A 57671-nucleotide genomic window follows, 5' to 3' on the forward strand; every position below is an offset into this window, starting at 1 on the left:
TCCGGTACGGCCGACTATGCGGGTCGCGTGGTGACACGCGAGCAGCAGGGGCTAGGCGACTCGGTGCTGCGGGTGTCCTACAACATGCTCGGGGCGCCGGCGCTGACGGTGCCGGAGTTCAGCCATTACACACCGGACCTGGTGGTGGGCGTGAGCCTCGAAGTCGTGGCCCCGACCGGCGCCTATGACGACCGCAAGGCGGTCAATCTGGGTAGCAACCGCTGGGCGATCAAGCCGGAGTTCGGCCTCTCCAAGGCCTTGGGGCCGTACTCGCTTGAGCTGGCTACCGCGGTGACGTTCTACACCACCAACGAAGACTTCTTCGGCGGTTCCGAGCGCAAGCAGGACCCGCTCTATTCGACGCAGGTGCATGGTGTTTACACGTTTGCGCCGGGTGCGTGGGTGTCGCTGAGCGCGAACTACTATCAAGGTGGTCGCACCCATATCGACGGCAAGGCCGGCAACGACCTGCAGGAGAACTGGCGGCTCGGCGCAACGGTGGCGATGCCGCTGAACCGGTATCAGTCAGTCAAATTCACCGCCAGCAACGGTGTCTATGCCCGCACCGGCAACAACATGAGCCTGATGGCGCTTGCACTGCAAACGCGCTGGGGCGCCGGGCTCTGATCGAGCCCGGCCGGGGCGCTTACTTCGTGTAACCCAGGTACAGGTAGCCGCCCCACTTGCCTCCCATGTAGTCGGACCAGCCCACCGCCATGTAGAGCGGGCCGAGCAGGGTGTCCACACCCAGATAGACCGACGCTGACGGAATGGTCGGCGTGTTCTCGTGCGTGATCAGCTGGTTCCACACCTTGCCCGATTCAAGCGAGCCGCCGATGTAGGTGCCTGAACCCAGTTGCGGCAACAGCGTCGAGATCTGCTTGTACACCATCACGCGGGCGAGTGCGGTCTGTGCGCCGACCAGTTGATCGGCACGCAGGCCGGAAAGCTGCAGGAAGCCCCCGAGCTGATACGGCGCAGGCGTGCCGGCCAGCTCGCGCTCGAGCGAACCGCGCAGTCGTGCGGAACCGCGTACCGTGTAGGTCGCGTAGGTCTCGACCAGATCGGCGTCGACCGACAGCAGCTGCGTGCTGTTGCGCGACGAGTTCTCGGACTCCATCTTTGCCGCGCCGTAATCGGTGCGCAGGTAGTAGCCGTGGCGCGGCCACTTCGGGTTGTCCAGCTGATCCACCACGCCGCTGAGGCGCAAGCCACGCAAGGTGGAGCTCAAGGTGTCCGATGCCAGGGTGCCCGCGATGCCGGTCATCGCCTCATTGCGGATCTTCTGTATCAGCAGGCCGGCGCGAACTTCGCCAAAGCGGCCGAGCGAATAGCCCATGCCGGCCTCCGCTCCGGCGCGCCTGATTTCCAGCTCCATCAGTTTGGAGCCTTCCTCGCTATACACCGGGAACAACGAATTCGCAGCTTCGGCACGCCCGTAAGCAAAAACCGGGGAGCCCCACAGCGGTTGATAGATCTCGCTCTCAAGCTCGCCGCCCGCGCCCAGGCGCAGGAAGTTGCGCCATTGCGCACCCCACTGGTTCAGCCACGTCATCTGGTAGTTCGCCAGGAGTGCGACGTTGGCAGTACGGTAGGTGTCGAACGAGAGATCGACACCAAAGCGCAGGTAGTTCGGGCCGACATGCCGCTCGATTGGCGCCACGGTTGCGACACGCTGGCCGCCTTCCTGATTCAGGCGGTAGTTGATGCCGTCGAAGTCGCCCGAGTCGTAAAGCTTGTCGAAGCGCTTCAGCAACTCATCCTGGCTGGCGGGCGCAGGCGGTGCAGTGAGCACCTCTTCTACGCGCTTGGCGGGCACGAAGCGTGTGCTGGCGACCTCAACGCGGTCGTACGGCACCAGCTCTTTGGGCGCCTTGCTCGATACGCGGCTGGCCCAGGCTTGGTAGTCCTGCTCCGGAATCGCCAGTTCGGCCAGTCGTGCTTCGACGCTGGCGACACTCTTGCGACCTCGCTCGATGATGTCTTTCGCGTCGGTGAAGCTGGCGGGGCTGTAGCCGTCCAGATCCGGTTCGATCAGCACATCATCGGGGCCGATCAACTTGCGCGACTCCTGCACGTTGCGCCCGGTGGCGATGTTCATCGCCTGCACCGCGACGTCGAGGAAGCTCTTGATATCGTCGCGCTTGAGCATCGGCGTGCCGACGTCGACCACGATCACGATATCCGCGCCACAACCTTCGGGCGCCTTGGATTTGATGTTCTCGACCGGCAGGTTGCGCACGAACATCCCGTCGACGTACATCCGGCCGCTGTCGTGCACCACGTCGAAGGCGCCGGGCACCGCCATGCTGGCCCGCAGCGCGATTGCCAGATCGCCGCTCTTGAAGACCCGCATGTCGCCCGATTCGAGGTCGGTCGCAATCGCCACGAAGGGGATCGGCAGCTTCGCAAACGAATCAATGAACTGGTCCTGCGTCAGCTCGCGCAGGAAGGCGTCGATGAACTGCGAGTTGACCACGCTGCGCGGCAGCTTCACACCCTCCGCGTCCAGCCCCAGGGTCATTGCCGCGAGGTTCTTGAAATCGTCCTGCTTGCGCAGGTAGGGCAGGTTCCGCCGGTCGGGCACGCCGCCGATGAGCTTTTCCCAATCGACGGATTCCACGCGTTTGCGGATATCCGGCAGCGGCATCCCGCTCGAATACACGCCGCCCACCAGCGCGCCGGCACTCGTGCCCGCGATGCAGTCAATCGGCACCCGAAGCCGTTCGAGCTGCTCCAGTACGCCAACATGCGCGAGGCCCCGCGCCCCGCCGCCACCGAGCACCAGCCCGATCTTCGGCCGCTTCGCGGCGATCGGCTCGGCGGCCGCCAAGGTGGAGGAGAACACGACCGCACCCAACACAACGCCCAAGATCGCCTGGAGCCGCATACCGAGCCTTTCGCCGTGGAATCCAAGTCGGATTCTCGCAGGCTAGCGCAGCGGCGGGAAAGCGCATTTGATCTGACGCGCCCGTGCGCGCACCAGCGGGCCTTCAGATACGAAAAAGCCGCTGACCCTTGCGGCATCAGCGGCTTTGAATTCGGTGGTGGAGAGGAGGAGGATCGAACTCCCGACCTCCGCATTGCGAACGCGGCGCTCTCCCAGCTGAGCTACCCCCCCACGCGAGGCCGCAATTATAGCTAGTTTTTTTGTCCTGCCAAGTGGGGCGGCGTAGCGGGGCCGGGGGCGGTGGCATAATTCGCCGTTTCCCTTGATTTGACGGGGCGTTGCTGCGGCTGCGCCCTGGCTGGAGTTCACCGCATGTCCCATGTCCCCGCCTATCTTCGCTTCCCGACCGTTTCGGGCGACACGCTGGTGTTCGTCACCGACGACGATTTGTGGTCGGTGCCGCTGGCGGGCGGGGTGGCGCGGCGGATTTCCGGCGGGCGCGGCCTGGTCGGTTTTCCGCGTTTCTCGCCGTGTGGCAAGTGGCTCGCCTTCATCGCCACCGATGAGAGTCATTCTGAGGTGTACGTGATGCCGGCGCAGGGCGGCGCCGCGCGGCGCCTGACCTGGCTCGGCGCGCATACCGCCGTGACTGGCTGGACGCCGGACGGCCGTGTCGTTGTTGCGAGCAATGCCGATCAGCCTTTCTTCCACATGCGGCGCCTGTTCACCGTGGCGCTGGATGCGCCACTGCCGGTGCTGTTGCCTTGGGGGATGGCGAGCGAGGCTTCGTGGTCCGCCGACGGCGCTTGTGTGCTGGGCCGGAACACCAGTGATCCGGCGTTGTGGAAGCGTTACCGCGGCGGCACCGTTGGCCACCTGTGGGTGGATGTCGATGGCAAGGGCGAGTTTGCCGCGCTCGATCCCTTCGGCGATCCGCGCAAGGCGGGCAACCTCGCCTGCCCGATGTGGATTGGCGACCGCATCTGGTTCATCTCCGACCATGAAGGCATTGGCAACCTTTATTCGTGCGAGCCCTCTGGGGCTGGCTTGCGCCGGCATACCGAGCATGGCGAACACTATGTTCGGCACGCTTCCACCGATGGCACGACGATCGTCTACCAGAGCGGCGGCGACGTCTATCGACTCAACCCCGCTGGCGGCGACGCAACGCGTATCGAGATCGAAGTGCCTGCTGCCCGGCCACAACTGGCGCGCAAGTTCGTCAGCGGCGACGCCGAACTCGAAGCACTCAGCGTGCATCCGGATGGCCACACCGTTGCTTTGGCTGTGCGCGGCAAGGCGGTGAGCCTGCCGCTGTGGGAGGGCGCGATGCGCCAGCTCGGCGAAGAGCAGGGCGCGCGCTACCGCCTGCCGGTGTGGCTGGCCGAGGGCGTGGGGGTCGTGATGGTGTCCGACGCCAGCGGTGAAGAGCGCCTGGAGCTGCATGCGGACGAGGGTGTCAGCGTGCTGGAGGCGGACTTCGGCCGCGTCACCGGCATCGTGGCGGCGCCGCACGGCCTGCGCGTGGTGGTGACCAACCATCGCAATGAATTGTGGTTGGCGGATTTCGTTACGCGCGAAGTGCGCCTGCTGGACCGCTGCGACTATCGGCGCATCGACGAGCCTGCGTTCTCGCCGGATGGCGCCTGGCTTGCCTACGACTTCTCGGTGAGCCGTGCCACGCGCGCGATCAAGCTGCTGGAGATCGCCACCGGCCGCAGCGGGATGGCCAGCGGCGAGGATTTCGACGACTTCTCGCCTGCCTGGGACCCGTCCGGCAAGTACCTGTACTTCCTCTCGACCCGCGCCTTTGAGCCGGTGTACGACGAGATCGTGTTCGACCTCTCTTTCCCGCGCGCCACGCGCCCCTACCTGGTGGCCTTGCAGGCCGACGGCGTTGACCCGTTCGAGCCCCTGCCGCGTGGCTTTGGCGACGACGAGGACGAAGACGACGAGGATGAGGACGACGGCGACGAGGAAAGCGATAGCAAGGAGGAGGGCGACAAGAAGGCCGAACAGGCCGAGCGCAAGCGCCCGCCCAAGCCGGTCGTCGTCGAACTCGAAGGCCTTGCCGACCGTGTGCGCGCCTTCCCGGTCGGGGCCGGTCGCTACGGTCGCATCGATGCCGCGAAGGGCATCGTCTACTGGACGCTGCACCCGGTGACCACCGAGAGCGATGAGGATCACGACGTCGCCGACGCGTTGCTGCAAAGTTGGGATATGCGTGAGCAGAAGCTCGACACCGTGCTCGGCGATGTGGCTGGTTTCCTTCTCGCGCTGCCTGGCAAGGCGCTGATCGCCGACACCAGCGAGGGTGTGCGCGCCTTCAAGATCGGCGAGAAGCCGAAGGAGGAGACCGAGGTCGGCGACTTCTCGCGCGAATCCGGCTGGGTCGATCTCGATCGCGTGCAGGTCGAAGTCGACCCGCGTTCGGAGTGGCGCCAGATGCTGCGCGAAGTGTGGCGCCTGCAGCGCGATCAGTTCTGGACGGCCGACATGAGTGGCGTGGATTGGGGCCGCATCTGGGCGCGCTACGCGCCGCTGGTCGAACGGATCTCGACGCGCGAAGAGCTGTCGGACCTGATCTGGGAAATGCAGGGCGAACTGGCGACCTCGCATTGCTACGAATCGGGCGGCGATCGCAAGCGCGTTGCCGCGCTGCCGCTGGGCCATCTGGGCGCCGAATTCTCGTGGGACGAAGCGAACGCCTGCTACCGCATCGTGCGCCTGGTGCGCGGCGATGCCTGGCGCGAAGGGCACGATTCGCCGCTCGCTGCCGTGGGCGTGCAAGCCAAGCCGGGCGAACGCCTGCTGGCGATCGACGGCCTTGCGTGCGACCGCGAACATCCGCCGCAGGCGCGGCTGGTGGCGCGCGCGGGTCGCAAGGTGGAGCTGCTGCTGGCCGATGCCGATGGCGCCAACCGCCGCCGCGCGGTGGTGCGTGCCTTGCCGGGCGAAGACGCCGCGCGCTACCGCGAGTGGGTCGAGGCCAACCGCGCCCGCGTGCGCGAAGCCTCGGGTGGCCGGCTCGGTTACCTTCACATCCCGGACATGGTGACCTGGGGCTTTTCGGAATTCCACCGCTATCTGCGCACCGAGAGCCTGCGCGACGGGCTGATCGTCGATGCGCGCTTCAACCGCGGTGGCCATGTCTCGCAACTGCTGCTGGAAAAGCTCGCGCGCCGTGTGCTGGGCTACGACGTTTCGCGCTGGGGCGCGCCGGAACCCTACCCGGCGCATGCCGTGGCCGGCCCTGTCGTGTGCGTGACGAACCAGCATGCTGGCTCGGACGGTGACATCTTCTCGCACTGCTTCAAGCTGATGGGCCTCGGCCCGCTGGTGGGCACCCGCACCTGGGGCGGTGTGATCGGTATCTGGCCGCGCCATCGCCTGGTGGACGGCACGATCACCACGCAGCCCGAGTTCAGCTTCTGGTTCAAGGATGTTGGCTGGGGTGTCGAGAACTGGGGCACCGAGCCGGATGTGCACGTCGACATCGCGCCGCAGGACTATGCCAACGGCCGCGATCCGCAGCTCGACAAGGCGGTCGACGTGGCACTCGCGGCACTCAGCAAACAGCCGCCGCGGGTGCCTGACTTTTCGCAACGCCCGCGCCTGGATCTGCCGAGCTGGCCGCCCAAGGGCTGACGTCAAGGCGCAGCACATACGCTTGCCATACCCACCGGCGCGACTCACGAGGTACGCGCCGTACTGACTGGAAGGACACCACCGATGTCGAACACCGCTGCTTACGACGCGCTGATGGCGCGCAGCCGCTCGCTGCACCGCTTGAATCATCTGGTGCAGATCGCCAGCGTCGATCGCGAGACCCTGATGCCGCCGGGCGGCGCCGATGCGCGAGCGCTCGCGCTGGCGGAGCTGGAACAGCTGATGCACGCGCGCAGTACGGATCCGGTGATCGCCGATCAGCTGAAAGCGGCTGAGCAGGAGACGCTCGACGACGCGGCCCGCGCGGATCTGCGCGAGATGCAGCGCGGCTACCTGCTCGCCACCGCCTTGCCGGCTGAGCTCGTCGAAGCCAAGGGCTTGGCCGCGTCGCGTTGTGAATACGAATGGCGCGCGCAACGCCAGGCGAACGACTGGGCGGCCTACCTGCCCAACTTCCGCGAAGTGCTGCGCCTGAGCCGCGAAGAGGCGGCCCGCTTGTCCGACGCGCTGGGCGTGTCGCCCTACGACGCGTTGTTGGACGGTTTCGAACCCGGCATGCGCAGCGCTGAGGTTGCGCGTGTGTTCGGTGCGATGCGCGGCTGGTTGCCGGCTCTGATCGCGCGGATTCGCGAGAAGCAGGCGAGCGAGACGGTGATCGAACCCGTCGGCCCCTTCGCGCTCGATGCGCAGCGAGCACTGGTGCGCGAAATCGCCGAAACGCTCGGCTTTGATTTCGAACGCGGCCGGCTCGACGAGAGCACTCATCCCTTCAGCGGCGGCGTGCCCGAGGATGTGCGGATGACCACGCGCTTCCGCGAGCACGATTTCTCGGTCGCGCTGTTCTCCACGATCCACGAAACCGGCCACTCGCGCTACGAGCAGGGTAGCCCGCGTGCCTGGTTGGGGCGGCCGATAGGGTCTTGGCGCTCGATGGGCATCCACGAGAGCCAAAGCCTCGCATTCGAGATGCAACTGGCGCGCTCGCGTGGTTTTCTCGAACGACTTGCGCCGCGCCTGGTTCACTACTTCGGCGCCCAGCCGGCATTCGAGCCGGAGAACTGGGTGCGTGCGGCGACGCGTGTGGTGGCCGGCAAGATCCGCGTGGACGCGGATGAGGCGACCTACCCCTGCCATGTGATGCTGCGCTTCGATATCGAGCGTGCGCTGATCGCCGGCGAGATGCAGGCCGAAGATGTGCCGGCTGCGTGGGACGAAGGCATGCGCGATCTGCTTGGCCTCGACACCCGCGGCGACTACCGTGATGGCTGCATGCAGGATCCGCACTGGGCCGGCGGCGCCTTCGGCTACTTCCCCTGCTACACGCTCGGTGCGCTGTATGCCGCGCAGTGGTTCGCGGCAATTCGCCGCACGACGCCGGATCTGGATGCTCGTATCGCCGCAGGTGATGATGCGCCGGTGTTCGACTGGCTGAGTGCCAACATCTGGTCGCAAGCCAGCCGCTGGACCACGCCGGAACTGGTGCAACGCGCCAGCGGCGAGGCACTGAACCCCGAACACTTCCGCTGGCATCTGGAGACGCGCTATCTGAGCTGACGCGCCGAGACGCCGGGGCAGGGGATCGGGCTGACGTTTCGTAACATCACCGACGCGGCATCCCTGTAAAGTCCACCCCCGCTTCGCGCCGCCCACGGCCGGCACCGCCCCGCCTGACATGATGAATCCGAAACAGTTCTTCCCGCGCCAGGTGGTCGAGTCTGGCGGCAACCGCTGGGACTGGGCCCTGCTGCCCTTGTTCCTCGCGCTGCTGACGATGCTGGCCTACGGCGCATCGCAGATGGCGCGCCCCTACGCGATCGGCGAACAGTTGCCGCTGTCGCTCGATCCGCTGTGGCTCCCCTACTACCTGATGCGCACCACGCTGCGCATGTTCCTCGCGCTCGGCGCTTCGCTGATCTTCAGCTGCATCTTCGCCGCGCTGGCGGCCAAGTATCGGGTGGCGGAGAAGGTGCTGGTGCCAGCGCTGGACATTCTGCAGTCGATCCCTATCCTGGGCTTCCTGTCGATCACGGTGACCGGCTTCATCGCGCTGTTCCCGGGCAATCTGCTGGGCGTCGAATGTGCGGCGATCTTCGCGATCTTCACATCGCAGGCCTGGAACATGGCCTTCAGTCTGTACCAGTCGCTCAAGACCGTGCCGGGCGAATTGCAGGAAGCGGCGCGCATCTTCCAGCTGTCGAGCTGGCAGCGCTTCTGGCGGTTGGAATTGCCGTTCGCGATGCCGGGCCTGCTGTGGAACATGATGATGTCGATGTCCGGCGGCTGGTTCTTCGTCGTGGCTTCGGAAGCGATCTCGGTGTCGAACCAGAGCATCAAGCTGCCCGGCATCGGTTCCTACATCGCGCGTGCGATCGAGGAGCAGAACATGGTCGCGATCGGCTGGGCGATCGGCGCGATGCTGATCGGCATCATCTGCTACGACCAACTGTTCTTCCGCCCGCTGCTGGCGTGGGCCGACAAGTTCCGCTTCGAGCAGGCCTCGGGCGAGACGGCGCAATCCTCGTGGCTGCTGACCTGGCTACGCCGCACCGATCGCTTGCAAGGCATCGCGGTTGGCGCTGCAAAGTTGCTCGAACGCTCGTTCACACTGTTCAAGCGTGACTACGACGGCACCTCGATCCGCGCGCGGCCAAAGCCGGTGAGCGATGGCGTGCGCCGTGCGTGGGATGCGGTGCTGGCTGCGCTGGTGCTGTTCGCGACCTGGCGGCTCGTGAGTTTCGTACACGCGGAAGTGGGCTGGGGCGAGGTGGCGCATGTTTTCGGGCTCGGGCTCATCACACTGCTGCGCGTGATCGTACTGATCGGGCTTGCGGCGCTGGTGTGGGTGCCGGTCGGCATCTGGATCGGGCTGCATCCGCGCGCGGCGGATCGCTTGCAGGCGGTCGCACAATTCCTCGCGGCGTTCCCGGCCAACCTGATGTACCCGATCGCGGTGCTCGCGATCGTGCACTGGCACCTGAACCCGGATGTCTGGCTGTCGCCGCTGATGGTGCTGGGCACGCAGTGGTACCTGCTGTTCAACGTGATCGCCGGCGCATCGAGCGTGCCGACCGAGCTGCGTTATGCCGCGAAGAACCTGGGCCTGAAGGGCTGGCTGAAGTGGAAGCGCTACCTGCTGCCGGCGGTATTCCCGAGCTTCGTGACCGGCGCGATCACCGCGAGTGGCGGTTCGTGGAACGCCAGCATCGTGTCCGAGTACGTCACCTGGGGTGACACAACCCTTGAGGCGCACGGGCTCGGCAGTTACATCGCGCGGATGACGGCAACCGGCGACTTCCCCCGCATCGCGCTGGGCATCGGCGTGATGTGCGTATTCGTGATGGGTTTCAACCATTTTGTCTGGCGGCGGCTGTATCGCATCGCCGAAGACCGGATGCATTTCTAGGAGTCCGCGATGACCGGGCCGATCATTTCCCTCAAGGGCGTGGGCAAGTCCTTCCGCACCAGTGATGGCACGCCGCGTGCGGTGCTGGAGAACGTCGACTTCGAATTGCGCGAAGGCGAGATCGTGGCGCTGCTGGGCCAGTCCGGCTCCGGCAAGTCGACGCTGCTGCGCATCCTCGCCGGGCTGATTCCGGCCGACGCGGGCGACGTGCGCTATCGCGGTCAGCCGCTGTATGGGCCGGCGCGCGGCATCAGCATGGTGTTCCAGTCCTTCGCGCTGTTTCCGTGGCTGACGGTGCAGCAGAACGTCGAGTTGGGGCTGGAAGCCCGCGGCGTATCACCGGATGAGCGCGAGGCCAAGGCCGAGGCGGCGATCGACCTGATCGGTCTGTCCGGCTTCGAAGGCGCGCTGCCGCGCGAACTTTCCGGCGGTATGCGTCAGCGCGTGGGCATCGCGCGTGCGCTGGTGACCGACCCGGAAGTGCTGCTGATGGATGAAGCCTTCTCGGCGCTCGATGTTCTGACCGGTGAGCGTTTGCGCGACGACATGCTGGAGCTGTGGGACAGCGGCAAGATGCCGACCAAGGGCATGCTGATCGTGTCGCACAACATCGAAGAGGCGGTCATGATGGCCGACCGCGTGCTGGTGTTCGCCAACAATCCGGGCCGTGTTCGCGCCGAACTGGCGATCGATCTGCGCCGCCCGCGCGAAGTCGACAGCACCGAAATCCGTGCGCTGATCGACGAGGTCTACGCCTTGATGACCGCGAGCGCACCGCGAGCCGGCCGCCCGGCGGAAGAGCCGGTGCGCCTGCACCTGGGCGACCGCCTGCCGGAAGCCGACGTCAGCCGCATGGAGGGCGTGCTGGAACTGCTGGTTGGCGAGCCCTTCAATGGCATCGCCGACTTGCCACAGTTCGCCGAAGAGTCGGAGCTCACCGACGAAGAACTGCTGCCGCTTACCGAAGCGCTGCAACTGCTCGGCTTCGTTCATCTGGCACGCGGCGACATCTCGGTCACGCCGCTCGGGCGCCGCTATGTCGAAGGGCAGAACACGCTGCGCCACGAGCTGTTCGGCCAGCAATTGCTCGCGCATGTGCCGATCGCAGCACACATCCGCCACAGCCTGGAGCAGGAAACGTCGGGCGAACTTGCCGAAGAACCCTTCCTGCGCCTGCTCGCCGAGACGATGGATGCGACGGACGCCGAGCGCACCTTGCGCACCGCGATCGAGTGGGGCCGCTACGGCGAGGTGTTCGAGTACAACTACCACACCGGTCTGATCCATCTGCCGGATGGCGATGAGGCTGAAGCGGGCGCATGAGTTCGGCGCAGCAGGCCACGGTTGAAGCCGCCGCGTTGGCGGCGCTGATGCGTGCGGACCCGGCGAAGAAGGCCATCGCCGTGCGTGCGCTGCTCGCGGATTGGCAGTCTGGCGCGCTGCTGCGTGCCGGGCGCGCCGTCGTCGATGGGCCCGTGTGCTCACCGGGCCGTCCGCCCAGACCTGAGCTGGTATCACCGGACGCGGTGCCGCGCCGCGCCCCCGGCAGCCGCGAAGGCCATGCAGCGCTGCTGCACGCGGTGGCGCACATCGAGTTCAACGCGATCAACCTTGCGCTCGATTGCGTGGCGCGCTTCTGGGATCAACCCGACGAGTTTGTGACCGACTGGCTCGGTGTCGCGGTGGAGGAGGCCTACCACTTCGGCCTGGTCTGCGGCCGGCTTGCTGCGGATGGCTACGCCTACGGCGACTTTCCGGCCCACAACGGCTTGTGGGACATGTGTTGCGACACTGCTGGCGATTTCGTCGCCCGCATGGCCTTGGTGCCGCGCCTGCTCGAAGCACGCGGGCTGGATGCCACGCCGCCGATGATAGCCAAGCTGCTCAAGGGTGGCGACGCGGACACCGTGGCGGTGCTGCAGATCATCCTGCGCGACGAGATCGGCCATGTCGCGATCGGTGATCGCTGGTTCCGCGCCGGCTGCGCGGCGCGCGGGTTGCAAGCCGAATCCGAATACCGTGACTTGATCGTGCGCTTCGATGCGCCGTGGCCCAAGCCGCCGTTCAATGTGCCGGCACGTCTGCAGGCCGGGTTCAGCCAGAACGAGCTGGATCGACTTGCGAACGAGCGCCCGGCACCGTACCGAACGCCGCGCAAACCCGCTTGATCAGGCCAGCTCGCTGATCGCGTCGCCGGGCCGGATCAGGCCGCCGGTGACGATGCGCGCGCGCAGGCCGCCCTTGCCGACAAAGGCCTTCACGACCTGCGCATAGGTGCGCTCGGCAAAGGTTCGGCACGGCTCGCACAGCTCTATCCCCTCAAGCACCACTTCGCCAACCCGGAAGCGCTTGCCGCACAGTGCGTTGAGCCGCACGTCGCGGGTGATCAGGTTGCGCCGCGGCTGATCGGTCGAGAGGGCGAGCCCCGACGCTGCAACGAACTCGTCAATGCACTCATGTTCGATCAGCGTGATCTGCGCGGCGGGGTCTGCGTCGCCGCCGGGGCGAAAGTAGCGATCGCCGCGCAGGCCGCAGCCGGCGACGGCCTCAACTTCCTGCATCGGCGACATCGGTGCGCCTTCCGAGGCGGCAATCAGGATCTGAACAACGCGCGACATCGTGCCCTCCGCAGGCGTGATAGCAAGCCTGCACAGCATAGCAACGCCATGTGTCGAACATGTGTGCGCGATGGGTGTGGCGGCTCGGCGATAATCCTGCCTCCTGCCCGAAGAAAGCCTGCGTCGTGTCCGCTGTTTCAGATTTGAGTACCTCCGCCGAGGCGGCTTCTGCGTGGGCCGAGTGCCTTGCCGGGGTCAAGGCTGAACTGCCGCTGCTGTTGGGCGTTGTTCCCTTTGGCCTGATCTTTGGCGTGCTCGGGCTGGCGGCCGGGCTGCCGGCATGGGCGGTGGTTGCGATGTCGTCAGTCGTGTTCGGCGGCTCGTCGCAAGTGGTGTTCGCGCAACTCTGGGGCGCGCAGGTGCCGGGGCCGGTGATCACCGCTACCGTTGGCGTGGTGAATCTGCGCCATGCGCTGTACAGCGCAAGCCTTGCGCAGTACTTGCGCGAACTGCCGATGCGCTGGCGCGTGTTGCTGGCCTACCTGCTGACCGACGAAGCCTATGCGCCGACGATCCGCCGTTTCGCCGATGGTCCCGCGACGCCGAATCGGCACTGGTTCCTGTTCGGCACCGGCTTCACCTTGTGGGCTTCCTGGCAGCTATCCACCGTGGCGGGCGTACTGCTCGGCGCGGCGATTCCGTCGTCGTGGTCGCTCGACTTCTCGATTGCGCTGACCTTCATTGCGCTGTTGCTGCCCGGCATCCACCGCCGTAGCGAACTTGTGGCGGCGCTCGTCGCCGGCTGCGTCGCCCTGGCTGCGCAGGGGCTGCCGCACAAACTGTGGATCATCGCGGCAGCGGTGGCCGGCATCGCGGCGGGCGCAGCCAGCCGGCGCTTCGACCGGAGGGCTGAACATGCGTGACGGTATCGGGCTGATCCTTACCTTGGTCGCCTGCGGGCTGGTGACCTTCCTGACCCGCTTCTCCTTCATCGCCGGCGGCCAGCGGCTGGCCCTCGGCCCGCGGCTGCAGGCGTTGCTGCGCTACGTGCCGCCGGCCGTGCTGGCGGCGCTGATTGCGCCGGAGATCTTTGTGCGTGAGGGTGTGGTCGATTTCTCGCTATTGAGCCCAAGGCCCATCGCGGCGTTGCTTGCCGCCGTGGTGGCGCTTTACACCCGCAGCGTATCGCTGACGATCGGCGCGGGCTTGCTGGCGCTATGGCTGGCGCAGCACTTTCTGCGCTGAACGCCCGGCTGTGATTCTTGCCACAGCAGTACCTGTGACGCCCGTCGCGGACGTGCGGTCGTGACGGCTGTAGGGCCCGGCGGCGCTGCTAACATCCCCGGTTGCGTATCGGGTGGTGCAGGCTTCAAGCCGCGCTGGTGCGCGGAAATCCGAGCCCCCTGCGCATGTCCGTCAAATACATCCTCGATGCCCCGTCGCGCCGCAAGCTGATTGCGCTCAGCCTGCTTGCGCTGCTGTGCTGCGTCGTCGCGGGATGGGCTGCGTCGCGCATGATCGACGCACAGCGCGAGGGCGAACGGCTGGCGCATGTGCTGCACCGGCTGGAGTCGCTGCGCGCGGCGATCCTCTCCAACGCGATTCCGGCCGTTGCGGCGCCGGATGACGACGCCAACGTGCCCCGCCTGCTGGCGGATTGCCTGCAGTTATCTTCGGACGACGCCGCCCAGCAAAGGCGGCTGACCAAGTTGGGTGCCCTGCTGGACATGCGGCAACGCCAGCCGCCGATCAACCTGGATCAGGATCCGCAAGCGGGCCCGATGCAGCCGGGCGAACTCGGCAACACCTATGTGCTGCTGGCAGCCCATGCGTGGATCGACGCGATGAAGGTTTCCCTCGAAGACCGCCTGGCGCTGAGTCAGGCGCGCCATCAGGAATCCTTGCAGTGGGTGCAGTGGGCTGTTGCGGCGGCGCTGATCGCAGCGCTGCTGTTCGGCTTGGTGCTGATCCGCGTGATGCGGCATCTGTCGCACCAGGGCCATGCGCGGATCTCGTCGCTGGAGGCCAAGGCCAACCGCGATCCGCTGACCGGCCTGCCAAACCGCCGGTTGCTTCAGGACCGGCTGGAACAGGCCGTGCTGCGTGCGCGCCGGCGGCGCTGCCATGCGGCGGTGGTCGTGATCGACCTTGATGGTTTCAAGCCGGTCAATGACACCCACGGCCATGCGATCGGCGACGTGGTGCTGCGGCGCGTGAGCAAGCGCATGAAGAGCGCATTGCGCAGCGAGGACACTGTCTGCCGCATGGGCGGCGACGAGTTCGTCGTGATCATCGGCGAAGTGGATGACCCGGTGTATGCCGTACGCCGTGCGCGCGACCTGGTGCTGCGCATCTCGCGGCCGATCCGTCACGAGGACAAGGTGCTGCGGGTCGGCGCCAGTGCCGGCCTGGCGCTGTTCCCGGACGACGCCGGCGACGGCACCGAACTGCTCGAGCTCGCCGACCAGGCCCTCTACGCGGCGAAGCACGGTGGCCGCGGGCAAGTGGTCACCGCCGGCGAAATGACCCACGGCCACACGACGCTGACTTCGCTGCCCAGCGAACCGGCCGCAAGGCTCGCCTGACCTGCAAAAAAAGACCCCCGCGGACTTCGCGGGGGTTGTCACAGCACACTGACGACTTGCTTCGTTACCTGAAGGAATAGTTCGCTGACAGGTAGTAGGTACGGCCGCGCGGATCGGTATAGGTCGGGTCGTAGGTCGATAGGAAGTAGTAGGACTGGTTCGAGAACGGCGGCGCGGTGTCGAACAGGTTCAGGACACCCGCACGCAGCTTGAGCGCCTTGCTCACATTCCAGTTCCCGACGAGATCCCAGGTCGAATACGACGAGACATCGCGCGGCGGCAGCAGCGCGCCATCGCCGCCGGCGGCATTCGGGTCGACCGCCTTGTTGTGGTCGGTGTAACCGGACGAGAAGGAGTTCGATACAGTCAGGCCAACCTGGCCGAGTTCCCAGTCGAACGACAGCCGGTGGCGCCACTCTTGCACCACCTGGTCCACCAGGAAGCGGCCGACGTTGTCGACGAATTCCTCGCTGCCGAACTGGCGCTTGTATTCCAGCACCCAGGTGCCGGAAAACTTGGCGCCGAAGCGGCCATAAAGCGTGGCATCGCTGCGCCATGCCCCCTCGAAGTCGATGCCGGATGTCTTCAGCACCCCCTGGTTCTGCTTCTGCAGCACCATGTTCGTGATGAAGCCGTCGGCGTCGCGCGTCACGTAGGGCGCTTCGTACTTGTCGAGGTTCTCGAGGATGATCTCTTCAGCAAGGCCGCTGATGATGTCCTTCTTCTTGATGTTCCAGTAATCGACGCTGACGCTGGTATTGCGCAGGGGTTCGAAGACGAAGCCGAAGGAAAACTGCTGCGACTTCTCCGGCTTCAAATCCGCATTGGATCGGCGCTCGACCGGCACCTGATCCGTGCAGTCCACCAGCGCATTGCCGGCTGCAACACAACCCGGATCAGGCAGGATCGCGGAACTGCTGCCGAACGAGGTTGGCCGATACAGCTCGCTGAAGGTCGGCGCACGGAAACCGGTACCCGCCGAACCGCGCACGAGCAGGCTCTTGCTCGGTTGCCAGCGCACGCCCAGCTTCGGGTTCACGGTGTTGCCGACGTCGCTGTAGTTGTCGTAACGCAGCGCGAACTGCACTTCAAGCTGCTGCGTGAAGGGCGCGTTCAGCTCGGCGAACAGGCTGGAGATGTTGCGACTGTTCGAGGTGGCTTCTAGCGTTGCACCGCTGCTGCTGCGGTCTCCCGCGATGTTGTTCGAGTTGAGCAGCGCAGACGGCGTGAAGTCGGCTGTCTCGCGGCGGAATTCGAAGCCGGTTGCGAGCCCGAGTTCGCCGCCGCCAAGCGACATTAGCGAGCCGGTCAGTTTGCCGTCGATGCTGGTCGTGACGCCCTTGGAGCGGCGCCCCACCTCGTCCACCTTGATCGAGTCGATCAAGGATTTGCCGGCGGCCGGCGAGGGGCCGAACGGGTTGATCTGCCCGCCCTTGATGCCGGCGACGAACTCGTCGTAGAGGAAGTAGCCGTTGACCATGCGGTCGCTGGTTTCGTTGCTGGCGTAGTTGAGGCCCAGGTCGTAGTCCCAGCCGCCGACGCCGCCCGTCAGCGCGAGCACGAAACGCTGCGCGTCTGATACCACTTCATTGCTGCGGTTGCCGCCCTCGGTCACGCGCTGGCGCAGCTCGACGTTGCCGCTTGTTGGCAGTGCGCGGTCACCCAGCCAGCCGTTCACCACGGAGACCGGAACGCCGGTGATCTGCAGCGGATTCGGGCTGGAGACGTAGGTCGTCGTGGTCTGGTTCTTCATCAGTTCGAACGAGATGTCGGTGCGCTCGTTGATGCGATAGACGCCGCGGCCGAGGAAGCCTATCTTCTCTTGCTCAGGGTAGATCTCGGTGTCCTGCATGTAGTCGTAGCTGCAGCCCTGAGAGACCTGATTCGCAGCGTAGATCGTGGCCGGCGGATTGCAGGCGGGCGAGAACGGGTTGATGGTGCGCTCGGTCACCGCTTCGCCGCCGATCAGGTAGCCCGCCGCCTGCAAATCGCTTCGCTGTTTGCTGGTCAAACGGATGTTCGCCGGATCGGTGCGGCTCGACATGTAGAACGGCAGGTTGGTCGCAAGCGGGCGCTCCTTCAGGAACTCCCGTTGCGTCGAGCGTAGGCTGTCGAGCTTCTGATAATCGAACACGCCGAACACATTGAAGCGGTCGGTGTTCAGGTCGCCGTAGCCGCCGCCGACCGATGCCGCGGTTTTGCCGGCGCCGCCTTCCTGGGTGGTTGAGGCGTAGACGTTGACGTCCGCACCCACGTAGTCCTTGCGCGTGATGAAGTTGATCACGCCGCCGATCGCGTCGGTGCCGTAGATCGCCGACGCGCCGTCCTTGAGGATCTCGACCCGCTCGACCGCGCCGGCCGGGATGTTGTTGAGGTCGACCCCGGCGCTGTCACCTGGCGAGGCGAAGTTCGCCATGCGCCGGCCGTTGAGCAGGACCAGCGTACTCGATACGCCGATGCCGCGCAGGTTCGCGCCGTTGAAGCCGCGCTGGCCACCGGTGTTGTCGGTGATGCTGGCGCCATCGGTCAGCGGCGCGTTGTTGGCGCTGATCATCTTCATCAGCTCGGCGGCGGTGGTTGCGCCGCTCTTGATGATGTCGTCCTTCTTGATCGTTTGCACCGGCAGTGCGGTCTCACCCTGGATGCGCTTGATGCTGGAACCCGTGACCAGGATCCGGGCGGGGGCCGGGGTGACCACCTCTTCGGCAGTGGCGGCCTGGGCCCCCAGTGCCAGCACGATCGCAACGGCTTGCGCGCAGGGTGTCATGCGAAAGGGCAGGGGCAGGGTGGGCGGTGGGCGGTGGGCGTCGGTCATGCTGAAAATCCTCTCCGTGGATGCTGTTGCATGTCGGGCCCCGCTTCGGTGATCCGGGGCCTCGGTGCCCGCTGCTGGCGAGGCATGGCGACGCAGTCTAGGGAGGGGGGCCGGCTTTGCGAACGGGGCGGGAGGCCCGTCGTCGCAAGCCGGCAAGTTAGGGTCGCAATCCGTAAAACGCGGGATTTCGCGCTTGCCGCAAGGCGACATCGACTTGCGTGTTTGCTCCGTTGACCGTGGGGAGCGTGGAATCGACTGCGCTTCGATGACACCATCGCTCCCCATGGCGACCGGGTCTGCCGGCCGCGCTCAGATACTGCGATTTCATGCGAAGCAAAATCCTTCTCTGGCCTCTGGCGCTTTTCTCGATGGCCCTCGGTGTTACACCGGTGGCCGCAGCGGACGCCGTGCCCGCCGGCTATGCGGTGCCGATCGGCGGGGCGCTGAAGTACGACAACGAAGCGGTGTGGGGCCGGTTGGTCGAGCTTGCGGGCGGCAAGGGCGCGCGCTTCGTCGTGCTCGCCACCGCAGCCGGCAACCCGGCGCGCTCAGGGCGCCAGATTGCCGACGCGCTGGCGCGGCGTGGTGCGCTTGCCGAAGTGCTGCCGGTTGCGCCGAAGCTGAACGACGCGGATGTCACGGCTGCGGTGCGTGATCCCGCGCTGATTGCAAAGGTCCGTGCCGCGCGCGGCGTGTTCTTCTCTGGCGGTGCGCAGGAGCGCATCGTTGATAGCCTCGCCCCGGCCGGCGTTGAGTCGCCGCTGCTCGCCGAGATTCGTGCGCTGCATCGCCGTGGCGGGGTCGTTGCGGGGACCAGCGCGGGCGCGGCGATCATGAGCAGCGTGATGTTCCGCGACGCGCAGGATGTGATGCGCATCCTCAAGGGGGAGCTACGCCAGGGCAAGGAATACGACCGCGGGCTCGGCTTTGCAGGCGAGTCGCTGTTCGTCGACCAGCACTTCCTCAAGCGTGGCCGTATCGGCCGCATGCTGCCGCTGATGGTGGCCAAGGGCTACACGCTTGGCCTTGGCGTGGAAGAGAACTCCGCCGCGATCATCCATGGCGACGAGATCGAAGTCATTGGCGGCAAGGGGGCCTTGCTGGTCGATCTCTCATCGATGAAGCGCGATGCGGCTTCGGGGCCATTCAACCTGCGTGGCGCGCGCCTGAGCTACCTCGATCGCGGTGATCGCTATCGCATGTCGACCCGCACGGTGTTGCCCTCTGCGGCCAAGCTGGCCGACCACCGGGTTGATCCGAATGCGGCCGACTTCAAGCCGTTCTTCGATAACGACGCCTTCCACCTCGACATGCTGGGCGACACGACCATCGTGAACGCGATGAGCAACCTGATCGACAACGCCCGCCGGGAAGTGCGTGGCCTCGCCTTCAACGCGCGGCCGGCGGCCGACGATCCGGCGCCGTCGCTGGGCTTCGAGTTCCGGCTCTACAAAGGTGAGGACAGTGTTGGCTGGTACACCGGCGCGTTCGGTGGCGAGGACTACACGGTCGCCAACCTGTACCTCGATGTCACGCCGGTCCGCGTCGCGCAGCCCTTGTACCGGCCGTGGATCAACTGAGTACCCGTTTTCGCCGAACCCCAGCAGGACATTGAGCCACCCATGCAGCAACAACGACACCCCCTGACTGCCGCCACGCCCGGTACCGCGCGCGAGTTGGTGAGCCTGCATTTCGGCGCGCCGGCGAGCGGGCAGAAGGTCTACATCCAGGCCTCGCTGCATGCCGACGAGTTGCCCGGCATGCTGGTCGCGCACCACCTTCGCCAGCACTTCGAGCGCCTGGAGCGTGAAGGCCTGCTGCGTGGCGAGATCGTGCTGGTGCCGGTCGCCAATCCGCTGGGCCTGTCGCAGACGCTGCTGCATGTGCCGCAAGGGCGGTTCGAGTTCGCCAGCGGCGAGAACTTCAACCGTTACTACCCCAGCCTGGCCGATCAGGTCGAGCAAGCCGTGGCGCAGCACCTGGGGCCGCGCGCCGATCACAACGTTGCGCTCGTGCGCGCAGCGCTGCGCGATGCGGTGGCAAAGCAGCCTGCGGATACTGAGCTTGCGAGCCTGCGCCGCACGCTGATGGGGCTCGCGTGCGATGCCGATGTGGTGCTCGATCTGCACTGCGATACCGAAGCGGTGCTGCATCTCTACACCGGCACGCCACTGTGGCCCCAGGCCGAACCGCTCGCGCGCTATCTGGGCGCAGAGGTGAGCTTGCTTGCAACCGAATCGGGCGACGCCCCGTTTGACGAGGCCTGCTCGCAGATCTGGTGGCAGCTGGCCGAGCGTTGGGCCGGGCGCCACCCATTGCCGATGGCCTGCATGGCAGCCACGATCGAGCTGCGCGGCTTTGCCGACGTCAGCCATCCAAATGCCGAGCGTGATGCCGCTGCGATTGTGGCCTTCCTCTCCCACCGCGGCGCGATCGCACAGCCGCCCGCGAGCCTGCCGCCGCTGTTGCGCGAACCGATGCCGCTGGCCGGATCGATACCGATCCACGCGCAGCAGGGCGGGGTGCTGGTGTTCGTGCGCGAGGTCGGCGATGAGGTGGCGTGCGGCGACGTGGTGGCCGAAGTGATCGACCCCTACGATGGGCGGGTGCAGACGTTGCGTTCCAGCATCGACGGTCTGCTCTATGCTCGCGATAACCGGCGGTTTGCCACGGCCGGCATGCGTGTCGCCAAGGTCGCGGGCCGCGAGGCCTTGCGAAGCGGCAAACTGCTCAGTGCCTGATCCGCGCCCGACATAACGACTCTGTGAATACGCCCCAGCGATACGGCTTCCTGCTGCTGCCCGGCTTTTCGATGCTCGCCCTCTCGGGCGCGCTCGAAGTGCTGGCAGCCGCCAATGCCCTGCTGGGTGAGGATGCCTACCTGCCGTCGATGCTGTCGCTCGACGGTATGCCGGTGCGCGCCGCGTCCGGGCCGTCGCTCGAAGTACTTGGCGGCATCGATCGTGCGCCAACGCTGCATGCGGTGTTCGTGGTTTGTGAAGGCGACATCGCGGATTTGGAACTCGCCGCTTGCCATGCATGGTTGTGCGATTGCGCTGCCGCCGGGCTGTTGCTCGGCGGCATCGGCACCGGTGCCGCGGTGCTGGCGCAAGCCGGCCTGCTGCGTGGGCATCGTGCCACCGTGCACTGGGCGCATGTGGCGGAACTGGCCGAGCAGCACGCCGAAACCGTGGTGTCGTCGAACCTTTATGAGATCGACCGCGGCCGCTTGAGCTGCGCCGGCGGCACGGCGAGCATGGATATGCTGCTCAGCTGGATCGGTGTGCGGCACGGCGAGCGCACGGCGCAGGAGTTGGCCGCCCAGCTCGGGCTTGAGCGCATTCGCGGGCGCGACGAACGCCAACTGGTGCCCAGTGCCGCACGCGTTGCCGGCGGGTCGGCCAAGCTCGCCGAGGCGCTCGCGCTGATGGAAGCGAACCTCAGCGAACCGCTGCCCACAGAAGACATCGCGCGCCTGGTGGGGGTCTCGCGCCGGCAGCTTGAACGGCTGTTCAAGCAACACCTCGACGCCTTGCCCTCGCGCTACTACCTTGATTTGCGGCTCACCCGCGCACGCCGCCTGCTGCAGCAGAGCAGCCAGTCGATCCTGCAGATCGGCCTTGCCTGCGGCTTTGCCTCAGGGCCTCATTTTTCCAACGCGTATCGCAACCACTTCGGGCGCACCCCACGCGAGGAGCGCAGTCAGCGCGCCAACGCCTGGCGCAGTGGCCCCGCGGTACGAGAGGAGTCCCCCGAATGAATGATCCGTCTCCCAGCCAGTTCGTGCTGCGCCCCTGCGCGCCGGAAGACCTGCCGGCGATCGAGCGCATCGCCGCCGCGAGCACCTTCGGCATCAATTCGCTGCCGCCCGACCGGGGGCTGCTGAGTGCGCGTATCGAGCGCTCGCTGCATGCGTTCCAGACGCAGGATGACGCGAGCGGTGAAGAGAGCTACCTGTTCGTGCTGGAGGATCTCGCGCGCGGTGCGGTGATCGGTACCAGCGGAATCGCCGCGAGCGCGGGCTTCCACGATCGTTTCTACAGCTATCGCAACGAGTTCGCGGTGCACACCAGCGAGCCGCTCAACGAGAGCAACCGGATTCATACGTTGCATCTGTGCCATGACCTGACCGGCTACACGCTGTTGACGTCGTTCTACATCGAACCGGCCTACGCCAACACGGTTGCACCGCAACTGCTGTCGCGCGGGCGGCTGCTTTTCATTCGCGAGTTCGCTGGCCGGTTTGCCGATCGTATCGCCGCCGAAACCCCCGGCCTGTGCGACAGCCTTGGCCACAGCCCGTTCTGGGATGCTGTCGGGCGCCGTTTCTTCAACATGGACTATCCGCAGGCCGAACGCCTTGCCGGCGGCCGCAGCAAGAGTTTCATCGCCGAGCTGCTGCCGCATTCGCCGATCTATGTGCCGCTGTTGCCGGAAGACGCGCAGTGGGCGATCGGCCAACTGCATCCCGACGGCGAGCTGCCGTTCTCGATCCTGCTCGATGAAGGCTTTGATGCCGACACCTACATCGATGTGTTCGATGGCGGCCCTACGGTCGAGGCGCGTGTCGCGATGCTGCGCACCGTGCGCCATGCGCAGCGGCGGCGCGCACGCGCGGTCAGCGCCGTGCATGGCGATTGGTACCTGGTGGCGGGCACGCAGCGCGAAGGTTTTCGCGCCACGCTCGCGCAGGCCGACGTCACGGGGGGCGAACTTGCGCTCGATACCGCGGCGCTTGCCCGCCTGGGGCAAGCGGACGGCGCCACGCTGCGGTGCGCGCCGCTCGTGATCGACGAGGCCGATGAGGGCGGCGACTGCGATGGCGTATCGGCCGAGGAGGGCGCGGTATGAACCATCTGCGCATCCGCACCGCAGGTGCTGACGACCTTGGTGTGATCACAGCCTTGCTGGCTGACTGCGGCAGACCATCCGGACCCGTTGCGCTCGCCGATACTGCAGGCGAGTCAATGCTGGTGGCCGAGTCCGGCGCTGGCGGCGCGGTACTGGGCTGCCTTCGCTTGCGTGCGGCAATCGGCCTCGCGCTGCCGCGATACTGGTATCACGTCGGCTGCACCGTTCATGCGGCGAAGGATCTGCAACTCTTCCATCGTCAGCGCACGCTGCTGCTGGGCAACAACCATACCGGCGCCAGCGAGCTGGCCGAGATCGCCTGGGCGCGCAGCGGCGTGCCGCTGGCCGCGCAGGCCGCTGTGCTGAACCTCCTGGTGCAGACCGCGTTGCTGCTGATCGCGCGGCGTCGCGATGGCTTCGCCAGCCATCTGATCGTCGAGTTGCCGGGGCCACGCGACACAGCCGGGCAGGCGCCTTTCTGGCAGGGCCTGGGTCGCCAGTTCTGCCGGCGCGATCCCTTGCTGGCGCGGGAGCAGTTCGGCGACGCGTGGCGCGCGCACGCTGCAACGCTGCTGCCGCGTCAGACGGTGTATGCCTCCTTCCTGTCGCCCGCCGCGCAGGATGCAATTGCGCACGCGGCCCCGTTCTCGCGCGTTCTGCAGGATGTACTTGAGGCCGCCGGCATGCGCTACAGCCACCACATCAGCATCGACGATGGCGGACCGGTGCTTGAGGCGGATGTCGACACCCTCGGTACCGTGACCGCGGGCCGCCTCTGGTCGCTTGTTCAGCGCGATGCAGCGGGGCCCGGCGTGCCGATGCTGGTGGTGCATGGCGATGCAGGCAACTGGCATGCGGTCATGGCGCAGGCCACCGTTCATGGCGGCCGCCTGGCGCTGCTGCCGGACGACTTCGCTCGACTCGGTGCCCATGCCGGCGAGCAGGTGTGGGCTGCGCCATTGCGCAGCGACTTCGATGCAATGCCCGCCGGCGGCCACTCGGCGCCCGACGCCTGAGGTGCCTGCGTGCATGAGCAACGTGGCGTGGTTTGGGGCGGCCAGAGGATCGACATGATCAGCCTTGGGCCCGCGACGCTTTCGACTGCTGTTCCATCCTGTCATCAGCCCGCAGTGGCGCGGTCGGTGGCCAATTCATTGAGGTATCCGGCATGAAGTTGCGCCTGCCCAACACCTATGTGCTGCTGGTTTCGCTACTGGCGCTGATCGCGGTGTCGACTTGGCTCGTGCCTGGGGGCAAGTTCGAAACCACCGTCGTCGCCGGCAAGACGCTGGTCGTGCCCGGCAGCTACCATCTGGTCGAAGCGCGGCCGCAGGGCCTCGCCGCGTTGCTGACTGCGCCGATCAAGGGCTTCGTCGAGGCCGCACTGATCATCGGCTTCGTGCTGATCGTCGGCGGCGCCTTCTCGGTACTGCAGAAGACCGAGGCCATCGACGCCATGATCAAGTCCGTCGCCCGTGCCCACAGTCGCTCGGCCTGGGTCCGCGCCGCGGTGATCCCGGTCTTCGTCGGGCTGTTCGCGCTGGGGGGGGCCACCTTCGGCATGGCGGAAGAGGCGATCCCCTTCGTGATGATCTTCATCCCGCTGGCGCTCGCGCTGCGGCTCGATACGCTGACCGGCATGGCGATCCCCTTCGTCGGCTCGCAGATCGGTTTCGCCACCGCATTCCTCAACCCCTTCAACGTCGGCGTCGCGCAGGGCATCGCTGGCGTGCCGATGTTTTCCGGCCTCGGCTATCGCGCGATCTGCTGGGCGGTCGCGACCGCCATCACCATCGGCTTCCTGCAGTGGTGGGCGGTGCGCATCCGCCGCACGCCGGAGCTGAGTCCCACTTTCGCGCTGGACCAGGAGCGCCGCAAGACGCTCGACCTCGTCAGCTTTGAGCAGTTCGCAGGGATGACCGCGCGGCACAAGCTGGTGCTGTGGCTTTTCGCCGCCACCCTGCTCGGCATGATCTTCGGTGTGGTGCGCTTCGGCTGGTACATCGAGGAGATCGCTGCGCTGTTCCTGGTAATGGCACTGGCGGTCGGTCTCGTCGCGCGGCTATCGGCCGACGAGCTGACCGGCGCCTTTCTCCACGGCGCCAAGGATCTTGTCGGCACCGCGCTGGTGATCGCGCTGGCCAAGGGCACGGTGATCCTGATGCGCGACGGGCAGATCATTGACACGCTGCTCAACGCGCTGGCGCCGCTGGTCGCGTCCGACAGCCCGGTGTTCGCCGCGCAGAAGATGTTCGTGATCCAATCGGTGATCAACTTCTTCATTCACTCCGGCACCGGGCAAGCCGCGCTGACCATGCCGATCATGGCGCCGCTGGCCGATCTGGTCGGCATCACCCGCCAGACCGCCATCCTCGCCTTCCAGTTCGGCGAACTGGCCACCGCGATCATCCCGACCTCCGGCATTACGGTTGGCGTGCTGGCGCTCTCGGGCGTGCCCTACACCACCTGGGTGCGCTGGATGCTGCCGCTGCAGGGCCTGTACCTGATCATGGCGTTGGTACTGCTGGCGCCGCCGGCGCTGCTTGGCTGGCAGTGATCGGGGCGGGTTGAAGGGCTGCGCGAGCTGCCTTGCCTTGCTTCTGGGCCATGCTCGCCCGACGATAGTCGAGTTCGACGCATAGCGCGCCGCGGAAAGTCGTTTCGCTGCGCGCCTGCAATGAGACGCCGCGTCGCTGCAGCTGGCGCACCGATGCGAGATTGCGCGCATCTGGCGCCCGCAGCCCCGTCACCGCGAAGCGCGCCAGCGTGAATCCGGTTTGGGCCTGCGCGCCGTCCGGCGACAGGAAGCGGCCGATGTCGCAAGGCGGTACATCGGTCACCAATGCGGCGATTCCGGGTTGTAGCCATACCCCCTGTCGAGACATTGCGATGGCGGTGGCCGTGGTGAGAGGCCTCCAATGACATGCCGGCGGTGGGCCGCAGCGCGCTAACATCGCGCGCATGCCTGCCGCCCAGTCTTCGTTTCCTCACCTGCCGGCCCGCCCGACCGTCGCGCGATCACGCCTGACGTCGCAGATCCTCGCTGCGACGACTCGCCACCCCGTCACCGTGATCGTGGCGCCGGCCGGCTTCGGCAAGACCGCCATCGCAGCCCTGGTCGCCCATGGGAGCGCGAAGCCTTGCTGCTGGCTGGCGCTGGATCAACTGGCGGAGCCCGAGCGCTGGCCGGCACTCGCGGCCGCGCTTCGTGCCACGCCGGAAGCCGGGCTCCTGATCGTCGATGCGATCGACAGCCTGCCGGCGCCCACCGAGCAGGCATGGCGAGATGCCGGCGTCGAGGGTACGGCTCGCGCGCACCTGCTGCTCGCGACGCGAACAACCGCAGCGCTGCCGATGCTCGAGCAGTGGCGTGCGCGTGGCCAGTTGGCGGTGTTCGACGCCCCGCAACTACGCCCGACGGCCGCCGAGTGGCAACGGGCCTTCGGCCGCAACGACAACTCGCGGTTGGGGTGTGAAGGATGGTGGGGGCTGCGTCTTGCTGGCGATTCGGTGGCCGCGCAGATCGAATGGCTGCGTCGAGTGTTCCTGCCGAGTTTGTCGCCGGATCTCGCCAATGTGCTGGGTGCACAGGCGCTGGAGCCTGCCGCGAGCCCGGTCGCCTTGGGCGGCTGGCTGGGCATTGGCGCGGTGCGAGTGGCGCTGGCTCAGCATGCACTGAACCTTGACGGTGCGCCGCTCGAAGCATGTCGGGCCGGGGCCGCCTTGGGCGAAACGCTTGCGGCCGCCTGGTGTCTGCACGAACCTGCGTTGGCGGCCCGGTTTGTCGAGGCTGCCTTTGCCGATGCGCTCGCCCTGCGTGATGCGCCGCGCGCAATCCGGCTCGCGCAGGCGAGCGGCAAGCCTGAGCACTGCGCGCGCCTGCTCGACGAACTCGGCTGGCTGATTCTGCTTGGGCCGCGCCGCGATCTGCTCGGCGATCTGCTGAGCGGCCTGTCACCACAAGCTGCCCGGCAAACCGCCATGCGCTTGTTGCGAGCGGCCTGGTGGGTCGAGCTCGAACGCGCGCCGGTCGAGGCCGAGCGCATCCTCCGCGCGGACCAGCTCGAAGGGCCGCAGGCCGATGCGATCCAGGCGCGCTGCAAGTTGATGTTCGACGACGCCGAAGGCGCGGCGCGCCTTGCCGAATCGGCGCTCGCGGGACTGGCAGACCGCGATGCGCCGGAGGCCTTGCTGGCCGCCGCTGCGCTCGGGTATGCCCGCCTCGAACTGGGGCAGCCGATGCGCGCGATCCCGCTACTGCGCGACGTGGTCAGCGCCGCGCGGCGTGACAGCTTCGCCAACCTCGAACTCGATGGCTTGCATGTGCTGGCGCGCTCGCTGCAGGAACACGGCGACTACCAAGGGCTCACCGAAACGCTTCGTCAGGCGCAGGCGCACATCGCGCAAAGCCGCTTGGCGAACGAAACCGCCGCGCAGTCGCTCGCGAGGCTCGCCTTGCTCGACGCACATGAGCAATTGCAAACGCCGGCGCCGATGTTGCAGCCGCCTGCCGACAGTGACCTCTTTGCCTTTGCATGGCTGGTTGCCCGCGCGCGCGAAGCGCTGCTGACCGGCCGGATTGGCGACGCGATGATGCTCGGCGAGCAGCTGGACAGCCGCTTGCTCGCAAGCTTCTGCAGTACCAAGTGGCGGCTTGAAGCGGCTTACGTCGGCATCTGGATCGCCGGGCTGCGTGGCGATGTGGAACGGCTGCGCAGCTATGCCGGTGACGCGAGCCTGCCGACGCCAGACGCCGGGTTGCATGCCTGGACTGGCGCGGTGCACCGCGCCGCGGCTGCTTTGCTGCGGCACCAGGCCTGGCCGGCCCCGCAGCTGCAAGCGCTGATCGACGCTTTGGCGCAACGCGGGCTGCGGCGCCTGCATGCCACCGCGAAGTTGATCGCCGCGCTGAGTGACCCGGCGGGTGATATGAGGCTGCTTGGCGACTGGCTTCACGCGGCGGTCAGCAATGGCCGCCTGATGGATGCGCTTTGGCTGGCGCCGTGCCTGAGCGATCCACTCGCACGTTGGCTGCGCCACCCGGCCGCGGTGCAGGACGCGGCGGTACGTGCCGGCGCGATGGCCTTGTTCGCGCGGCTGCAGCCGCCGGTTGCCGAATCTCCGCGCATCAGCCCGGCCGGGCGCCCGGCTGATCTGACGGAGCGCGAATGGCAGGTGCTTCAACTGATCGGCCAGCAGTTCAGCAATGAACAGATCGCCGTCACGCTGCATGTGTCGCTGCCGACGGTGAAGACCCATATCAACCGGCTCTACGCGAAGCTGGACATCGGCACGCGCGCCGAAGCGATGCAGCGTGCCCGTGCGCTGCAGGCGAGCACCGCCGTTCCACCGGCTTGAATCAACCCAGGGGTTGAATGCGTTGCGGCCCGCGCGGCCGCCAGACTCCATGCCCGAACGATCACGCGCTGGTGCGTGACGACCTTTCTGGACAGGAGCTGGCAATGAGGTTTCGCTGGATCGCGCGCGCGGCCGCGCTATGGCTATGCATCGGCGGCGCCACCGCTGCGTTTGGCGCCGCGGCATCACCGCAGTTGGGCGAGGTTGGTGCAGTCGCTGCCATGCCGCGCGACAGCGGCTTGCCCGACAGCTGGGATCGCAAGGGTGTGTTCGTCGAGATCCTCGTACGCGCCTATCAGGACAGCAACGGCGACGGCATCGGTGACCTCAACGGCGTGACGCAACGCCTCGACTATCTTCAGTCACTCGGTATCCGGGGTATCTGGCTGATGCCGATCACCGCGAGCCAGGATCACGATCACGGCTATGCGCCGGTGAACTACCGCGACATCGAGCCCGCCTACGGCACGCTGGCCGACTTCGACCGCCTGGTTGCCGAGGCACACAAGCGTGGTATCGGCGTGATCCTCGATTACGTGATCAACCACAGCGGCTCTGCGCATCCGCTGTTCGAGTCCGCCGCGGCCGACCGTAAATCGCCGTACCGCGACTGGTATGTGTTCAGCGACACCGAGATGAAGGGCTGGACCACCTACGGTGGCGACCCATGGCGCGCGAACGGTGACGACTGGTATTACGGCGCCTTCGACGTGATCATGCCGGACTGGAATCTGCGCAATCCGGCGGTCGTCGACTTCCATCTCGACAACCTGCGTTTCTGGCTCAACCGTGGTGTCGATGGCTTCCGCTTCGACGCGGTCGGCGTGCTGTACGAGAACGGCCCGATCGCGTGGGACAACCAGCCCGAGAACCATGTGTTGATGAAGCGGGCGCAGGATCTGCTGGCGAGCTACGGCAAGCGCTACATGGTGTGCGAGGCAGCGAGCGATCCGGTGGCCTTCTCGGGCGAGGATTCCTGCGGCAGCGCGTTCTCGTTCGGCCTGCAGAAGTACATCATCAAGAGCATCCAGATGGGCCGCGTGATGCCGGACTTGCGCTACATGCTGCGCACGATGCCGGTGGCGCGCATGGGCACGATCCTTTCCAGCCACGATTACTACGCGGGGGCGCGCCCTTTCAAGCAGTTCGGTGGCGACGAGCCGCGCTACAAGCTGGCCGCCGCGACGCTGCTGACGCTCCCCGGCCACCCCTTCCTCTACTACGGCGAGGAGATCGGTCTCTCGCACGCGCAGCCGGTGGACTACCAGGATCAATCGATACGCGGCCCGATGAGTTGGAGCGCCGAGGCGAACGCGGGTTTCAGCACGGCGACGCCGTTTCGCCCGCTGGTCGACAACTGGCGTACGCACAATGTGGCGGCCGAGGAGGCGAATGCAGACTCCTTGCTGCATTGGTACCGCCAGCTGATCGCGTTGCGCAACGCGCATCCGGCGCTGCAGACCGGCGACTTCACCTTGTGGTCGCAGGATGACGACGCAATCTTTGCCTTCACGCGTGAGGCAGACGGGGAGAAGTTGCTGGTGCTGATCAACTATTCGGCACGCGAGGCCAGTATCGCGGCGCCAGCAGATTTCGATGCGGCGGCCTGGGCACCCGTGTTCCCGGCAGCGACCGCGTTGCGTTTGGGCCAGGCTGCAGCACCCAAGGGTAAACGTTCTGCCAAGGCCTCCGAGGCTCCGTCGCAGATCCGCGTGGCGCCTCAGTCGTTGCAGGTTTTCCGTCTCGCACCTTAAGTCGCGAGGGGGCGTGCCGCGGCGTGCATCACGGTCGTCCCGCATGCCCTGCGGCATGATGACGCCTTCATTTTCCGGAGGGCGGTGCGATGCGGCAATTGCGACTTGGCGTGATCTTATCGGCGGCGCTGGCATGGGCGCCGCTGGCGACAGCGCGCGCGGACTTTGACGAGGCGGCCTTGTTCAAGGCCTGCCCCGGCGTTGCAGCCTTCTACGCGAAGCAGTCGGCAGAGAAGGGGCCGGCGCCCGTTGTGGCAACCGATAAGGCGCGCCAGGCCGCGTTGCTTGAGCGCGTGGCCGAGGATCAGGCACTGCGCGACGAGCTGGTGCGCGACATGAGCAACGCCGAGGCGATCAGCAAGGTCAAGGAAGTCGACGCGCGCAACCTCGCCTGGCTTAAGGCCGACGTCGAGCGGCGTGGATTCCCGGCGCGCGCGGAAGTGGGCGATGACGGGATTCGCGCCGCATGGCTGCTGATCCAGCATGCAGACACCGATCGGGCATTCCAGAAGAAGGCGCTGGAGGCCTTTCTGGCAGAGCCGGAGCGCTACGGTGTGCGCAAGGACGACATTGCCTTGCTGACCGATCGGACACTGGTCGGCGAAGGCAAGTTGCAGCGCTACGGTTCGCAGTTCGACGACAAGGATGGTCGGCTGGTGTTGCAGCCGGTTGAGGCGCCAGAGTCGCTGGAGAGTCGGCGTGCAGCGATGGGGCTGCCTTCAATGGCTGACTACGCCTGCATGATGCAGACGATGTACCGCCGGGAGGTGGAACTGACGCCGCGTTGAGTGCACCTCATCTCGTCCGCGCCGCTGCCGCGAGCAGTTCGGGCAGCATGCGCGGGAAGCGCTCGTTGTGCGCGGCAGCCAGCGCGTCGGCGGACCACCAGCGGTGCTCCTGCATGATGCAGCGCTCCGCTTCGCTCCAGCCGTCGTGCCTGATCTCGGTGTGCGTCGTTCGCACGAGATAGAAGCGTTCTTCGGCGCGGACCCATGTGCCGTCCGGCAGCGGCATGGCGAAGCTGCGTTCGCCCAGCTCAGGCCCGATCGCGAGGCCCGCCAGTCCGGTCTCTTCGCGCAGCTCGCGCGCAGCCGCGTCGCGCCAGGATTCGCCCGGCATCAATGCGCCGCCCGGCGTTGCCCAAAAGTTGCTGCCCGCAAGCGGGCCTGTGCTGTGACAGAAGCGAAACAGCAGCACGCGATCGGACGCGTCGAGCACGATCAGGCGTGCCGCAGGGCGGGCGGGCAGGGCTGCGGGGTCAGGCGTGGTCAACGGGCGGCTTCGAGGCTGCGCAGATGCTCGAGTTTAGCGCCATAGCGCGAGCGGTCCTTGCCGGTGGTGCTGTTGTCGCGCGCGAGTTGCAACTCACGCTGGGCAAGCGGCAATTCACCAAGATGAAAGTGCGCAAGCGCAAGCCAGAAGTGGAATTCATGGTAGTAGGGCGCCCGCGCAACTTCGCGCGCGAACAGGTCACGCGCGGCCGCGTAGTCGCCCGCATCCATCGCGGCGCGACCGCGCTCGAAGAAGCTGAATGCAGGTTCCGGGTCCACTGTCGCCAAGCGTTCGCGCAACGCGGCGGCTTCTGCGACGCGACCGAGCTCCGTCATCACGTCGGCCTGGTTGAAGAGCGCCTGCGTGTTGGTGGGCTCGAGATCCAGCGCCTCGTCAAACGCCCGGATCGCGGCCGCAGGCTGCCCGTGCCGCCGATAGATCACGCCAAGGGTGTTGTACGCACTGGTGAAGCGGCGGTCCGCACGGATCGCTTCGCGGGCCCACCAGTAGGCATCGTCGATCTGGCTGCGGGCAAGGGACTCCGCGGCGCGGTTGTTCATGAACATCGCGATGACGGTGGACTCGCTGACCTGCCGTACGCGCAAACCACGCAGGTCTTCCGGTGGCAGGAAGTCCACCGTCATCGAGTCGACCATCAACTGGCCCAGTCGCGGATCGGGCGGCCGGGTGTCCAGCGTGACGTTGATGTGATCGATCGAGAACTGAAGGTTCGCGCTGCGCCCCAGTGCCGGATCGGCCGTGTAGCGCTGGAAACGGACCGCCAGCCCGAGCTCCTTCGCGAAGGCCGCCGTCATGATCACCAATGAGAGGCAATTGCCGGACTTCGCGTCGAACGCCTCCGCCGCCGTGCGCGTGGTTTCGGAGTCGTACTCCAGCTTGAGCTGGTCCTGGCGGTAGAGCGCATCGACCAGACCGGCCTTCACACCCAGCCGGCTCATGCGCTCGGCTGCCGGGCCTTGCAGATAGCGCTGCATCGCCTCGCTGACGGCAAACACCTGCTGTGCGGAAACGCGGGCGGTGGGTGCCGCAAACGCCTGATCGTTGAAAAGCTCAGGCGCGCCGGGGCCTGGCGCCATCGAGGAACAGGCACCCAGCATCAGCATCGACAACAGTGCGATCACCGCCTTCATTCCTGTGCCTCCGGCCGCTGGCGCGACATCAACTTCCATCGTAGTTGTTGAGCCGGCAAACAACAGGGGACATTCGCCGTAGCGGTGGCCGCAGGGTGCGGCTACTTGCCGTGACGAACGCATGGGCCGCAACTAGAATGGACCGAACGCCACCACGCCCGGGATCCGGATGTTTGCCTTGATGATCGGCGCACTGCGCTGCCCGCGAGTCTGCGTGTTGCTCGTGGCTTGCCTGCTGCCACGCCTCGCCGGCGCGATCGACATCGTCACGCTGACAGCGCCCGAGAGCAGCAACGATCCGCGCACTGCCTACAACGTGCAGTTGGTTCAGCTTGCGCTGGAGAAGACGCGCGCCCGATCAGGTGACTTCGAGATCCGTATCAGCCCGCCGATGAACACAGCCCGCGCGATCGAAGAGGCCCGCGCAGGCGCGCTGCCCAACCTGATCGTGATGACCACGTTCGAAAACCGACTGCTGGACGACGGTTTCGATTACGTGCGGTTCCCGGTGGATTTTGGTGTCACCGGCTACCGGATCTGTTTTGTCTCGCCCGAAGCGCGCGATGCGGTGAACCAGGCAAGCACGCTTGATGCGCTGCGCAAGTTCAGCATCGGGCAGGGGCGTGGTTGGGCCGATGTCGGCATCCTGCGCCATAACGGCTTCAGGGTGGAGGAGGTCGGCGGCTACGAGGCGTTGTTCGGCATGGTCGCGTCAAGCCGCTTCGATCTGTTCTGCCGTGGCATCAACGAACTCGAACCAGAGCTCAAGGCGCACGCGCACATCCGCAATCTCGACTATGACCGTAGCTTTGCGCTGGCCTATTTGCTGCCGCGCTTCTTCTTTTCCAACAAGAAGAATGACCGCATCCTGCGCCGCATCACGGAAGGGCTGCAGGCTGCGTGGCTCGACGGCTCGGCGCGCAAGCTCTGGCTTGCGCAATACCGCGACGCGCTGACGTTCGCGCAACTGGGGTCGCGCCGGATTTTCGCGCTGGAAACCCCTGACATCGACCGCATTGACTTCGATTACCGCAAGTTCTACTTCAATCCGACCAAGCCGCTGCAATGAGCGTGTGTGCGTCGGCTATGACGGCGGATGTCGCGGGCGCCGATCCGCCGCGTGATTGCGGCGGCCCACGTCGCGCCCTAGTATGGCGACGGTTGTCCCGCCTGCCTCGTGCTTGGCCGTGGGTGTGCGAAGCGGGGTGGCGGTGACGGCTGCCGGAAATGAAAAAGCCGCTGATCCTTGCGGAATCAGCGGCCTTGAATGCCTTGGTGGTGATGGGCGGAGTCGAACCGCCGACCTATGGGTTATGAATCCATCGCTCTAACCATCTGAGCTACATCACCGCGCAGCCCGCAAATATAGCGCGGTCGAAAAGCTGGGTCAAGCGTTGCTTGGGCTATAATCCGCGCAAGTCCTTGTTTTGATTCGCCGCCCCCTTGTGGGCCTAAGGAAATCCGATGCTGCGAACGATGATGGCTTTGATGGTGGGGCTGTTTGTCTGGGGTTCGGCTTGGGCCGGCGCGCCGCGGCAGTTCCCGGTCGACAGCCAGGTCACGACGCTCAAGGCCTTCGATGGCAGCACGATGACCTTCGGGACGCGCGTGCTGCTGCTGTTCGAGCGCAACCAGAGCTTCACGGTGGCGCCGGGCTTGCAGGTCCGCGATCAAAGTAACTTGCTCGTACTGCCAGCCAACCTTGTTGGCGACATGCGTCTGCGTGTCCGGGTGCAGTTCGACAGCCAAGGCGCGGTATGGCGGGTGTGGATCCTCTCCGCCGAAGAAATTGACCAGAGTTGATCGCGTGTCACGTTCCGGGCCGGACGGCCTGACGGTGGCGCGCAGGGTGTTGCAATGACCAAGAAGCTTTATATCCGTACGTTTGGCTGCCAGATGAACGAGTACGACTCGGACAAGATGGCCGACGTGCTGGGCGCCAACGAAACGCTGGTGAAAACCGATAACCCGGAAGAGGCGGACGTGATCCTCTTCAACACCTGCTCGGTGCGCGAAAAAGCGCAAGAGAAGGTGTTCCACGACCTCGGCCGGGTCAAGCATCTGAAGCAGTTGAATCCGAATCTGATCATCGGTGTCGGTGGCTGCGTGGCGAGCCAGGAAGGCGCTGCCATCGTCGAGCGCGCACCGTATGTGGATGTGGTGTTCGGGCCGCAGACCTTGCATCGCCTGCCCAGCCTGATCGCTCAGCGCAAGGAAAGCGGTCGCGCCCAGGTGGACATCAGCTTCCCCGAGATCGAGAAGTTCGATTCGATGCCGCCGGCGCGCGTTGAGGGTGCGAGCGCCTTCGTGTCGATCATGGAAGGCTGCTCGAAGTACTGCACCTTCTGCGTCGTGCCCTACACGCGGGGCGAGGAAGTGTCGCGCCCGCTCGACGATATCCTCACCGAGATCGCCGGCCTCACCGCGCAAGGCGTGAAGGAGGTGACGCTGCTCGGTCAGAACGTGAACGCCTGGCGCGCGCCGCTGACCAAGGGCAGCGACGAGATGGGCGACTTCGCCTTCCTGCTCGAATGCGTGCACGATCTGCCGGGCATCGAGCGCATCCGCTACACGACTTCGCATCCGCGCGAGATGACGCCGCGGGTGTTCGAGGCCTACGCCAAATTGCCGAAGCTCGTGTCGCAACTGCACCTGCCGGTTCAGAGCGGCTCCGACCGTGTGCTCGCCGCAATGAAGCGTGGTTACTCGGTGCTCGAGTTCAAGTCGATCGTGCGCAAGCTGCGCGCGGCGCGGCCGGATTTGTCGCTGACCTCGGACTTCATCGTCGGCTTCCCCGGTGAAACCGAAGCCGATTTCGAGGCGACGATGAAGCTGATCGACGATATCGGCTTCGACGGCAGCTTCAGCTTCGTCTACAGCCCGCGCCCCGGTACGCCGGCGGCCGACATGGCGGACGACACGCCGCAGGAGCTCAAGCTCGCGCGGCTGGCACGGCTGCAGAAGCGCATCGACGAGCAGTACGCCGAGCACTCGCAGCGCATGGTCGGCACGGTGCAGCGCATCCTCGTCGAGGGGCCGTCGCGCAAGAATGCCGAAGAGCTCGCCGGCCGCACCGATAATAACCGGATCGTGAATTTCGCCGGCAACCCGCGGCAGATTGGCCACTTCATCAATGTGAAGATCGTCTCCGCGCTGCCGCACTCGCTGCGTGGCGAAGTGGTGATCGCCAACTGATGAAACCGATCGAGATCTCGCTCAACCCGCTCGACAACGATCGCCTTGCGAAGCTGTGCGGGCCGCTCGACGAGAACATCCGGCAGATCGAAGCCGCATACGACGTAGCCATTGCCCGTCGCGGCGAACGCTTTGCCTTGCGCGGTGACGTCGCCCAGGCGCGGCTTGCTGCGCGTGCGATCAAATTCCTGTACGAGCGGGCCGACGAGGAGCTGACCATCGAGGACATCCAGCTCGGCATGGTCGAACTCAACAACACCTCGCAGGCGATGCAGCCGGCGACGGGTTTGCTAACCCGGAAGGGCGATCTGCACGGCCGCACGCCGCGGCAGACCGAGTACATCCGCAACATCCAGGAACACGACATCACCTTTGGCATCGGCCCGGCCGGTACCGGCAAGACCTATCTTGCCGTCGCTTGCGCAGTCGATGCCTTCGAGCGTCAGCAGGTGGAGCGCATCGTGCTGACGCGGCCCGCCGTGGAGGCGGGCGAGCGCCTCGGCTTTTTGCCCGGCGATCTGGCGCAGAAGGTCGACCCTTACCTGCGGCCGCTGTACGACGCGCTCTACGACCTGATGGGCTTCGATCGCGTGGCGAAGCTCTTCGAGCGCCAGTGCATCGAGATCGCGCCGCTTGCGTTCATGCGCGGGCGTACGCTGAACCACGCGTTCATCATCCTCGATGAGGCACAGAACACCACGCCGGAGCAGATCAAGATGTTCCTGACCCGCATGGGCATCGGCTCCAAGGCGGTGATCACCGGCGATATCACGCAGATCGACCTGCCGCGCGGCCACAAGAGTGGCCTCTCGGAGGCGACCCGGATCCTTACGGGGGTGCGCGGCATCGGCACGACCCGTTTCCAGAAAGAAGACGTGGTGCGCCATCCGTTGGTGGCGCGCATCGTCGCAGCCTACGAAAAAGACGCCGCGGAGCAAAACCATGAAGACCATCACCGTCCTGAACGCCAAGGGTAAGCGCCGCGAGATCGAGGTTGCCTCGATCGAGATCCCGCTCACCGATGGCCGTTACCTGCGCCTCGCCTTCCCGCCCGGTGATATGGGTGACCTCGCGATCGAAGCGCATGCGGAAACGGGGCTGCCTGTCATGCTGGTGCAACCGGGCGCGGCTAACCTCGCGACCCTGCATGTGCTGGCGGTGGCTGAACAGGAGGGCGAGGCCGACGCGGCCGAACACGACCTGGAACTCACCGTGCAGAAGGAACTCGGCAAGGACGAGAAGAAGGGCCTGCCGTCCAAGGCTGCGGTTCGCGAGTGGATATCCGCCGCGCTGGGCACCGACGCGGAGATCACCGTGCGCTTTGTCGGCGAGGCCGAGAGCAAGGCGCTGAACCTTGAGTTCCGCGGCAAGGACTACGCGACCAACGTGCTGTCCTTCCCCTACACCGAAGAGCCGCTGATCGTTGGCGACCTCGTCGTGTGCTGGCCGGTCGTGCAGCGCGAAGCGAAGGAGCAGGGCAAGACCCTCGAAGCGCACGCCGCACACATGATCGTGCACGGGGCGCTGCATCTGCAGGGCTGGGATCACGAAAATGACGACGATGCCGAGGAAATGGAGTCGGTCGAGCGCGAAATCCTTGCGGCGCTGGGCTATCCTGATCCCTATGCGGCCTGATCGGCCTTGAAAAACCCGCTGCGGGGGTGTCTTGCCCCCGCGGCACACTATGCGGGGAGCGGTCAGCGGCAAGCTGCCGGGCAGTACCGACAGTTTGCCCCTAACCACTCACCCTTCCTTTTATGGAACCTTCCAGTAGTCGGCCGACTCTGCTCGAACGACTCTCCGCGCTGATGACGCGCGAACCCGAAGACCGCGGCGAACTGCTCGACCTGCTTCACGCGGCCTACGAACGCAATATCTTCGATGCCGACGTCCTTACGATCCTCGAGGGCGCCCTCGGTGTCGCAGACATCCAGGTGCAGGACGTCATGATCCCGCGCACGCAGATGGATGTCGTGCATGTCGATGACCCGCTCGACAAGGTCGCCGCGTTTGCGATCGAGGCGGGCCACTCACGCTTCCCGGTGATTGGCGAGAACCGTGATGATGTGATCGGCGTGCTGCTCGCAAAGGATCTGCTGCGCTACTTTGCGGGCCAGCCGGTTGGGTTGCGCGAGCTGGTGCGGCCGGCCGTCTTCATTCCTGAATCCAAGCGTCTCAATGTGCTGCTGCGCGAATTCCGCGTCAGCCGCAACCACATGGCGATTGTCGTAGACGAGTACGGCGGCGTCGCCGGGCTGATCACGATCGAGGACGTGCTCGAGCAGATCGTTGGCGACATCGAGGACGAATACGATTTCGACGAAGATGCCGGCAACATCATCGCCGACCAGGTCGGCCGTTATCGCGTGAAGGCGACAACCGAGGTCGAGGCCTTCAACGAGGCCTTCGCCACCGATTGGCCGCACGAGGACTACAAGACCATCGGCGGCCTCGTGATCCATTTGCTCGGGCGCCTGCCAACGCGCAACGAAGTGGTCGAGCACGAAGGCTTCCGCTTCCAGGTGTTGCGCGCCGACAGCCGGCGCGTCTACACGCTGCTGGTGGAGCGTGTGCCCGATACGCATGTGGTGGGCGGCTGAGCTTCTCGCCGCTCGCTCCTTCCTGAACCAAGCCGGGCGCCAAGTGATGGCGCCCGGCGCGCATCCAGCGAATCCATGAACCGTTTCCTACCGCTGCTGCTTGCTCTGGCGGGCGCTCTTTCGGTACTCGCCTACGCCCCCTTCAACCTTTTTCCACTGATGCTGCCCGCCCTTGGCGCGCTGGTTTGGGTGTGGCGAACGGCGCTGCCGCGCCGTGCGGCCTGGCTTGGCTGGTGTTGGGGTTGGGGCGCCTTCTTCGCCGGTATCGGTTGGTTGATGGTGGCGCTGCACCGCTTCGGTGGGATGCCCTTGCCGCTTGCGATGCTTGCGATCGGGCTGCTCGCGGCGTTCATGGCCTCCTTCCCCGCGCTTGCCGGTTACCTGTTCGCCCGTTTGCGCAGCGGCCACTGGGCTGTTGATGCTGCACTCGTCGCGGCGGCCTGGGCGCTGCTGGAGTGGACGCGCAGCTGGCTGTTCACCGGCTTCCCGTGGCTTGCGATCGGCTATTCGCAGACGGCGCCGAGCCCGCTTGCCGGCTATGCGCCAGTGCTTGGCGTGTATGGCCTTGGTTTCGTGCTGATGGCGTTCACTGCTGCGCTGGTATCGGGCTGGCGCGCTGGCGCACGCGTTGCTGCCACTGCGAGTGCTGCCGCGATCGCGCTGGCCGGTTTCGGCCTCGCGCAGGTGGCCTGGACGGAGGCCTTCGGTGCGCCGGTGAAGGTGGCGCTGGTGCAGACCAACATCCCGCAAGACATGAAGTGGGACCGCGAGCGCTTCGAAACCGTACTGCGCGCCAACCTCGACGTGCTGCGCGAGGCGCATGGGCAAATCGTGGTGATGCCGGAAACGACGCTGCCGATGCTGCTCGAACATGTGCCACCCGAGTACCTCGCGGCCGTCGCAGACAGCCTGCGCGCGCAAGGCGCGGCGGGTGTGCTGGGCGTGTTCACGCGCGACGCCGAGGGGCATATCTTCAACAGCGCCGTCACCATGGGCGAAGCCGCGCCACAAAGCTACAGCAAGCGGCATCTGGTGCCCTTTGGCGAATATTCGCCGCCGCTGTTCGGCTGGTTCTACAAGCTCGCGAACATTCCGATGTCGGACCAGAGTCGTGGCCGAACCGGCGCGCCGCTCAATCTGGCGGGCCAGAAGGTCGCCGTGAACATCTGCTATGAAGACGTGTTCGGCGAGGAGCTGATTGCCTCGCTGCCCGACGCCAGCCTGATGCTCAACATGAGCAACCTGGCGTGGTACGGTGAATCGCACGCCCAGCCGCAGCACCTGCAGATCGCCCGCATGCGCGCGCTTGAGACCGGCCGCCCGATGCTGCGCGCCACCAACACCGGCATGACCGCGGTGATCGCCCCGAACGGCCACGTCGATGCCGTGTTGCCGGCCTTCACGCGCGGCGTGTTGCACGCCGAAGTGCGCGGCTACCGCGGCATGACGCCGTACGCGCGCGTTGGCAACTGGGCAATTGTCAGCGTTGCGCTGATCCTGCTGGGCTTGGCTGCAGTCCAACGGCGCCGCACCTGAGGCGCCGCATCGCGGGATAATGGCGCCGGACTTCTGATGGAGCGCGCCATGCCCAGCGACACCGTACTGCAGATCCAGCGTGCCTGCGAGGGCGCCTGGCAGGCCCGCGAATTGCCCCCCGCGTTCGCCAGCGAGTTCGGTCACCACTTCCTGCTTGCGTTGCCCGAAGGCTACGGCGCCGACCCGCAGCGGGCGTGGCCGCTGGTGGTGTTTCTGCATGGCCGGGGTGAATGGGGTGACGACCTCGCGCGGGTGCGCAGTCAGGGCGTCGGTGCGCTGATCGATGGTGGCGTGAAGCTGCCAGCAATCGTGGTGGCACCGCAGACACCGGAGAACCAGATGTGGCACCCGGACTTTGTCGATGCCGCGATGCGCTGCGTGCAGGCGAGTTGCAGGGTCGATGCCACGCGTGTCTACCTCACTGGGCTCTCGATGGGGGCGATGGGCAGCCTCGCGATGGCGGCGGCTTTCCCGGGCCGCTTCGCCGCGATTGCGCCGATTGCGGGCGGCTTTCCGAACGACGGCATGAGCCGTTTCTACAAGCTGCCGCTCGGCGCTCTGGATGCCTGGCAGGCGGCCTTGGCCTCATTGCGTGGTGTGCCGGTGTGGGTGGCGCATGGCGACGCCGATGACATCGTGCCGATCGAGTTCGGCCATCGTGTCGAATCGGTGATGCAGGCGGTCGGGGCTGATGTGCGCTGCGTCTGGATGCCGGGTGTCGGGCACGATAGCTGGACCGTCACTTACCGCGACACGCCGCAGTTCTGGTCCTGGTTGTTCGCGCGGCAGTGCACTGCCGTTGCCACGACACCGCCCGGCGAGGCGAGCGCTTGGGCGGGGCGCTACGTCGGTGGGCGCGGCAGTGGCGCCGAGTTGTCGGCCGAAGGCGATCGCCTGCGGGTGCGCTGGCAGCCTTCTGAGGTGACGGACCTGCTGCTGCCTGCGCAGGCCGGCTGCTTCGTCGGCACGATGCTGGTTCGCTTGAGCCGCGTGCGCGGCAGACGGCGCCTGGAGCTTCCGGGGATGGGCGTGTTGCGCGAAGCCGGTGCTTGAGCCGTATCAGCCCTGAGTATTTCGCGGCGGGCGTATGCTCGTCAGGATTTTCCATCGTGCAGCGTGGCGCTTGAGGGGGGCTTCACCATGTTCGAATCGGCAGAACTCGGTCACAGCATTGACAACAAGACCTTCCGCAAGGAGGTCGAAGCGCTGCGGGTGGAACTGCTCAACGTGCAGTTCGAACTGCGCGAAGCGGGCAAATTCCCGGTGATGCTGCTGATCTCCGGCGTTGATGGCGGTGGCAAGAGCGAGACGATCAACCAGCTCTACGAGTGGCTGGATCCGCGCTTCCTCTCGACCCTCGCGTTCAGCGAGCCCACCGATGAAGAGCGCGATCGCCCCCATATGTGGCGCTACTGGCGTTCCCTGCCGCCCAAGGGGCGCATCGGCGTCTTCGCCGGCTCGTGGTATTCCAGCCCGATCGCCGATCGCATTGACGGCAAGCTGACGGCCGATGAGACCGATCACGAGATGGCGCGCATCAACCGCTTCGAGGGCATGCTCGCCAACGAAGGCGCGCTGGTGCTGAAGTTCTGGTTCCATCTCTCGAAGAAAGCGCAGCGTGCGCGCTTCGAAAAACTCGAGTCCGACCCGCGCACCGCCTGGCGGGTGACGAAGGAGAGCTGGTCGCGGCTCAAGACGCACGATGAACTGATCGACGTCGCCGGCCATGTGCTGCGTATCACCAATACGCCCTGGGCGCCGTGGATCGTGGTGGATGGCTCCGACGACAACTACCGCAATCTGCGCGTCGGCAAGGCGCTGCTGGAGGCGCTGAAGTACCGCCTGGCCAACGATACGCCGCAGCACTACCCGGTGGCGCCGCCGATTCCGCCGCGCATCGACGGTCGTGATGTGCTGACTGCACTGGATTTGAGCAAGCAGATCGAGAAGGACACCTACGAACGCCAGCTCGCGAAGTGGCAGGGGCGTTTGTCGGAGCTGGTGCGCCACCCGAAGTTTCGCAACCGCGCGCTGGTGCTTGCGTTCGAAGGGGCGGACGCCGCTGGCAAAGGCGGCGCGATCCGGCGCGTGACGGCGGCGATCGACGCGCGCCAGTTCCAGATCGTGCCGGTCGCTGCGCCAACCGATGAAGAGCGTGCGCAGCCCTACCTGTGGCGCTTCTGGCGCCATGTGCCGCGCAAGGGTCGGATCACGATCTTCGATCGCACCTGGTACGGCCGGGTGTTGGTCGAGCGGGTAGAAGGCTTCTGTGCCGAGGCCGACTGGCTGCGTGCCTATGCGGAGATCAACGACTTCGAGCACGCGCTCGACGTGGCTGGCGTGATCGTCGTGAAGTTCTGGCTGCAAATCGACGCCGACGAGCAGCTACGCCGCTTCAACGAGCGCGAGGCGACCGACTTCAAGCGTTTCAAGATCACCGAAGAAGACTGGCGCAACCGCGACAAGTGGGATGCCTACCGCGAAGCGGTGTGCGACATGGTGGACCGCACCAGCACTGGCCAGGCGCCCTGGACGCTGGTTGAGGCCAACGACAAGAAGCACGCGCGCATCAAGGTGCTGAAGACAGTGTGCCAGCGCCTGGAAAAAGAACTCGGCCTCTGATCGCCGCGATACGGACGGTCAAACGGCGCACGGCAACGACGTGCGCCGTTTCATTTTCGCCGGGTGTCAGCCCTTGAAGCGGGCTGCGTGGGCTTGCAGCGCGTTGAGCTGCGCCACGATCAGGTCCTGGATGCGTTTGTCGACGAGATTGCCGTCCGCGTCAAAGCTGTCGGAGAAGGCATTGGCGAACACTTCCGGCTTGTTGAGCGGATGCAGATCGAGGAACACGCAGCTCTGTCGCAAATGGTATTGGGCGCGCGAGGTGCCCATGCCACCACCGGCGCCCATGATCGCGCAGGCCTTGCCTGCAAGCAGCCGGTTGTCCGGTTCGCGCGAAGCCCAGTCGAGTGCGTTCTTCAGGGCCGGCGCCATCGAATAGTTGTACTCGGGGCATACCAGCAGCAGGGCGTCGGCCGCAGCCAGCTGCGCGAACAGTGCTTCTACCGCGGCCGGGCGCGCCGTGATGTCGGCGTTGTAGAACGGCATTGCGGAGAGGTCGGCGACCTCGATCGTCATGTCCGCCGGTGCATTCGCGACCGCGTAGCGAAGCAGGCCCTTGTTGCGCGATTGGCGGCGCAGGCTGCCGCAGATGCCGAGTACGTTCATGGGAGGTCTCCGTGCGTGGGATGTCGCGGGGTGGGCTTGGTGCCGCCTGCAACGCGCAGGCGCAGCATCAATGACCAGCATAGACCCGCCGGGTTCCGGCGACTCCCCTGTGCGAGACGATTCCAGATTGCGGCGTGATCCGCGATGCGGTGGCGTGCGACGCTACGCAGCGTGAGCACCAGCCCCAACGCGACCAGCGTGAGACCCACGACCAGGCCGATCCAGAAACCATACACGCCGGTGACCGGGTAGGCGTCGAGGCCGTGGTAGCCGAGTCGCGCGCCGAGCGGGATCGCGATCAGCCAGAACGCACCGATCATCAGCCACATCGGCATCATCGTGACCTTGTAGCCTCGCAGCGCGCCGACCGCGCAGACCTGTGTGGCATCCGAAAACTGCCACACTGCGGCGAACAGCAGCAGCGTGGAGGCGATTGCCTGCACGGCAGCGTCCGGTGTGTAGAGCGCGACGATCGCTTCGCGCCCGAGCAACACCACGGGCACCATCGCAGCCGCGATCAGCAGTCCGATCAGCACGCCGCTCCAGGCGATGAAACGCGCGCCGCGCGGATCGCCGCCGCCGAGCGCCTGACCGACGCGGATCGAGATGGCGGTGGAGAGCCCCAGCGGCAACATGAACACCAGTGACGCGAAGTTCAGCGCGACCTGGTGCGCTGCGATCTGCACCGCACCGAAGCGGCCAATCAACAGTGCCACGCCAGCGAACGCGGACACTTCAGCCAGCATCGCCGCGCCCATCGGCAGCCCGAGCTTGAGCAGGTTCTTCTGCCGCGGCCAGTGCGGCCAGCTCCAGCCGTGCCACAGGAAGACCTCGCGGTAGATGCGTGCCCGCGCGGTGTACAGCGCCATCATCGCCAGACCGGCCCACATGCCGATGCCGGTCGCCCAGCCGCAGCCGACCCCGCCCAGTGCAGGCAGACCAAGGTGACCGTAGATCAGTACCCAGTTGAGGAAGAAGTTGACGGCGAGTCCGAGCGCGCCGAACACCATCAGCGGGCGTGTGTGGTTGATGCTGGCGGAGTAGAAGCCCAGCGTGCGCGTCAGCAGTGCAGCGGGCAGGCCCAGCACGATGCCCCACAGGAACTGTGTGACCTTGGCCGCCAGCCCCGCCTCGATCTGCGCGGCTGCCAGCACAGCGGGCACTGCCGGCATCAACAGGAAGGGAATGACCCCCGAAATGCCGGCAAGCCACAGCCCTTCGCGGGTGTCGGCGATGATGCCGGCCTTGTCTCCCGCGCCGTGATGATGTGCCACAACCGGGCTCAGCGCTTGCGAGATGCCGAGCAGGGACAGGAACACCGGCGCCCACAGCGCCACGCCCAGCCCCACCACCGCCTGGTCTTCGGCCCCGGCGTGGCCAGCCATCACGGTGTCCATCAGACCCATCAGGATGTACACCATCTGCGCGGCCACCAGCGGGCCAGTGAGGCGCAGCAGTTGGCGGGATTCGGACAGGAAGCGGGGCAGGCGATGCATGAGGAACCGAGGCTGGCAAAGGCGGCAGTGTAGCCGCCCGCTGTATCCGGCTTGTATCGCCGGCGCGCAGCGAACGGGCCGAAACCGCGCTACGCTGTTGCGAATCGCAATCGAAGCATGGAGATCGCACCCGTATGCGCAGTTACCCCGCCAACAGCCCGCAGGCCGCAGCGCGCCTGATCAGCCTCGCCATCCTCGCCGACGGCAAGCTGCACGAGAGCGAGATCGCGCTGATCGACCAGCACATGATCCACGACGCGGTCGGCTTGTCGCGCGACGAATTCGTCCAGGTGCTGCTCGATTGCTGCCGCGACCTGGTCGACGAGGCCGAGCAGTCGCGCGTGCATCTGCTCGAAGACGCGCGCATCGACCGGCTCGCCGCCGATATCACACGCCCGGCGCTGCGCCGAACCGTGTGTTCCGCGATTCTCGTGATGGCCAAGTCGGACGGGCGGGTCACCGTTGGCGAGCAGCGCTTGCTGCGGCAACTGATGCAGCGCTGGGGCTTGTCGATCGACGCGCTGTCGGAGTAGTTCCGGGGGTTTGCCAATAATCAGGGCGCCGGAACCCGCGAACCCTGTAAAATCGCGCTTTTGCCCCGATCCGGCGGTTCGGCCGCCCTGGACCCATGAGCGTGAAACCCACCTTTCAGGAAGTGATCCTGCGTCTCCAGAAGTTCTGGAGCGAACACGGCTGTGCCTTGCTGCAACCCTACGACATGGAGGTCGGCGCCGGCACCAGCCACACCGCCACCTTCCTGCGGGCGATCGGCCCCGAGCCGTGGAACGCCGCGTATGTGCAGCCCTCGCGCCGCCCCAAGGACGGCCGCTACGGCGAGAACCCGAATCGCCTGCAGCATTACTACCAGTACCAGGTGGTGTTGAAGCCGTCGCCGCTCGCGATCCAGGAGCTCTACATCGAGTCGCTGCGCGCACTGGGCATCAACACCAACGAACACGACATCCGCTTCGTCGAGGACGACTGGGAAAACCCGACGCTGGGTGCCTGGGGCCTCGGCTGGGAAGTCTGGCTCGATGGCATGGAAGTCACGCAGTTCACCTACTTCCAGCAGGTCGGCGGCCTCGAATGCAAGCCGGTGCTGGGCGAGATCACCTACGGTCTCGAACGCCTGACGATGTACCTGCAGGACTGCGAGAACGTCTACGACCTGGTGTGGACGCCGGGCGTGAGCTACGGCGACGTGTATCACCAGAACGAGGTCGAGCAGTCGACCTACAACTTCGAGCACTCGAACGTCGACTTCCTCTTCAGCCAGTTCGCCAACTACGAGTCCGAAGCCAAGCGCCTGATCGACGCCGGCCTCGCGCTGCCGGGCTACGAGATGGCCTTGAAGAGCGCGCACACCTTCAACATGCTCGATGCGCGCGGCGCGATTTCGGTCACCGAGCGGGCCGCCTACATCGGCCGCATCCGTGCCAACTCGCGCCTGGTTGCGCAGGCCTACCTCGCCTCGCGCGATCGCCTCGGCTTCCCGATGGCCAAGCTCGACGACCCGAAGCTGCGTGCGCTGCTGGGCGAAGAGGAATGCCAGCGCATTGAAGCGGTACGCGCCGAACTCGCCACCCGCGCTTGAGAAGCCGTAAATGAATCTGCTGCGCGAACCGATCTCGACACTGCGATGCTCGCCGTACTCCAGTACGGCTGCGCTTCTCGTGTCGACCTCGGTCCGCTCGCGACGATTCCCTCACGACTTCTGATCGACACCGAACATCGAATTCTGGAGGGGCGCGCTCGCCGTGCCCGGATCAACATGCAAGACACTCTGCTCGTAGAACTGCTGACCGAGGAACTGCCGCCCAAGGCGCTTGCGCGGCTCGGCGAGGCTTTCGCTGACGGCATCGTCAAGGGCCTGGTGGCCCACAAGCTGGTGGGCGCTGCGCCCGAATTCCACACCTTTGCGTCGCCGCGCCGTCTGGCCGTTACCGTGAGCGGTGTTGCCGCGCAGGCGGCCGACGCGCAGGTGCGCGAGAAGATCATGCCGGTCAGCGTCGCACTGACGGCCGACGGCACGCCGTCGCCCGCGCTGCTGAAGAAGCTCGAAGCAAAGGGCATCTCCGCCGATGCAGTGGCGAGCTTCGAGCGCGCGATGGACGGCAAGAGCGAAACCTTCTTCCACACGATGACCGTGCCGGGCGCGGCGCTGGATGCGGTACTCGCCGGCATCGTCGCTGAATCCGTGAAGAAGCTGCCGATTCCCAAGGTGATGCGCTGGGGCGATTCGACGCACCAGTTCGTGCGCCCGGTGCATGGCTTGATCCAGTTGCACGGTAGCCGTGTGGTGCCGGGTGAAGTGCTGGGCCTGGCGGCCGGCAACACCACGCGCGGTCATCGGTTCCTGGGCGAGGGCGCGGTCACCGTGGAGTCCGCCGAAGCCTATGCCCGCACGCTGTTCGAGAAAGGCTCGGTCGTCGCCTCGTTCGAGGCCCGCCGCAGCCTGATCGCGCATGAGCTGGCGAAAGCCGCCGCGCAGGTCGGCGCGCATCCGGTGGAAGACGCCGCGCTGCTCGACGAAGTGACTGCGCTGGTCGAGCACCCGACGGTCTACGTCGGCGAGTTCGAAGCGGAGTTCCTCGCGGTGCCGCAGGAATGCCTGATCCTGACGATGAAGCAGAACCAGAAGTACTTCCCGCTTCTGGATGCCGCCGGCAAGCTCATCAACAAGTTCCTGATCGTCGCCAACATCAAGGCCGACATCGCCGACAACATCACTGGCGGCAACGCCCGCGTGGTGCGCGCGCGCCTGTCGGACGCGAAGTTCTTCTTCGACACCGACCGCAAGGCGAAGCTCGATTCGCGCCTGCCGCGCCTGGCGAACGTCGTTTATCACAATAAGCTCGGCTCGGTGCTGGACCGCATCGGCCGCCTCGAAGCGCTGGCCGGCAAGATCGCTGCACGCCTGCATGCGGACGTGGCCGCCGCGCAGCGCGCCGCACGCCTGGCGAAGGCCGACCTCGTCACCGAGATGGTCGGCGAGTTCCCCGAGCTGCAGGGCATCATGGGCGAGTACTACGCCCGCCACGACGGCGAGGGCGAAGTCGTCGCCAAGGCGATCGAGCAGCACTACCACCCGCGCTTTGCTGGCGACAGCCTGCCGCAGGACAACGTGGCCTGCGCGGTTGCGCTGGCCGACAAGCTCGACGCGCTGGTGGGCTTCTACGCGATCGGCGAGAAGCCGACCGGCGACAAGGACCCCTTCGGCCTGCGTCGTGCAGCACTGGGCGCCTTGCGCATCCTGATCGAAACGGAACTGCCGCTCGAGCTTGACGCGCTGCTGGCGGATGCGGCGGCGGGTTTTGCGGCCGAGCACAACGCGGCTGCGGCGATCCCGGCACTGGTCGAATTCATCGGCGACCGCCTGCGCAACCTGTTGCGCGAACAGGGCACGCCGGTCGAACAGGTCGATGCCGTGCTGGCCGCGTTGCCGAGCCGTGTCGCCGACGTGCCGGCCAAACTCGCCGCAGTGGCCGAGTTCGTCGCGCTGCCGGAAGCGGCGGCGCTGGCGGCGGCCAATAAGCGGATCGTGAACATCCTGAAGAAGGCTGAGGGCGCGATCGGCGAAATTGACGTTGCGCTGCTCGTCGAGCCGGCGGAAAAGGCGCTCGCGCATGCGGTGATCGAAGCTGCACCGCTGCAACGTTCGCTGCTCGAAAATGCGGACTACACCGGATCGCTCAAGGGGCTGGCCGGCCTGCGCGGTGCGGTCGACACCTTCTTCGAAGAAGTCATGGTGAACCACGACGAGCCGCTGATCCGTGCCAACCGTCTGGCGCTGCTCAAGCAACTCGCGGGCATGATGAACGCGGTGGCAGATATCTCGCGCCTGTCGGTCTGATCGCGAAGGGTGTTTCTGCAAAAAGAAGGGCGGCCAAGTGGCCGCCCTTTTTCTTTGCCGCCATGCGGGCAAGATCAGTACGTCATGCTCCAGGCCAGTGGCTGGCCGTTGGCATCGCGCACCTTGTTCATTTCCTTCACCGCGCGCGCTTGCGTGAGATCGGGCATCGACACCCAGCGGTTCTCGGCGGTGATCGCGTCGCCGCGCATGAAACCGTAGCTGAACAGCGCAAGCGCCTGCGCCGCGCGCGCCGGATCGGTGACCTTCTTGCGCATGACGATGAAGGTGCCGCTGGTGATCGGCCATGCGTCCTTGTCGGCAAGGTCGGTCAGCATTTCTTCGAACTTGCCGGCCGTGGTCCAGGCGCTCGCTTTCAGCGCGGCGCGGAAGCTGGCCGGGCCCGGCTGCGGATAGTCGCCTTTGGCGTTGGCGACGCGGGCGTAGTTGAGCGAGGCCTTTTCGACCTGGCCGAACTCGGCGTATGCAATCGCGCCCGGCGTTTTGGCGAGCGCTTCCAGCTGCGCGGCCGTGCCTTTCGCGAGGACCGTGCCGGCGGGCCATTTGAGCTTGAAGTCGGTGCCGAGCGATTTGGCCCAGTCGGTGCTGACCTTGGCCAGGTAGTGACTCAGCACATAGGTTGTGCCGGAACCGTCTTCACGGCCGATCACGGTGATCGCCTGGTCGGGCAGGCGAATGCCCTTGTTGAGCGCGGCGATCGGCGCAGCGTTCCAGCGCGTGATCTTGCCGGACAGCACGTCGGCCAGCACGCTGCCGCTCAGGCGCAATTCGCCGCGCGGCACGCCGGCAAGGTTGATCGCCGGCACGACACCCGCGATCGCGGTGGGAAAGTTCACAAGCCCGTCGCGTTCGAGTTGCTCGGGCGGCAGCGGCACATCCGAAGCGCCGAAATCGACCTTGCCGTCACGGATTGCCTTGAGACCGGCCGAGGAGCCAACCGCGGCGTACTTCAGTTGGACACCGCTCTTGCGGCCCCATTCGGCCGCCCATGCCGTGTAGAGCGGGGCGGCCGCACTGGAGCCGGCGCCGGAGATTTCTGCGGCCTGGCTGTGCGGCGCGAACGCGAGCAAGCCCAGCAGCAGGAGTGAAAAACGTCGCATCGTGCGCAAATCCGTTTGCATAAAGGGGTGGCGACTGTAATGGATTTGGTGCTCGACCATCAAACCGGGATTGCACTGATGTGGCGCCAGCGTCGGTCCGCGACACCGGCCGGGCTGATAGCATTACGGATTGCCTGAACCGCAAGCCTCAGCATGAAACTGATCATTCTTGACCGCGACGGCGTGATCAACGTCGATTCCGCGCAATTCATCAAGTCGCCCGACGAGTGGCGGCCGATTCCCGGCAGCCTGGAGGCGATCGCCCGCTTCAACGAAGCGGGCTACCGGGTGGTCGTCGCTTCCAACCAGAGCGGCGTGGGGCGCGGCCTCTTCGACATGGATACGCTGAACGCGATTCACGAGAAGATGACCAAGCTGCTCGCGCAGGCCGGCGGGCGTATCGATGCGATCTTCTTCTGCCCGCATCCCGCCGATTCGACTTGCGACTGCCGCAAGCCGCGCGCCGGCATGCTTCGGGAGATCGCCGCCCGTTTCAACGCAGACCTGCGCGGCGTGCCCACGGTGGGTGACAGCCTGCGCGACCTGCTGGCCGGGCAGGAGGTCGGTTGCGAGCTCTTCCTCGTGCTGACCGGCAAGGGCGAGCGCACCGTGAAGGATCCGAACGTGCCGGCCGGTACCCGGGTGTTTGCCGACCTCGCGGCGGTGGCGGACGCGCTGATCGAATGAGCCGGCGGCCTGACCGCGCAGCGTTCTTGCCGATCGGGCCCTTGCTGCGCTCGGCGGTGTTCCTGCTGCTGCAACTGGTGGTGACGGTGCCCTACGCATTGCTTGCGATGCTGACCTTTCCGTTTCCGCCGCAGCGCCGCTACCACATTATCATGGGTTGGTGCCGCATCAACGTGCGGATGATCCACGCAATTCTCGGCATCCGCTGGCGCATCGAAGGGTGGGAGAACCTGCCGTCGCGGCCCGCGGTGGTGCTGGCCAAGCACCAATCCGCGCTTGAGACGATCCTGTTCCCGGTGCTGTTCCCTCCGCAGAGTTTTGTGCTGAAGCGCGAACTGCACTGGCTCCCGTTCTTCGGCTGGGGGCTCGCGATGCTGCCGATGATTGCGATCGACCGTTCACGTGGCGCCGATGCGATGACGCAGGTGAAGCTCGAAGGGGCAAAGCGGTTGTCCGAGGGTTGGTGGGTGTCGGTCTACCCTGAAGGCACGCGGATGCCGGTGGGCGGGCGCCGTCGCTACAAGCTCGGTGGTGCCACGCTGGCGACATACGCTGGCGCGCCGGTGGTGCCGGTGGCGCTGAACACCGGGGAGTTGTGGCCGCGCCGCGCCTTCATCAAATATCCAGGCGAAGCGCTGATCATCGTCGGCCCGACGATCGAGACCGCCGGCCGCAAGCCGGAGGAGGTCAACGCGGAAGTCGAGGCGTGGATTGAGAACACCATGCGCGCGCGCTTTCCGCATCACTACGTGCGCGCGGCGCAGACGGTGAACGTTTGAAGCGCGAAGGCCCAAGGTCGCACTGATGTTGATGAAGGTGGTTTCCCGCTTGCTCAAGGCCACGCCGCCGCCCCCGCAGCAGCGCGAGATCGTGTTCGGCCCGCGCACCGTGCCGTACACCCTCAAGCGCAGCGCACGCAAGACGCTGGGCATGAAGATCGATGGCGCGGGCGTGACGGTGACGATCCCGTTACGGGCGACGATTACCGAGACCGAGGCCTTCATCCGCAAGAACGCGGCCTGGCTGATCGAAAAGCTGGATGCTCGCGCAGCGCGGCCGGCGCCGGCACGCTTCGATCTGGCAGACGGCGCGGTGCTGCCGGTGCTGGGCCAGCCCTGCACGATCCGGCTGCAACCGGGGGCCGGGCGCGCGCGCTGGATCGAGGGCCACTTCGAGCGCGAGCTGCACCTGCCGCTGCGCCCGGGGCAGAACCCGCAACTGCTGTTGCGGCGTGTGCTGCAGCGCCATGCGCTGGACTATTTCGGCGGTCGCCTGGATGAGTACATGCACCGGCTCGCGATGACGCATCCGGGCGTGCCGCGCCCGGCGCTATCGCTGACGGGCGCAAAGACCCGCTGGGGGAGCTGCAGCCGGCACAGCGGGATCCGCCTCAACTGGCGCCTGATCCACTTCGAGCATGCGCTGATCGACTATGTGGTGGCGCACGAGGTGGCGCACCTGATCGAGATGAACCACTCGCCGCGCTTCTGGTCAGTCGTCGAGTTGCTATGCCCCACGTGGCGCGACGCCCGTGCCGAACTCAAGGCGCGCGGTCATGCGCTGCCTGAAATCTGACATCCGAAACCCGAGCCGATTGCGCATGGATTGATCCGGCGTTATCGGCGCTCTACTGAACCAGACACCCAAGGAAACACCGATGCGAATCCTTCACACCATGCTGCGGGTCGGCGATCTCGACCGTTCGATCAAGTTCTACACCGAAGTGCTGGGCATGCGCCTGCTGCGCCGGAACGACTATCCCGACGGCAAGTTCACCCTTGCCTTCATCGGCTATCAGGACGAGAGCGAGGGCGCGGTGATCGAACTGACGCACAACTGGGGTGTGGAGTCCTACGAACTGGGCACCGGCTACGGTCACATCGCGCTGGAGGTGGAAGACGCCTACGCGGCGTGCGCCGAGATCAAGGCCCGTGGCGGCGTTGTGACGCGCGAGGCGGGCCCGATGAAGCACGGTACGACGGTGATCGCCTTCGTGCAGGACCCGGACGGCTACAAGGTCGAGCTGATCCAGCGGAAGTCCTGAGCGGGCCGCCGGTCTACCGGCGACCCTAGTCCTGGAAGCGCGCCCGGATTTCCAGCACCTCGTCCCAGCAGCCGAGGAAGACGTCGACGCAGCGGGGGTCGAAGTGGGTGCCACGCCCCTGTTCAAGGAAGCCGCGCGCGTCTTCCAGCGTCCAGGCGCGCTTGTACGGGCGTGTCGAAGTCAGCGCGTCGAATACATCCGCCACTGCGACGATCCGGCCGATCAGCGGAATGGCCTCGCCTGCGAGCCCCTGCGGGTAACCGCTGCCGTCGAACTTCTCGTGGTGGGTCAGGGCGATCTCGGCGGCCATGTGCAGCACCGGTGAGGCGGAGTCCTTCAGGATCTCGTGCCCGATCGCGGCGTGGCGCTTCATGATCTCGAACTCGTCCGGTGTCAGCCGGCCGGGTTTGAGCAGGATCGCGTCGGGCGTGCCCAGTTTGCCGACGTCATGCATCGGCGCGGCGGCGAGCAGCATCTCGCAGACCGCGGAATCGAGCTGCAACTCGCGCCCGATCATGGCCGAGAAATACGCCATGCGCTGGATGTGCGAACCGGTCTCGGGGTCGCGGAACTCGGCGGCTTTCGCAAGCCGCGTTACGGTCTCGCGCTCGCGTTCGTGGATGTCTGCGGTGGCGCGCCTGACCGCCTCCGCCAGCTCTTCGGCACGATTCGCGAGCATCAGGGAATGCTGCCTCAGGCGCAGCATGTTCCGTGCGCGCGGGATGAACTCGTTCTTGTCGACGGGCTTGGTGAGGAAGTCGGTGGCGCCGCTTTCGAGCGCATCGAACCGCACTGTTTTCTCATGCGCGGCGGTAACCATGAGGATAGGCACATCCTCGTTGGAATGCGCCTCACGGAAGCGGCGGATCAGCTCGATGCCGTCGAGCCCCGGCATCATGTAGTCGACGATCAGCAGATCGGGCTGCTCCAGCATGCAGTGCGTCAGCCCCTGCTGCGGGTCGGAAAAAGTCAGCGTCTCGCAATTCTCGACGCGGGCCACGAGCGCCTGCATCAAGGCCAGGTTGACCGGCGTGTCATCGATGATCACAACCTTCATTGCGCGATTCCGGAAGTCCTTGGAAGGAACGCTGGTGCTACTCATCATGCAATTCCCGGGTCGTCGTCGTCGGCGCGCTGCGGGGCGCGGCGCGGCAAGGTCAGGATGAAACGGGTGCCTTCGCCGGTGGTGCTCTCGACGCGGATCGCGCCGCCCAGCACGCCGGTGACGATGGTGTAGACGATGTTGAGGCCAAGCCCGGTGCCGCCTCGGCCGAGTTTGGTGGTGAAGAAGGGGTCGAAGATACGCGGCACGTTTTCGGCCGGAATGCCTTGGCCATCGTCCTCGAAAACCAGCTTCACATGCTGCTCGCCTTCCACTTCGGCGCTGATCTTGATGCGGCCGCCGGTGTGGGTTTCAAAACCGTGCGTGATGGCGTTGGTGGTCAGGTTGGTGATGACCTGGCCCAGCGCGCCCGGGTAGCTGTCGAACTCCAGGCCCGCCGGAATCTCGTTGGCGAAGGTGCAGCCTGCCTTGCGGAAGGTTGGCGCCAGCGTGACCTCGATCTCGCGGGCGATTTCGCGCAGGTCGAAGACCCGCCGACGCGCACCGATCTGGTCTACCGCGATCTGCTTGAAGCTTGACACCAGATCCGCCGCGCGCTGCAGGTTGCGCAGCAGCGTGTCGTTGCCGTCGGCGAGGTCGGCGAGGAACTCGCTCAGCGTGCTGCGCCGCAGCCCGCTCTCCAGCGCGGAATTGAGTTCGTGCCGGTGGTCTTCCAGTGTCGTCGCCACCATCAGGCAATTGCCGATCGGGGTGTTCAGCTCGTGCGCGATGCCCGCCACCAATCGGCCTAGCGCGGCCAGCTTCTCGTTCTGCACGAGATGCGTCTGCGCAGTCTGCAGGCGGTTGAGCAGTTCGCCCAGCTCGCGGTTGGCAGATTCCAGATCGTGCGTGCGGCGCGCGACCTTGTCTTCCAGCGTACGGTTGATCTCTTCGACTTCCGCCTTGGCGTTGATGATCGGCGTCACGTCGATCGCGCTCCAGATGAAGCAGGCGCGGCCGTGCAGCGTAACGCGGCGTCCCGCGATGTCGTAGCAGGCGCGCGTGCCGTCGGCCGATACCGTCCAGGCGCTGATCTTCTCCTGCTCGTCGATCGCGTTGAGCATCCCGTCGAAACGGTCCGCATCGTCGCCGCTCGCCCACAGCCCAAGGCGCGCCAAGGGCCGGCCGATGCAGTCGCTGAGTGAGCGGCCGAAGTCGCGTTCAAACTGGGTGTTGACGTCCAGGATCTCGGCGGTGTGCTCAAGATCAACAATGCACAGGGCGACCGGCGCGTGGTGGAACAGCGCTGCAAAGCGCTGCTCACTCTCGCGCAGCGCCTCTTCGGCGGCACGTTCCTGCGTGATGTCGCGCAGGTTCCAGACCAGCAACTCCTCGCCGCCGGCACGGAACTGGCGGGCCGATGCCTCCATCAGCAGGCCAACGCCATCGTAGGTCCGCATCCAGACCTCGCGCCCTTCGAGCAGGCCCTTTTCATCGATTTCCGCAATGCAGCTGGCGCGCATCTCCGGGTCGATCCAGAGCGGGATGTCGCTGGCACGCTGGCCCAGCACCTCGCCCTTGGCATAGCCGAAGGTGCGCTCCCAGGCCGGGTTCACCATCCGGAACAAGCCATCTTCCTTGCGCGCGACCGACATCGGCGTTGCCGTCAGCGCGAACACGGTAGACAGGCGTTCCTCGGACTCGCGTCGCGCCGTTTCGGAGCGCTGTCGCTCCTCGAGTTCGCGGCCCAGCGCCACGTTCTTGGCTTCCAGGTCGGCGAAGAGGCCCAGCAATTCACGCCGCGTGACTTCGAGGCGGCTTGCGAGGTGGCCGATCTCATCGTCGCCGCGCGACGGGATCTCCTGCGACAGCTCGCCGCGCGCGAGCGCGTCCGCGGCGTTGCCGAGGGAGGCCAGCGGGGCGACCAGGCGCCGCCGCAACAGCCAGAAGATCATGACCGCGGCAAAGCCCAGCTGCAGCAACGCGGTGCCGGCGAAAGCTCCCATCTGGCGCAATTGCTGTGCCCGCACGGTGTCGCCGGTGACGCCTACGTTCACCGTGCCGAGTTCGCGTTCCTTGTAGATGACCTTGCGCCCGGTCTGGCGGATCTGCGCGTTGGGAGCGCCGCGTTTGATTTCAAGCAGTGGGCCGGCGGTACGGTCAACGATCGTGACCAGCACGACGTCCGGGTCGCTCAACACCGCTTCGACGAGGGGCCGCACGGCGTCCGGGCTCAGGTTCCAGAGCGGCTCGCGGGCACCGAAGGCGAGGATGTTGGCGTACTGGTCGAGCTGCAGCGCGATGCGCCGTTCCACCTCGGCCTGATAACTTTTGTAGAGCACAGGCAGCGCAAAAAGCGCTGGTAGCGCCAGGCCGATGGCGACGAACAGCAGGATCGATGTGCGTAGCGATCGGGTTCTGATGAGCATGGGCTGCGACGCGCCTTTGCGTTTCCAGCATGTTATTACGGCGGGGCGCCGGAGAACTTCAGTGTTTGTTCAATGCCGATGATGGTGCAGTCATGCTGCAGTGCAAGATGTGGGCCGCCGACCGACTCGAGGATGCGAACGGCCAGCGCGACTCCAGACTCCAGATATGCCGCCGACAACGAGCAGCGGTTGAAGCGGCGTCCGCCGCTCAGCGTGTTGCCCTATGTGGTTGCAGCCGCCGGAGCCGCTTCCGGTTGTGGGGGCGCGGGGTGTTGTGGTGCGGATCAAGCAAGGCCGCCGGACCCGACGGCCTTGCGACACGGGGCTATTTGACGATGCCAAGCAGTTCCACTTCAAACTGAAGCGTGGCGTTCGGCGGAATCACGCCGCCCGCGCCGCGCTGGCCGTAAGCGATCGACGGCGGGCACACGAGCTTGGCCTTGCCGCCCACCTTGATTTTCTGCACGCCCTCGGTCCAGCAGGGGATCACGCGGGTCAGCGGGAATTCGGCCGGTTCGTTGCGGGCGTAGGAGCTGTCGAATTCCTTGCCGTCCGGCAGGGTACCCCGGTAGTGCACACGAACCTTGTCGGTGACCTTGGGCTGGGCGCCGGTGCCATCCTTCAGCGATACGAAGACAAGGCCGGACGGGGTGGTCACGGCACCGGGTTCTTTGGCTGTGCGGGCGGCCAGTTCGGCGCCGGCATCCTGGGCAAAGGCGGGGCTGATCGCAAGGGCGGCAAGCAGGGTGATGATGGACTTCACGGTATCCTCCGAGGGTTGAGCGCCGAAGCATACGACAAGCGCATTCCGCCTGCCGCCTTGAGGAGCCTGAGCATGGCGATAGACCTGTTCTCCGCCGATCCCGCCCACTACGCCGCAGTGCGCCCGGGTTACCCCTCCGCACTGTTCGACTGGATCGCCGCAACCGCACCCGCGCGCGGCCGAGTGTGGGATTGCGGTTGCGGCAATGGCCAGGCCGCTGTCGCGCTGGCACATCACTTCGAGCGGGTCGATGCGACGGATTTGTCTGCTGCGCAGATTGCGCATGCCAAGCCGCATCCGGGCGTGCACTACCGCACCATGGCGGCCGAGGCGACGGATTTCCCGGACGAGGCCTTCGATACGGTCTGCGTCGCGCAGGCGCTGCATTGGTTCGACATGGCCCGCTTCACGCCGGAACTCGATCGCGTGCTCAAACCCGGCGGGCTGTTTGCGGCCTGGGGTTATGGCGGCTTTTCGCTGAACCCGGCTTTCGACGCCATGTTGCGCCGCACGGTGCTCGACCCGATTGCGGCCTTCTGGGCGCCGCAGAACCAGTTGTTGTGGGGCGGCTACCGGGCGGTGCCTTTGCCATATCCGGATCTCGATGTGCCATGCATCTACATGCCGGTGCAGGCGGACCTGGCGGGTGTGATCGCCTACCTCAAGTCCTGGTCAGCGGTTCGGCTCTATACCGATGCGCATGGCGACGGCCTGCTGCGCGAGGCGGCCGACGCCCTGCAGCCGGTGTGGGGGCGCGCGCCGAGTGCCGTACAGACCCTCGATTTCAGCTTCCACCTGCGGGCAGTCCGAAAACCGCTCTGAATCCCCCCGACTGTCGTATCGCCGTGCGCGCGATTCGTACTCGCGGCCGCGCTTCGGTAGACTCCCGCCTTTGCGTCCGAATTTTCCCCAAGGCGGCATCGATGAGTCAGCGTGTCCTGACCGGTATCACCACCACCGGCATCCCCCATCTCGGCAATTACGTCGGTGCGATTCGCCCGGCGATTCTCGCGAGCCAGCAGCCCGAAACCGAGAGTTTCTTCTTCCTTGCCGACTATCACGCGCTGATCAAGTGCGACGACCCGGACCGCATCGAGCGTTCGCGTCTCGCGATCGCCGCGACCTGGCTGGCGGCCGGCCTCGATACCTCGCGCGTGGTGTTCTACCGCCAAAGCGACATCCCCGAAATCCCCGAGCTGACCTGGCTGCTGACCTGCGTCACCGCCAAAGGCCTGATGAACCGTGCGCACGCCTACAAGGCCTCGGTGGACCAGAACGAACTGGCCGGCAACGAGCCGGACGATGGCGTGACGATGGGCCTCTTCAGCTACCCGATCCTGATGGCGGCGGACATCCTGATCTTCAACGCCAACA

Annotated in this window: 48 protein-coding genes and 2 tRNA genes (2 of these 50 running past the window's edge); 36 read left to right on the plus strand and 14 right to left on the minus strand. The window is 66.0% G+C overall.

All coding sequences use genetic code 11. The annotated features are described in order from the left end of the window. Positions 1–627: the 3' portion of a transporter gene (locus HH302_RS00265; RefSeq protein WP_172196627.1), read on the plus strand. The gene continues 303 nt to the left of window position 1, outside the view; the window shows 627 of its 930 coding nt (coding positions 304–930); its start codon lies beyond the left edge, outside the window; it ends in the stop codon at positions 625–627. 19 nt (positions 628–646) lie between these two features. Here HH302_RS00265 and HH302_RS00270 read toward each other — a convergent pair whose 3' ends face one another. After that, positions 647–2890, minus strand: a complete 2244-nt coding sequence (locus HH302_RS00270) for a patatin-like phospholipase family protein (protein ID WP_172196629.1) — start codon at positions 2888–2890, stop codon at positions 647–649. 155 nt (positions 2891–3045) lie between these two features. Continuing rightward, positions 3046–3121: transfer RNA gene (locus HH302_RS00275), tRNA-Ala, on the minus strand. A 141-nt stretch (positions 3122–3262) separates the two neighbouring features. On the opposite strand from HH302_RS00275, the gene HH302_RS00280 reads away from it, so the two are divergent. The 5 genes from HH302_RS00280 (at position 3263) to HH302_RS00300 (ending at position 12130) form a co-directional block, all read left to right on the plus strand. Beyond that, on the plus strand, positions 3263–6538 hold the full coding sequence (locus HH302_RS00280) for a S41 family peptidase (protein WP_172196631.1): 3276 nt from the start codon (positions 3263–3265) through the stop codon (positions 6536–6538). 84 nt (positions 6539–6622) lie between these two features. Beyond that, positions 6623–8113, plus strand: coding sequence for a carboxypeptidase M32 (locus HH302_RS00285; RefSeq protein WP_172196633.1), 1491 nt, complete (start codon positions 6623–6625; stop codon positions 8111–8113). Between the two features lie 118 nt (positions 8114–8231). Further along, on the plus strand, positions 8232–9962 hold the full coding sequence (locus HH302_RS00290) for an ABC transporter permease subunit (protein WP_172196635.1): 1731 nt from the start codon (positions 8232–8234) through the stop codon (positions 9960–9962). A 9-nt stretch (positions 9963–9971) separates the two neighbouring features. Beyond that, positions 9972–11285: a nitrate/sulfonate/bicarbonate ABC transporter ATP-binding protein gene (locus HH302_RS00295; RefSeq protein WP_172196637.1), complete on the plus strand. Its 1314-nt coding sequence runs from the start codon at positions 9972–9974 to the stop codon at positions 11283–11285. Continuing rightward, positions 11282–12130: a ferritin-like domain-containing protein gene (locus HH302_RS00300; protein ID WP_172196639.1), complete on the plus strand. Its 849-nt coding sequence runs from the start codon at positions 11282–11284 to the stop codon at positions 12128–12130. The genes HH302_RS00295 and HH302_RS00300 overlap by 4 nt, the downstream gene beginning before the upstream one ends. Here HH302_RS00300 and HH302_RS00305 read toward each other — a convergent pair whose 3' ends face one another. Then, the gene (locus HH302_RS00305) at positions 12131–12580 is read right to left on the minus strand and encodes an MOSC domain-containing protein (protein ID WP_172196641.1); all 450 of its coding nucleotides are present in this window, start codon (positions 12578–12580) and stop codon (positions 12131–12133) included. Between the two features lie 125 nt (positions 12581–12705). Between HH302_RS00305 and HH302_RS00310 the strand changes: the two genes are divergently transcribed. The 3 genes from HH302_RS00310 to HH302_RS00320 all read left to right on the plus strand — a co-directional run bounded on the left by HH302_RS00310 (position 12706) and on the right by HH302_RS00320 (position 15105). Then, positions 12706–13443, plus strand: coding sequence for an AzlC family ABC transporter permease (locus tag HH302_RS00310; RefSeq protein WP_371814535.1), 738 nt, complete (start codon positions 12706–12708; stop codon positions 13441–13443). Next, positions 13436–13765 (plus strand): AzlD domain-containing protein, encoded by a 330-nt coding sequence (locus HH302_RS00315; protein ID WP_172196645.1) that lies wholly within the window; start codon positions 13436–13438, stop codon positions 13763–13765. The genes HH302_RS00310 and HH302_RS00315 overlap by 8 nt, the downstream gene beginning before the upstream one ends. 164 nt (positions 13766–13929) lie before the next feature. After that, positions 13930–15105 (plus strand): GGDEF domain-containing protein, encoded by a 1176-nt coding sequence (locus HH302_RS00320; protein WP_172196647.1) that lies wholly within the window; start codon positions 13930–13932, stop codon positions 15103–15105. Between the two features lie 64 nt (positions 15106–15169). On the opposite strand, the gene HH302_RS00325 is transcribed toward HH302_RS00320, so the two are convergent. Continuing rightward, on the minus strand, positions 15170–17920 hold the full coding sequence (locus HH302_RS00325; RefSeq protein WP_172196649.1) for a TonB-dependent receptor: 2751 nt from the start codon (positions 17918–17920) through the stop codon (positions 15170–15172). Positions 17921–18288: 368 nt separating this feature from the next. Here HH302_RS00325 and HH302_RS00330 point away from each other — a divergent pair, with 368 nt between their 5' ends. The 6 genes from HH302_RS00330 to HH302_RS00355 all read left to right on the plus strand — a co-directional run bounded on the left by HH302_RS00330 (position 18289) and on the right by HH302_RS00355 (position 25328). Then, positions 18289–19500, plus strand: coding sequence for a cyanophycinase (locus HH302_RS00330; RefSeq protein WP_172196651.1), 1212 nt, complete (start codon positions 18289–18291; stop codon positions 19498–19500). A gap of 42 nt (positions 19501–19542) precedes the next feature. Continuing rightward, on the plus strand, positions 19543–20661 hold the full coding sequence (locus HH302_RS00335; protein WP_172196653.1) for a succinylglutamate desuccinylase/aspartoacylase family protein: 1119 nt from the start codon (positions 19543–19545) through the stop codon (positions 20659–20661). 23 nt (positions 20662–20684) lie between these two features. Further along, positions 20685–21680, plus strand: a complete 996-nt coding sequence (locus tag HH302_RS22675; protein WP_216661730.1) for a GlxA family transcriptional regulator — start codon at positions 20685–20687, stop codon at positions 21678–21680. Continuing rightward, positions 21677–22771 (plus strand): arginine N-succinyltransferase, encoded by a 1095-nt coding sequence (locus HH302_RS00345; protein ID WP_172196655.1) that lies wholly within the window; start codon positions 21677–21679, stop codon positions 22769–22771. Before HH302_RS22675 ends, HH302_RS00345 begins: the two co-directional genes overlap by 4 nt. Further along, a complete protein-coding gene (locus HH302_RS00350) occupies positions 22768–23787 on the plus strand; it encodes an arginine N-succinyltransferase (RefSeq protein ID WP_172196657.1) in 1020 nt (339 codons plus the stop codon). The genes HH302_RS00345 and HH302_RS00350 overlap by 4 nt, the downstream gene beginning before the upstream one ends. 152 nt (positions 23788–23939) lie before the next feature. After that, the gene (locus HH302_RS00355; RefSeq protein WP_172196659.1) at positions 23940–25328 is read left to right on the plus strand and encodes a YfcC family protein; all 1389 of its coding nucleotides are present in this window, start codon (positions 23940–23942) and stop codon (positions 25326–25328) included. Here the strand turns inward: HH302_RS00355 and HH302_RS00360 are convergent. After that, positions 25279–25611 (minus strand): hypothetical protein, encoded by a 333-nt coding sequence (locus HH302_RS00360; RefSeq protein ID WP_172196661.1) that lies wholly within the window; start codon positions 25609–25611, stop codon positions 25279–25281. The two genes, HH302_RS00355 and HH302_RS00360, sit on opposite strands and share 50 nt — an antisense overlap. A gap of 121 nt (positions 25612–25732) precedes the next feature. On the opposite strand from HH302_RS00360, the gene HH302_RS00365 reads away from it, so the two are divergent. The 3 genes from HH302_RS00365 to HH302_RS00375 all read left to right on the plus strand — a co-directional run bounded on the left by HH302_RS00365 (position 25733) and on the right by HH302_RS00375 (position 30671). Continuing rightward, entirely contained in the window at positions 25733–28129 is a 2397-nt protein-coding gene (locus tag HH302_RS00365) for a LuxR C-terminal-related transcriptional regulator (RefSeq protein ID WP_172196663.1), read from the plus strand. 104 nt (positions 28130–28233) lie between these two features. Then, positions 28234–29883 (plus strand): alpha-amylase family glycosyl hydrolase, encoded by a 1650-nt coding sequence (locus tag HH302_RS00370; RefSeq protein WP_172196665.1) that lies wholly within the window; start codon positions 28234–28236, stop codon positions 29881–29883. 89 nt (positions 29884–29972) lie between these two features. After that, positions 29973–30671, plus strand: a complete 699-nt coding sequence (locus HH302_RS00375; protein WP_172196667.1) for a DUF6624 domain-containing protein — start codon at positions 29973–29975, stop codon at positions 30669–30671. Positions 30672–30678: 7 nt separating this feature from the next. Here HH302_RS00375 and HH302_RS00380 read toward each other — a convergent pair whose 3' ends face one another. After that, positions 30679–31155, minus strand: a complete 477-nt coding sequence (locus tag HH302_RS00380) for an NUDIX hydrolase (RefSeq protein ID WP_172196669.1) — start codon at positions 31153–31155, stop codon at positions 30679–30681. After that, complete coding sequence (locus HH302_RS00385) at positions 31152–32306, minus strand: tetratricopeptide repeat protein (protein ID WP_172196671.1); 1155 nt, start codon at positions 32304–32306, stop codon at positions 31152–31154. Before HH302_RS00385 ends, HH302_RS00380 begins: the two co-directional genes overlap by 4 nt. Positions 32307–32487: 181 nt before the next feature. Here HH302_RS00385 and HH302_RS00390 point away from each other — a divergent pair, with 181 nt between their 5' ends. Continuing rightward, positions 32488–33375, plus strand: a complete 888-nt coding sequence (locus HH302_RS00390; protein WP_172196673.1) for a hypothetical protein — start codon at positions 32488–32490, stop codon at positions 33373–33375. 204 nt (positions 33376–33579) lie between these two features. Here the strand turns inward: HH302_RS00390 and HH302_RS00395 are convergent. Next, a tRNA-Met gene (locus HH302_RS00395) sits at positions 33580–33656 on the minus strand. Between the two features lie 114 nt (positions 33657–33770). Here HH302_RS00395 and HH302_RS00400 point away from each other — a divergent pair. The 8 genes from HH302_RS00400 (at position 33771) to pap (ending at position 42259) form a co-directional block, all read left to right on the plus strand. Continuing rightward, positions 33771–34109 (plus strand): hypothetical protein, encoded by a 339-nt coding sequence (locus tag HH302_RS00400; RefSeq protein WP_172196675.1) that lies wholly within the window; start codon positions 33771–33773, stop codon positions 34107–34109. 54 nt (positions 34110–34163) lie between these two features. Next, on the plus strand, positions 34164–35501 hold the full coding sequence (miaB, locus tag HH302_RS00405; RefSeq protein WP_172196677.1) for a tRNA (N6-isopentenyl adenosine(37)-C2)-methylthiotransferase MiaB: 1338 nt from the start codon (positions 34164–34166) through the stop codon (positions 35499–35501). Beyond that, the gene (locus HH302_RS00410) at positions 35501–36478 is read left to right on the plus strand and encodes a PhoH family protein (RefSeq protein ID WP_172196679.1); all 978 of its coding nucleotides are present in this window, start codon (positions 35501–35503) and stop codon (positions 36476–36478) included. Before miaB ends, HH302_RS00410 begins: the two co-directional genes overlap by 1 nt. Next, the gene (gene ybeY, locus HH302_RS00415; protein ID WP_172196681.1) at positions 36444–37136 is read left to right on the plus strand and encodes an rRNA maturation RNase YbeY; all 693 of its coding nucleotides are present in this window, start codon (positions 36444–36446) and stop codon (positions 37134–37136) included. Before HH302_RS00410 ends, ybeY begins: the two co-directional genes overlap by 35 nt. Before the next feature lie 122 nt (positions 37137–37258). Then, positions 37259–38101, plus strand: coding sequence for a transporter associated domain-containing protein (locus HH302_RS00420; RefSeq protein ID WP_172196683.1), 843 nt, complete (start codon positions 37259–37261; stop codon positions 38099–38101). A 75-nt stretch (positions 38102–38176) separates the two neighbouring features. Continuing rightward, positions 38177–39637 carry an apolipoprotein N-acyltransferase gene (gene lnt / locus HH302_RS00425; RefSeq protein ID WP_172196685.1) on the plus strand — a complete coding sequence of 487 codons (1461 nt, stop codon included), beginning with the start codon at positions 38177–38179 and terminating at the stop codon, positions 39635–39637. A gap of 48 nt (positions 39638–39685) precedes the next feature. After that, on the plus strand, positions 39686–40690 hold the full coding sequence (locus HH302_RS00430; protein WP_172196687.1) for an alpha/beta hydrolase-fold protein: 1005 nt from the start codon (positions 39686–39688) through the stop codon (positions 40688–40690). 87 nt (positions 40691–40777) lie between these two features. Next, complete coding sequence (pap, locus tag HH302_RS00435) at positions 40778–42259, plus strand: polyphosphate:AMP phosphotransferase (protein WP_172196689.1); 1482 nt, start codon at positions 40778–40780, stop codon at positions 42257–42259. 66 nt (positions 42260–42325) lie between these two features. On the opposite strand, the gene HH302_RS00440 is transcribed toward pap, so the two are convergent. Then, the gene (locus HH302_RS00440) at positions 42326–42865 is read right to left on the minus strand and encodes an NADPH-dependent FMN reductase (RefSeq protein WP_172196691.1); all 540 of its coding nucleotides are present in this window, start codon (positions 42863–42865) and stop codon (positions 42326–42328) included. Beyond that, positions 42862–44361 (minus strand): MATE family efflux transporter, encoded by a 1500-nt coding sequence (locus HH302_RS00445; RefSeq protein ID WP_172196693.1) that lies wholly within the window; start codon positions 44359–44361, stop codon positions 42862–42864. The genes HH302_RS00440 and HH302_RS00445 overlap by 4 nt, the downstream gene beginning before the upstream one ends. Positions 44362–44495: 134 nt before the next feature. Here HH302_RS00445 and HH302_RS00450 point away from each other — a divergent pair, with 134 nt between their 5' ends. From HH302_RS00450 to glyS, 3 genes are all read left to right on the plus strand, one after another. After that, complete coding sequence (locus HH302_RS00450) at positions 44496–44894, plus strand: TerB family tellurite resistance protein (protein WP_172196695.1); 399 nt, start codon at positions 44496–44498, stop codon at positions 44892–44894. A gap of 95 nt (positions 44895–44989) precedes the next feature. Then, complete coding sequence (gene glyQ, locus HH302_RS00455) at positions 44990–45955, plus strand: glycine--tRNA ligase subunit alpha (protein WP_172196697.1); 966 nt, start codon at positions 44990–44992, stop codon at positions 45953–45955. Positions 45956–46132: 177 nt separating this feature from the next. Next, a complete protein-coding gene (glyS, locus tag HH302_RS00460; protein ID WP_172200576.1) occupies positions 46133–48214 on the plus strand; it encodes a glycine--tRNA ligase subunit beta in 2082 nt (693 codons plus the stop codon). A gap of 74 nt (positions 48215–48288) precedes the next feature. Here glyS and pstS read toward each other — a convergent pair whose 3' ends face one another. Next, positions 48289–49332: a phosphate ABC transporter substrate-binding protein PstS gene (gene pstS, locus HH302_RS00465; protein ID WP_172196699.1), complete on the minus strand. Its 1044-nt coding sequence runs from the start codon at positions 49330–49332 to the stop codon at positions 48289–48291. Positions 49333–49485: 153 nt separating this feature from the next. On the opposite strand from pstS, the gene gmhB reads away from it, so the two are divergent. The 4 genes from gmhB (at position 49486) to gloA (ending at position 52063) form a co-directional block, all read left to right on the plus strand. Further along, entirely contained in the window at positions 49486–50019 is a 534-nt protein-coding gene (gmhB, locus tag HH302_RS00470) for a D-glycero-beta-D-manno-heptose 1,7-bisphosphate 7-phosphatase (RefSeq protein WP_172196701.1), read from the plus strand. Then, complete coding sequence (locus HH302_RS00475) at positions 50016–50798, plus strand: 1-acyl-sn-glycerol-3-phosphate acyltransferase (protein WP_172196703.1); 783 nt, start codon at positions 50016–50018, stop codon at positions 50796–50798. The genes gmhB and HH302_RS00475 overlap by 4 nt, the downstream gene beginning before the upstream one ends. A 31-nt stretch (positions 50799–50829) precedes the next feature. Continuing rightward, the gene (locus HH302_RS00480; protein ID WP_253945971.1) at positions 50830–51594 is read left to right on the plus strand and encodes a M48 family metallopeptidase; all 765 of its coding nucleotides are present in this window, start codon (positions 50830–50832) and stop codon (positions 51592–51594) included. Positions 51595–51676: 82 nt separating this feature from the next. Next, complete coding sequence (gene gloA / locus HH302_RS00485) at positions 51677–52063, plus strand: lactoylglutathione lyase (RefSeq protein ID WP_172196707.1); 387 nt, start codon at positions 51677–51679, stop codon at positions 52061–52063. Positions 52064–52088: 25 nt separating this feature from the next. Here the strand turns inward: gloA and HH302_RS00490 are convergent, their stop codons facing one another. From HH302_RS00490 to HH302_RS22385, 3 genes are all read right to left on the minus strand, one after another. Then, positions 52089–53120, minus strand: coding sequence for an HD domain-containing phosphohydrolase (locus HH302_RS00490; RefSeq protein ID WP_172196709.1), 1032 nt, complete (start codon positions 53118–53120; stop codon positions 52089–52091). 44 nt (positions 53121–53164) lie between these two features. Continuing rightward, entirely contained in the window at positions 53165–55534 is a 2370-nt protein-coding gene (locus HH302_RS00495; protein ID WP_172196711.1) for a PAS domain-containing sensor histidine kinase, read from the minus strand. A 325-nt stretch (positions 55535–55859) separates the two neighbouring features. Beyond that, positions 55860–56297 carry an FKBP-type peptidyl-prolyl cis-trans isomerase gene (locus tag HH302_RS22385; RefSeq protein WP_371814537.1) on the minus strand — a complete coding sequence of 146 codons (438 nt, stop codon included), beginning with the start codon at positions 56295–56297 and terminating at the stop codon, positions 55860–55862. A 72-nt stretch (positions 56298–56369) separates the two neighbouring features. Between HH302_RS22385 and HH302_RS00505 the strand changes: the two genes are divergently transcribed. Together HH302_RS00505 and HH302_RS00510 are read left to right on the plus strand one after the other, a co-directional pair. Continuing rightward, complete coding sequence (locus tag HH302_RS00505) at positions 56370–57119, plus strand: bifunctional 2-polyprenyl-6-hydroxyphenol methylase/3-demethylubiquinol 3-O-methyltransferase UbiG (protein WP_253945972.1); 750 nt, start codon at positions 56370–56372, stop codon at positions 57117–57119. 101 nt (positions 57120–57220) lie between these two features. After that, positions 57221–57671 carry the beginning of a tryptophan--tRNA ligase gene (locus tag HH302_RS00510; RefSeq protein ID WP_172196717.1) on the plus strand. It continues 848 nt past the right edge of the window, so 451 of the gene's 1299 nt are visible here — the first part of the coding sequence; the start codon lies at positions 57221–57223; the stop codon falls past the right edge of the window.

The organism is Niveibacterium sp. COAC-50 (genome assembly GCF_013184235.1).
Classification (GTDB): domain Bacteria; phylum Pseudomonadota; class Gammaproteobacteria; order Burkholderiales; family Rhodocyclaceae; genus Niveibacterium; species Niveibacterium microcysteis.

Bases quoted from the DNA above. Each gene is read 5' to 3' on its own strand.
- HH302_RS00410 (WP_172196679.1), top strand. From the start codon at position 35,501: ATGAAACCGATCGAGATCTCGCTCAACCCGCTCGACAACGATCGCCTT.
- HH302_RS00390 (WP_172196673.1), top strand. From the start codon at position 32,488: ATGATCGGCGCACTGCGCTGCCCGCGAGTCTGCGTGTTGCTCGTGGCT.
- ybeY (WP_172196681.1), top strand. From the start codon at position 36,444: ATGAAGACCATCACCGTCCTGAACGCCAAGGGTAAGCGCCGCGAGATC.
- HH302_RS00315 (WP_172196645.1), top strand. From the start codon at position 13,436: ATGCGTGACGGTATCGGGCTGATCCTTACCTTGGTCGCCTGCGGGCTG.
- HH302_RS00475 (WP_172196703.1), top strand. From the start codon at position 50,016: ATGAGCCGGCGGCCTGACCGCGCAGCGTTCTTGCCGATCGGGCCCTTG.
- HH302_RS00505 (WP_253945972.1), top strand. From the start codon at position 56,370: ATGGCGATAGACCTGTTCTCCGCCGATCCCGCCCACTACGCCGCAGTG.
- pap (WP_172196689.1), top strand. From the start codon at position 40,778: ATGTTCGAATCGGCAGAACTCGGTCACAGCATTGACAACAAGACCTTC.
- miaB (WP_172196677.1), top strand. From the start codon at position 34,164: ATGACCAAGAAGCTTTATATCCGTACGTTTGGCTGCCAGATGAACGAG.
- pstS (WP_172196699.1), bottom strand. From the start codon at position 49,332: ATGCGACGTTTTTCACTCCTGCTGCTGGGCTTGCTCGCGTTCGCGCCG.
- glyQ (WP_172196697.1), top strand. From the start codon at position 44,990: ATGAGCGTGAAACCCACCTTTCAGGAAGTGATCCTGCGTCTCCAGAAG.
- lnt (WP_172196685.1), top strand. From the start codon at position 38,177: ATGAACCGTTTCCTACCGCTGCTGCTTGCTCTGGCGGGCGCTCTTTCG.
- HH302_RS00305 (WP_172196641.1), bottom strand. From the start codon at position 12,580: ATGTCGCGCGTTGTTCAGATCCTGATTGCCGCCTCGGAAGGCGCACCG.
- HH302_RS00280 (WP_172196631.1), top strand. From the start codon at position 3,263: ATGTCCCATGTCCCCGCCTATCTTCGCTTCCCGACCGTTTCGGGCGAC.
- HH302_RS00335 (WP_172196653.1), top strand. From the start codon at position 19,543: ATGCAGCAACAACGACACCCCCTGACTGCCGCCACGCCCGGTACCGCG.
- HH302_RS00445 (WP_172196693.1), bottom strand. From the start codon at position 44,361: ATGCATCGCCTGCCCCGCTTCCTGTCCGAATCCCGCCAACTGCTGCGC.
- HH302_RS00420 (WP_172196683.1), top strand. From the start codon at position 37,259: ATGGAACCTTCCAGTAGTCGGCCGACTCTGCTCGAACGACTCTCCGCG.
- HH302_RS00345 (WP_172196655.1), top strand. From the start codon at position 21,677: ATGAATGATCCGTCTCCCAGCCAGTTCGTGCTGCGCCCCTGCGCGCCG.
- HH302_RS00450 (WP_172196695.1), top strand. From the start codon at position 44,496: ATGCGCAGTTACCCCGCCAACAGCCCGCAGGCCGCAGCGCGCCTGATC.
- gmhB (WP_172196701.1), top strand. From the start codon at position 49,486: ATGAAACTGATCATTCTTGACCGCGACGGCGTGATCAACGTCGATTCC.
- gloA (WP_172196707.1), top strand. From the start codon at position 51,677: ATGCGAATCCTTCACACCATGCTGCGGGTCGGCGATCTCGACCGTTCG.
- HH302_RS00430 (WP_172196687.1), top strand. From the start codon at position 39,686: ATGCCCAGCGACACCGTACTGCAGATCCAGCGTGCCTGCGAGGGCGCC.
- glyS (WP_172200576.1), top strand. From the start codon at position 46,133: ATGCAAGACACTCTGCTCGTAGAACTGCTGACCGAGGAACTGCCGCCC.
- HH302_RS00325 (WP_172196649.1), bottom strand. From the start codon at position 17,920: ATGACCGACGCCCACCGCCCACCGCCCACCCTGCCCCTGCCCTTTCGC.
- HH302_RS00365 (WP_172196663.1), top strand. From the start codon at position 25,733: ATGCCTGCCGCCCAGTCTTCGTTTCCTCACCTGCCGGCCCGCCCGACC.
- HH302_RS00490 (WP_172196709.1), bottom strand. From the start codon at position 53,120: ATGAAGGTTGTGATCATCGATGACACGCCGGTCAACCTGGCCTTGATG.
- HH302_RS00330 (WP_172196651.1), top strand. From the start codon at position 18,289: ATGGCCCTCGGTGTTACACCGGTGGCCGCAGCGGACGCCGTGCCCGCC.
- HH302_RS00400 (WP_172196675.1), top strand. From the start codon at position 33,771: ATGCTGCGAACGATGATGGCTTTGATGGTGGGGCTGTTTGTCTGGGGT.
- HH302_RS00495 (WP_172196711.1), bottom strand. From the start codon at position 55,534: ATGCTCATCAGAACCCGATCGCTACGCACATCGATCCTGCTGTTCGTC.
- HH302_RS00320 (WP_172196647.1), top strand. From the start codon at position 13,930: ATGTCCGTCAAATACATCCTCGATGCCCCGTCGCGCCGCAAGCTGATT.
- HH302_RS00270 (WP_172196629.1), bottom strand. From the start codon at position 2,890: ATGCGGCTCCAGGCGATCTTGGGCGTTGTGTTGGGTGCGGTCGTGTTC.
- HH302_RS00375 (WP_172196667.1), top strand. From the start codon at position 29,973: ATGCGGCAATTGCGACTTGGCGTGATCTTATCGGCGGCGCTGGCATGG.
- HH302_RS00480 (WP_253945971.1), top strand. From the start codon at position 50,830: ATGAAGGTGGTTTCCCGCTTGCTCAAGGCCACGCCGCCGCCCCCGCAG.
- HH302_RS00290 (WP_172196635.1), top strand. From the start codon at position 8,232: ATGATGAATCCGAAACAGTTCTTCCCGCGCCAGGTGGTCGAGTCTGGC.
- HH302_RS00355 (WP_172196659.1), top strand. From the start codon at position 23,940: ATGAAGTTGCGCCTGCCCAACACCTATGTGCTGCTGGTTTCGCTACTG.
- HH302_RS00285 (WP_172196633.1), top strand. From the start codon at position 6,623: ATGTCGAACACCGCTGCTTACGACGCGCTGATGGCGCGCAGCCGCTCG.
- HH302_RS00295 (WP_172196637.1), top strand. From the start codon at position 9,972: ATGACCGGGCCGATCATTTCCCTCAAGGGCGTGGGCAAGTCCTTCCGC.
- HH302_RS00370 (WP_172196665.1), top strand. From the start codon at position 28,234: ATGAGGTTTCGCTGGATCGCGCGCGCGGCCGCGCTATGGCTATGCATC.
- HH302_RS00300 (WP_172196639.1), top strand. From the start codon at position 11,282: ATGAGTTCGGCGCAGCAGGCCACGGTTGAAGCCGCCGCGTTGGCGGCG.
- HH302_RS00440 (WP_172196691.1), bottom strand. From the start codon at position 42,865: ATGAACGTACTCGGCATCTGCGGCAGCCTGCGCCGCCAATCGCGCAAC.
- HH302_RS00350 (WP_172196657.1), top strand. From the start codon at position 22,768: ATGAACCATCTGCGCATCCGCACCGCAGGTGCTGACGACCTTGGTGTG.
- HH302_RS00385 (WP_172196671.1), bottom strand. From the start codon at position 32,306: ATGAAGGCGGTGATCGCACTGTTGTCGATGCTGATGCTGGGTGCCTGT.